This window comes from Lactococcus sp., assembly GCF_036648155.1.
In the GTDB taxonomy this organism is placed as follows: domain Bacteria; phylum Bacillota; class Bacilli; order Lactobacillales; family Streptococcaceae; genus Lactococcus; species Lactococcus cremoris.
Genome location: NZ_JAVXIY010000009.1, coordinates 1 through 57,671 on the forward strand (window position 1 = coordinate 1; position 57,671 = coordinate 57,671).

General features: G+C 36.1%; 49 protein-coding genes (1 of these 49 running past the window's edge). 7 read left to right on the forward strand and 42 right to left on the reverse strand.

Translation table 11 applies throughout. The features are described 5' to 3' along the window. The 20 genes from RSC39_RS09655 to RSC39_RS09750 form a co-directional block, all read right to left on the reverse strand. On the reverse strand, positions 1-3,107 hold a 3,107-nt coding region (locus RSC39_RS09655; RefSeq protein WP_332536814.1), incomplete at its 3' end, for a bacterial Ig-like domain-containing protein. Between the two features lie 627 nt (positions 3,108-3,734). Then, positions 3,735-5,171, reverse strand: coding sequence for a glycoside hydrolase family 1 protein (locus tag RSC39_RS09660; RefSeq protein WP_332536816.1), 1,437 nt, complete (start codon positions 5,169-5,171; stop codon positions 3,735-3,737). A 47-nt stretch (positions 5,172-5,218) separates the two neighbouring features. Next, entirely contained in the window at positions 5,219-7,129 is a 1,911-nt protein-coding gene (locus RSC39_RS09665) for a beta-glucoside-specific PTS transporter subunit IIABC (protein ID WP_332536818.1), read from the reverse strand. 100 nt (positions 7,130-7,229) lie between these two features. Then, positions 7,230-8,072, reverse strand: a complete 843-nt coding sequence (locus RSC39_RS09670; protein WP_063282200.1) for a PRD domain-containing protein — start codon at positions 8,070-8,072, stop codon at positions 7,230-7,232. Positions 8,073-8,247: 175 nt separating this feature from the next. Further along, positions 8,248-9,009 carry a tryptophan synthase subunit alpha gene (trpA, locus tag RSC39_RS09675; RefSeq protein ID WP_332536821.1) on the reverse strand — a complete coding sequence of 254 codons (762 nt, stop codon included), beginning with the start codon at positions 9,007-9,009 and terminating at the stop codon, positions 8,248-8,250. Beyond that, positions 9,009-10,214 (reverse strand): tryptophan synthase subunit beta, encoded by a 1,206-nt coding sequence (trpB, locus tag RSC39_RS09680; protein ID WP_332536822.1) that lies wholly within the window; start codon positions 10,212-10,214, stop codon positions 9,009-9,011. The genes trpA and trpB overlap by 1 nt, the downstream gene beginning before the upstream one ends. 44 nt (positions 10,215-10,258) lie before the next feature. Continuing rightward, positions 10,259-10,831: a GNAT family protein gene (locus RSC39_RS09685; protein ID WP_332536824.1), complete on the reverse strand. Its 573-nt coding sequence runs from the start codon at positions 10,829-10,831 to the stop codon at positions 10,259-10,261. After that, on the reverse strand, positions 10,821-11,879 hold the full coding sequence (locus tag RSC39_RS09690) for a phosphoribosylanthranilate isomerase (RefSeq protein WP_332536826.1): 1,059 nt from the start codon (positions 11,877-11,879) through the stop codon (positions 10,821-10,823). Before RSC39_RS09690 ends, RSC39_RS09685 begins: the two co-directional genes overlap by 11 nt. Then, positions 11,869-12,663, reverse strand: coding sequence for an indole-3-glycerol phosphate synthase TrpC (gene trpC / locus RSC39_RS09695; RefSeq protein ID WP_332536828.1), 795 nt, complete (start codon positions 12,661-12,663; stop codon positions 11,869-11,871). The genes RSC39_RS09690 and trpC overlap by 11 nt, the downstream gene beginning before the upstream one ends. Positions 12,664-12,669: 6 nt before the next feature. Beyond that, the gene (locus RSC39_RS09700) at positions 12,670-13,038 is read right to left on the reverse strand and encodes a VOC family protein (RefSeq protein WP_332536830.1); all 369 of its coding nucleotides are present in this window, start codon (positions 13,036-13,038) and stop codon (positions 12,670-12,672) included. Then, positions 13,031-13,351, reverse strand: coding sequence for a DUF3977 family protein (locus tag RSC39_RS09705; RefSeq protein ID WP_332536832.1), 321 nt, complete (start codon positions 13,349-13,351; stop codon positions 13,031-13,033). Before RSC39_RS09705 ends, RSC39_RS09700 begins: the two co-directional genes overlap by 8 nt. Continuing rightward, positions 13,323-14,330: an anthranilate phosphoribosyltransferase gene (gene trpD / locus RSC39_RS09710; RefSeq protein ID WP_332536834.1), complete on the reverse strand. Its 1,008-nt coding sequence runs from the start codon at positions 14,328-14,330 to the stop codon at positions 13,323-13,325. Before trpD ends, RSC39_RS09705 begins: the two co-directional genes overlap by 29 nt. Positions 14,331-14,334: 4 nt before the next feature. After that, complete coding sequence (locus RSC39_RS09715) at positions 14,335-14,916, reverse strand: aminodeoxychorismate/anthranilate synthase component II (protein WP_332536836.1); 582 nt, start codon at positions 14,914-14,916, stop codon at positions 14,335-14,337. Positions 14,917-15,048: 132 nt separating this feature from the next. Continuing rightward, entirely contained in the window at positions 15,049-16,419 is a 1,371-nt protein-coding gene (trpE, locus tag RSC39_RS09720; protein WP_332536838.1) for an anthranilate synthase component I, read from the reverse strand. 453 nt (positions 16,420-16,872) lie between these two features. Beyond that, positions 16,873-17,232, reverse strand: coding sequence for a DUF1304 domain-containing protein (locus RSC39_RS09725; RefSeq protein WP_332536840.1), 360 nt, complete (start codon positions 17,230-17,232; stop codon positions 16,873-16,875). A gap of 14 nt (positions 17,233-17,246) precedes the next feature. Next, positions 17,247-17,885, reverse strand: coding sequence for a nitroreductase family protein (locus RSC39_RS09730; RefSeq protein WP_011834956.1), 639 nt, complete (start codon positions 17,883-17,885; stop codon positions 17,247-17,249). 11 nt (positions 17,886-17,896) lie between these two features. Beyond that, positions 17,897-18,316, reverse strand: a complete 420-nt coding sequence (locus RSC39_RS09735; RefSeq protein WP_011834955.1) for a MarR family transcriptional regulator — start codon at positions 18,314-18,316, stop codon at positions 17,897-17,899. Positions 18,317-18,425: 109 nt separating this feature from the next. Next, positions 18,426-19,169, reverse strand: coding sequence for a methyltransferase domain-containing protein (locus RSC39_RS09740; protein WP_332536843.1), 744 nt, complete (start codon positions 19,167-19,169; stop codon positions 18,426-18,428). A gap of 74 nt (positions 19,170-19,243) precedes the next feature. After that, on the reverse strand, positions 19,244-19,924 hold the full coding sequence (locus tag RSC39_RS09745) for a VIT family protein (RefSeq protein WP_021037447.1): 681 nt from the start codon (positions 19,922-19,924) through the stop codon (positions 19,244-19,246). Then, entirely contained in the window at positions 19,924-20,613 is a 690-nt protein-coding gene (locus tag RSC39_RS09750) for a VIT family protein (protein WP_332536845.1), read from the reverse strand. The genes RSC39_RS09745 and RSC39_RS09750 overlap by 1 nt, the downstream gene beginning before the upstream one ends. A 131-nt stretch (positions 20,614-20,744) precedes the next feature. Here RSC39_RS09750 and RSC39_RS09755 point away from each other — a divergent pair, with 131 nt between their 5' ends. Beyond that, positions 20,745-21,131 (forward strand): Fur family transcriptional regulator, encoded by a 387-nt coding sequence (locus RSC39_RS09755; RefSeq protein ID WP_014572452.1) that lies wholly within the window; start codon positions 20,745-20,747, stop codon positions 21,129-21,131. A 171-nt stretch (positions 21,132-21,302) separates the two neighbouring features. Continuing rightward, on the forward strand, positions 21,303-22,190 hold the full coding sequence (locus tag RSC39_RS09760; RefSeq protein ID WP_043735118.1) for an EamA family transporter: 888 nt from the start codon (positions 21,303-21,305) through the stop codon (positions 22,188-22,190). Between the two features lie 42 nt (positions 22,191-22,232). Here the strand turns inward: RSC39_RS09760 and RSC39_RS09765 are convergent, their stop codons facing one another. Next, positions 22,233-22,667: a MerR family transcriptional regulator gene (locus tag RSC39_RS09765; protein WP_332536848.1), complete on the reverse strand. Its 435-nt coding sequence runs from the start codon at positions 22,665-22,667 to the stop codon at positions 22,233-22,235. A 76-nt stretch (positions 22,668-22,743) separates the two neighbouring features. On the opposite strand from RSC39_RS09765, the gene RSC39_RS09770 reads away from it, so the two are divergent. Further along, positions 22,744-23,475 carry an SDR family oxidoreductase gene (locus RSC39_RS09770; protein ID WP_332536850.1) on the forward strand — a complete coding sequence of 244 codons (732 nt, stop codon included), beginning with the start codon at positions 22,744-22,746 and terminating at the stop codon, positions 23,473-23,475. Positions 23,476-23,534: 59 nt separating this feature from the next. Here RSC39_RS09770 and RSC39_RS09775 read toward each other — a convergent pair whose 3' ends face one another. Further along, entirely contained in the window at positions 23,535-23,954 is a 420-nt protein-coding gene (locus RSC39_RS09775; protein ID WP_063282214.1) for a MarR family transcriptional regulator, read from the reverse strand. Between the two features lie 176 nt (positions 23,955-24,130). Here RSC39_RS09775 and RSC39_RS09780 point away from each other — a divergent pair, with 176 nt between their 5' ends. Beyond that, positions 24,131-25,036: a magnesium transporter CorA family protein gene (locus RSC39_RS09780; protein ID WP_332536853.1), complete on the forward strand. Its 906-nt coding sequence runs from the start codon at positions 24,131-24,133 to the stop codon at positions 25,034-25,036. Between the two features lie 98 nt (positions 25,037-25,134). Continuing rightward, entirely contained in the window at positions 25,135-26,514 is a 1,380-nt protein-coding gene (locus RSC39_RS09785) for an MATE family efflux transporter (RefSeq protein ID WP_332536855.1), read from the forward strand. A 43-nt stretch (positions 26,515-26,557) separates the two neighbouring features. Here RSC39_RS09785 and RSC39_RS09790 read toward each other — a convergent pair whose 3' ends face one another. The 19 genes from RSC39_RS09790 to RSC39_RS09880 form a co-directional block, all read right to left on the reverse strand. Continuing rightward, positions 26,558-28,972, reverse strand: a complete 2,415-nt coding sequence (locus RSC39_RS09790; protein WP_332536857.1) for a glycosyl hydrolase 115 family protein — start codon at positions 28,970-28,972, stop codon at positions 26,558-26,560. Positions 28,973-28,994: 22 nt separating this feature from the next. Next, entirely contained in the window at positions 28,995-29,693 is a 699-nt protein-coding gene (locus RSC39_RS09795) for a DUF624 domain-containing protein (RefSeq protein WP_332536859.1), read from the reverse strand. Between the two features lie 119 nt (positions 29,694-29,812). Beyond that, positions 29,813-31,447 carry an extracellular solute-binding protein gene (locus RSC39_RS09800; RefSeq protein ID WP_332536861.1) on the reverse strand — a complete coding sequence of 545 codons (1,635 nt, stop codon included), beginning with the start codon at positions 31,445-31,447 and terminating at the stop codon, positions 29,813-29,815. A 77-nt stretch (positions 31,448-31,524) separates the two neighbouring features. Continuing rightward, positions 31,525-32,388, reverse strand: a complete 864-nt coding sequence (locus RSC39_RS09805; protein WP_011834941.1) for a carbohydrate ABC transporter permease — start codon at positions 32,386-32,388, stop codon at positions 31,525-31,527. Between the two features lie 10 nt (positions 32,389-32,398). Next, complete coding sequence (locus RSC39_RS09810) at positions 32,399-33,289, reverse strand: ABC transporter permease subunit (protein WP_011834940.1); 891 nt, start codon at positions 33,287-33,289, stop codon at positions 32,399-32,401. A 326-nt stretch (positions 33,290-33,615) separates the two neighbouring features. Next, complete coding sequence (gene guaA, locus RSC39_RS09815; protein ID WP_011834939.1) at positions 33,616-35,157, reverse strand: glutamine-hydrolyzing GMP synthase; 1,542 nt, start codon at positions 35,155-35,157, stop codon at positions 33,616-33,618. A gap of 209 nt (positions 35,158-35,366) precedes the next feature. Then, positions 35,367-36,242 (reverse strand): fructokinase ScrK, encoded by an 876-nt coding sequence (gene scrK, locus RSC39_RS09820; protein WP_332536864.1) that lies wholly within the window; start codon positions 36,240-36,242, stop codon positions 35,367-35,369. A 73-nt stretch (positions 36,243-36,315) separates the two neighbouring features. Then, positions 36,316-37,185, reverse strand: coding sequence for an ROK family protein (locus tag RSC39_RS09825; RefSeq protein WP_011676447.1), 870 nt, complete (start codon positions 37,183-37,185; stop codon positions 36,316-36,318). 42 nt (positions 37,186-37,227) lie between these two features. Then, complete coding sequence (locus tag RSC39_RS09830; protein WP_332536867.1) at positions 37,228-38,667, reverse strand: glycoside hydrolase family 1 protein; 1,440 nt, start codon at positions 38,665-38,667, stop codon at positions 37,228-37,230. Positions 38,668-38,700: 33 nt separating this feature from the next. Next, positions 38,701-39,309, reverse strand: a complete 609-nt coding sequence (locus tag RSC39_RS09835) for a DUF624 domain-containing protein (protein ID WP_043735138.1) — start codon at positions 39,307-39,309, stop codon at positions 38,701-38,703. Between the two features lie 102 nt (positions 39,310-39,411). After that, a complete protein-coding gene (locus tag RSC39_RS09840) occupies positions 39,412-42,177 on the reverse strand; it encodes a discoidin domain-containing protein (RefSeq protein ID WP_332536869.1) in 2,766 nt (921 codons plus the stop codon). 27 nt (positions 42,178-42,204) lie between these two features. Beyond that, positions 42,205-43,797, reverse strand: a complete 1,593-nt coding sequence (locus tag RSC39_RS09845) for an alpha-glucosidase (protein WP_332536981.1) — start codon at positions 43,795-43,797, stop codon at positions 42,205-42,207. Beyond that, complete coding sequence (locus RSC39_RS09850; protein WP_332536983.1) at positions 43,794-44,369, reverse strand: family 20 glycosylhydrolase; 576 nt, start codon at positions 44,367-44,369, stop codon at positions 43,794-43,796. Before RSC39_RS09850 ends, RSC39_RS09845 begins: the two co-directional genes overlap by 4 nt. Continuing rightward, positions 44,261-44,764, reverse strand: a complete 504-nt coding sequence (locus RSC39_RS09855) for a family 20 glycosylhydrolase (RefSeq protein ID WP_332536871.1) — start codon at positions 44,762-44,764, stop codon at positions 44,261-44,263. The genes RSC39_RS09850 and RSC39_RS09855 overlap by 109 nt, the downstream gene beginning before the upstream one ends. A 78-nt stretch (positions 44,765-44,842) precedes the next feature. Continuing rightward, on the reverse strand, positions 44,843-46,294 hold the full coding sequence (locus RSC39_RS09860) for an ABC transporter substrate-binding protein (protein WP_332536873.1): 1,452 nt from the start codon (positions 46,292-46,294) through the stop codon (positions 44,843-44,845). Between the two features lie 103 nt (positions 46,295-46,397). Then, the gene (locus tag RSC39_RS09865; protein ID WP_021037468.1) at positions 46,398-47,318 is read right to left on the reverse strand and encodes a carbohydrate ABC transporter permease; all 921 of its coding nucleotides are present in this window, start codon (positions 47,316-47,318) and stop codon (positions 46,398-46,400) included. Positions 47,319-47,372: 54 nt separating this feature from the next. Next, positions 47,373-48,305, reverse strand: a complete 933-nt coding sequence (locus RSC39_RS09870) for a sugar ABC transporter permease (protein ID WP_043735144.1) — start codon at positions 48,303-48,305, stop codon at positions 47,373-47,375. Next, entirely contained in the window at positions 48,302-50,980 is a 2,679-nt protein-coding gene (locus RSC39_RS09875) for an alpha-mannosidase (RefSeq protein WP_332536877.1), read from the reverse strand. Before RSC39_RS09875 ends, RSC39_RS09870 begins: the two co-directional genes overlap by 4 nt. A 34-nt stretch (positions 50,981-51,014) precedes the next feature. Continuing rightward, positions 51,015-52,331 carry a glycoside hydrolase family 125 protein gene (locus RSC39_RS09880; RefSeq protein ID WP_332536879.1) on the reverse strand — a complete coding sequence of 439 codons (1,317 nt, stop codon included), beginning with the start codon at positions 52,329-52,331 and terminating at the stop codon, positions 51,015-51,017. Between the two features lie 216 nt (positions 52,332-52,547). Here RSC39_RS09880 and RSC39_RS09885 point away from each other — a divergent pair, with 216 nt between their 5' ends. Continuing rightward, positions 52,548-53,585, forward strand: a complete 1,038-nt coding sequence (locus RSC39_RS09885) for a LacI family DNA-binding transcriptional regulator (RefSeq protein WP_332536881.1) — start codon at positions 52,548-52,550, stop codon at positions 53,583-53,585. Next, positions 53,582-55,735 carry a GH92 family glycosyl hydrolase gene (locus tag RSC39_RS09890; protein ID WP_332536883.1) on the forward strand — a complete coding sequence of 718 codons (2,154 nt, stop codon included), beginning with the start codon at positions 53,582-53,584 and terminating at the stop codon, positions 55,733-55,735. Before RSC39_RS09885 ends, RSC39_RS09890 begins: the two co-directional genes overlap by 4 nt. 88 nt (positions 55,736-55,823) lie before the next feature. On the opposite strand, the gene RSC39_RS09895 is transcribed toward RSC39_RS09890, so the two are convergent. Continuing rightward, positions 55,824-57,671 carry the 3' portion of a phosphoketolase family protein gene (locus tag RSC39_RS09895; protein ID WP_332536885.1) on the reverse strand. 621 nt of this gene lie beyond the right edge of the window, so only the last 1,848 of its 2,469 coding nucleotides appear in the window; its start codon lies off the right edge, out of view; its stop codon occupies positions 55,824-55,826.

Genomic DNA, 57,671 nt, shown 5'->3' on the forward strand with positions numbered 1-57,671 from the left:
GAATTTGTTGGGTTACTTGATGAATTCGTTGGGTTGCTTGACGAATTTGTTGGGTTACTTGATGAATTCGTTGGGTTGCTTGACGAATTTGTTGGGTTACTTGATGAATTCGTTGGGTTACTTGACGAATTTGTTGGGTTACTTGATGAATTTGTTGGGTTACTTGATGAACCTGTTGGGCTTGATTCCTTAACAGTAATCTTAGCTACACTTGAAACACTCAAGCCAGTTGTTGGGTCTGTATAAGCGTATGTTACGCTATAAACACCTGGTGTTGAAGTATCAACAGTACCACTAACAGTAACATCTTTGATTGTCAATGCTGTTCCAGTAGAACTTGTCCCACCTGTGAAGTTATCTGCTGGAGTCCATGTTGAACCTTTTTCAATCGTCGAATCTTTTGTTGTCAATGTTGGTTTAACAGCATCATAAATAAAGTTAATCACGCCATCTGCATTGGCAACTGTTACGGGTTTGTTAGAAGCATCATTAAGCGTATATCCAGGAATAACTGGAGCGTTAACTGTTTCATCACTGTATTTTTCGTAAGCAATTGCTTTTACATTAGGAATGGCTTTTCCTGTTGAATCAACTGGAACAATCGTTCCTTTGACTGTATTTGTATTGTATTGATAAACAACTGAAGTATAGTCTGTTGTTGTATTTGTTTGACCTGCAAGCGCAGTTGGTGTTACTGTGAATGTTTCAGGGACAAAGACATTATCAAATTGACGTTGCGTTGTTGCGGCAGCTTGTCCTTGATAATAATGGTTAGCTGTTGCAAGATTTGTTGCGATTTGTGAAGATGGGTCTGCTGCTGTGAAGCCAACAGTAACTGTTGCAACCCCAGTTGCAGAAGCATTTGCAACGTCATTCACCAGTTGTCCAACAACATTAGATACTGCTTGAGTTACCCAAGTACTTGTATTGTTGACAATATCAGAAGCACCAGCTGTCACTGAGTTTAAGCCTTGCATTGCGTTAGCCGCAAAACTTCCGACGCCATTGACTACACCATTGACTACACCATTGAAAATTCCGTCAAAGAATGAACCAGTGTCAAGACCTAAATTGTAGTTTGACAGAGCCGCAATCGCATCAATCAATGATTGAGGGATAGTCACGATGGTTTTTAATCCTGCTGAAACGGCTTGAATGTAACCATTGACAACAAGAGCTACTTTATTGGTCAGAGCAGTTAAAGGAGAGTGAGATCCACTATCTGAAACCGTGAAAGTACCATCTGCATTTTGAGTTACATTCGCAAGGAATGCTTCACTGAAAGTACCATCTGAATTAATCAGTTCTGGTGCTTCTTTAGCAAGGGCGGTCATTTGGTCTTGTGAAGCTTGAACATTTGCTGCATATCCATTAAGGGCAGTAGAGAGTGTGTTTATTAGAGCAGAATGTCCCATACCAGATTGAAGGCCTTGTGTAATCCCTCCAACATCAATCCCTAAGATTTGACCAACTGACTGACCAATAATAGGAATCTTACCACCCAAAACTGAATTCAAAGCATCTGTAATTACAGAAGTTCCCCCAGTTAACAAACCATTTAATGAGATATTTGTATCACCAAAGGCTGAGTTTACAGTATTAGTTATCCAGTTTTGTAGGACATCTGTAGGAATCAGTCCATCTGTCGCAGCAGTTATCGTTTGAAGGATACCATTTGAAATAGATGTAACTAGCGTTGATACAATGTTTCCATTCAAAGCTGATCCAAGATTACTTGCAATTCCTTCAATGACATTAGAAATTCCTTGAGCTATACCTGGAATAGGACCTGCAACTGTCACTCCCCATGCTGCAGTGAAGGCTGAATTAAGTGTATCAGTAACGCTAGAATCAACCGTATAGTTGATGTCGACCGTCGCTTGTGATGAAGCAGTAGAATGCAAGTATCCTGGTGTTGAACCAACATTTAAAGCAGAAATAGCATTGTTATTGCTAGCGATAGACGCTTGAATAGCGACCAAATCGTTAGCATAGGAAGCTGCTGTTCCATCATAACCATTAGCTGCATAATAAGATTGATAGAGTGATTGTGCATCGTCATATTGGCTAGACAAAGCGACATTGGCATCAGAATATGAAGCAGCTACTGAAGCTACTGAAGACATATATGATGCAGCTGAGCTCGTTGGTACAAACATAGATTCGGCATCAGAACCAGTAGGGTATCCAGGGACACTTTCAGTGCCAAGGACATAATCTCCACCGGCTGTTTGATAGTAAGCTTCGTTACCATTAACATTGAGTGCGCCATCACCTTTTGAAGCATCGTAGGTTACATTAACGTCTCCGACTTTAAGTCCTGCATTAGTTAAATCAGATGGTGCTTTAACTGTCCAAGTATATGAACCTGTATCAGGGTTTACTACATTCAATGCGCCAGGAACTTGTTGTGTATCTTTGACATCAAAAGAAACTGATGATGATGCATCAGAACCTGCTGTAATCGCTCCGTTTGAGTTCAAGTTAGTGTCTGATGTTTTTGCAACGGCTTCAGATGAACCAGGAACAGCTAAGCTTGCTTGAGCGTCAGAGCCTGTTGCAGTACCAGCAACACCTGCAGAGTTCAAATCTTGAACGGCATGAGAACCATTCGTATTTGTCGCTACTGAATTTTCGGCAACGCCACTATCTGTTTTGAGTTGAGTAGAATTAGAGTTTACTACTGAACCGTCAGTATATGAACTTGGATTTCCCGATAAAGGATTCGAGCTAGCAGAACTAGAAGTTGCTACTGAAGACTGAGCCGAAGATTGAGCTGAGCTAGAAGCTACTACTGAAGATTGGGCCGAAGATTGAGCTGAGCTATAATTCACGTTATTTGCTGAGTTAGCAAGACTTACATTGTTGCTTCCTGCACCAGAAGATCCTGCATCTGAGCCGAGGGAGCCTGTTGCAGTATTATCAGCCCCAACTTGTTGATTAGGTAATAACTGATCAGCTTTTACGCTTGGAGCTGCAAGTGCTCCTCCAGCTACGATTAAAGCTAAAAGTGACGAGGCATAAAGCCATTGTTTTCCTGATTTCCATGTCCGGAAATTTTCATGAACATGAACATCTTCAGGGATTTTCAAATTTCTTTTATTCATTTTTTGTTTGACTCCTATTATAATGAAATAATAATTTTTTATATAACATATTTTAATAATAAATCATTCACTTGTATCATTATCGAGTTCTTCGATAATACTATTTGTGGAATGTATTAGATAAGCTTTCAAACCTCTAGTGTTTGTATCGAGCTTCCTTCTTGTCTTTTTGGCTAAATCTCGGAAATCCTCTAATAGTAACACTTCTTAATTTCATCTTTATTCCTTCCTTCCTTTTAACTAAATCCAACAATTTGCTTCAATAACTTTGTCTTCATCTCTTTTGTGATTGGCAGACGAAACTGAAGGCCTTCTCAGGAATTCAAACAAATTCCTTAGCACGATTATACAACTTTCTTTCTTTTGTTTCAATATATTTCTTTCAGCTTTTTTAGTTTGCAAATAAATAACCGTAGTATTTCTTTGAATACATGATACCTTTAAGGCTTTCCCTACAAGAAGGCTTAGCACACAGTATTTTTTATACTTCGTCCATTTCGTTTTATTACTTTTTGGTTACAAAACGAGTTTTCTACTTAAAATAAAAATAAAAAAAGAACTATTTAATATAATTCTTTCTTTTTTAGAGCTAAAATAAAAAATCTCATCATTAAGATGAGATTTTTTTTATAAATTGGTACCGTTAGAATCAATTACTTGTTTATACCAATCGAACGATTTTTTCTTAAATCTTTTATTCGTTCCATTTCCGCTATCATCTAAGTCAACGTAGATAAAACCATAACGTTTACTCATCTCCCCTGTTGATGCAGAAACTAAGTCAATACAGCCCCAAGGTGTATAACCCATTAGTTCAACACCATCTTCAACTGCTTCACTCATTGATTGAATATGTTTTTTGAGATAGTCAATCCGATAATCATCTTGAATAGTTCCGTCTTCTTCAACTTTATCAATTGCCCCCAAACCATTTTCAACAATGAAGAGAGGAATTTGATAGCGTCCGTACAAATCATTGAGAGCATACCGAAGACCATCAGGATCAACTGCCCAACCCCATTCACTTTCTTTTAAGAAAGGATTTTTTACTCCGCCAAGAACCATATTCCCTGAAGCTTGGACGCCTTCTCCCGTTTTTGATTCAACCGTCGACATGTAATAACTAAACCCTATATAATCAACTGTTCCTTCTGCGATTATCTTAAGATCTTCTTCAGAAATTTCAAGGGCTTCTGAATTTACTCCATGTTTCCGATGAAGTCTATTTGTAAACGCAGGGTAGGCTCCGCGAACTTGGACATCATTACAAAAATAATTAAATTCTTGAATACTTTCTTGTGTCGCCAATTGATTGACTGGATTAGCATCAAAGGAATAAGTTGTTGAATAAATGCTCATGCAACCAATTTTCAAATTTTTATTCAAATCATGACCAAATTTAACTGCTTGAGCACTTGCAACGAATTGATTATGCCAAGCTTTAAATACATTAGTTTTATCATCTCCACCATTAGATGGAACAAGTCCTTGACTTAAGCCTGAAAAGAAAGTCGCCGAGTTAATTTCATTAAACGTCATCCAATATTTTACTTTGTCTTGATAGCGTTCTAAAAGGACTTTTGCAAACCGCACATAAAATTCGATAAGTTCACGATTTTTCCATCCTCCATATGATTTAGCCAAATTAAGTGGCATTTCATAGTGAGAAATTGTAATCACTGGTTCAATTCTATATTTCAAACACTCATCAATCAGTTGATCATAAAAAAGCAAACCTTTTTCATTGGGAGTTGTTTCATCTCCCTTTGGAAAAATTCTTGACCAAGCTACTGAAAAACGATACGCTTTAAAACCCATTTCCGCAAATAATGCAATGTCTTCTTTAAAATGATGATAATGATCAATTCCATCATGATTTGGATAAGTAAAATGTTCAGTATCAATCGTCCAATCAAATTCCGGACTTGCAAGAATTGCCAATCTTTCTTTACCTCCTGGCATTGCATCTGCTACTGAGAGCCCTTTACCATCTATATCATAAGCACCTTCTAATTGGTTTGCTGCCGTTGCTCCACCCCATAAAAAGTCTGTTTTAAATGTCATTTTATAATTTTCCTATCTAATTTTTAAAGTTTTTCATCAATGCTATTTTAAACTGGATTTGCCACTAATTCAGTTGTTTGTGCATTAACTGCAGTTAGTAACACTTCATTTTGATGAATCGTCGATTGATTTGTAACTAGAATATCCATATAATCCTGAGTATTTGTTACAATGATTGGAACTTGAGTACTGTATCCCGCATTTTGAATACGCTCAATATCAAACTTAAGGAGTAAGTCGCCTTTTTTTACACTTTGACCTTGTTTTACAAAGCTTTCAAAGTATTTCCCTTCAAGTTGTACGGTATCTATTCCAATATGAATGAGAAGCTCAGTACCTTCGCTTGAAATTAAACCTACTGCATGTTTAGTCGGGAACAAAATCATAATCATTCCATCAAATGGAGCATGAACTTCACCAAGCGTGGGTTCAATCGCTGCTCCTTTACCCATTACTCCTGCAGAAAAAGCTGCATCTTTAACTTGTGATAGCGGAATAACTTTTCCTTCAAGAGGACTTCCAATTGTTTCTTTATTCGTTTTTTGTTTGTTAAATTTTTTGTCAGGACTTGGATTATCAATAACATCATCTTCAAATCCCACAAGATAGGTCACTACAAAGCCAGCTATAACTGCAACAGCTGATACAATCATCATTTTAATCGCACCTGAAACTTCACCTGTAAGGGTAATATTAGATGTAAAACTGAAGATTCCTAAAGCTCCCATTGTATAGGCTTTAATTCCTAAAGCCATGGCAACAGCTGATAAAATTCCACTTACGATACATGAAATCCAGAATGGACGTTTCTTAGGGAGCGTAATTCCGTAAATTGCTGGTTCTGTTACACCAAACCAACCAGAAATAAAGGCTGGTATTGCTAATTCACGAAGTCGTTTATCTTTTGTTTTCAACATCACTGCTCCAACAGCTCCAGTTTGCGCAAACGATGCAACACTTGCAGCAATTAAAAGCGCAGTTGGTTCTCCTTTTGCTAATGCAATAATTGCAAATGGAACAATTGCCCAATGTAGTCCAAACATGACTAAGACTTGCCAAGCAAACCCTAGCACTAAACCAAAGATAATCGGATTAAATCCTTGTAATGCTAATAAACCTTTACCTAACGCATCTGAAGCAAGGTTCATTACTGGTCCAATAACTAGGAAGCCCAGAGGAATTGAGATAATCGCCGTAAAGAATGGTGTCAAGAAAAGTTTGACTACATCAGGAATAATTTTCTTTAACTGGTGTTCTAAAAAGGCTGCAAATGCTGTAATGGCAATAATTGGCATTACAGATGAACCATAACCAGCTGTTGGTACTGAGAACGGTATCCCAAAGAGGCTTAGCCCACCACTTTCTGCAAATATTTTTGCGACAGTTCCATCTACGAAACCTGGATAAACAAGTGCTGCGGCAATCATCATTCCAACAAACGGTGAACCATTAAATTTTTTCATTGAAGTATAACCAATGAAAATTGGAAGAAATAAGAATAACCCATCACCCATCGCATTAAAAACAGCGTAAGTTGCTGACGATTGAAAACTTTGTCCCAAGGCAAAGGATAAAATTGCATTAACCCCTTTAATCATACCCGCTGCTGCTAAGGGAGCTAAAATTGGTTGGAAAATTCCCGAGATCAATTCTACAAATTGATCAAAAAGATTTCCTTTTTGTGCAGAATCTGCTGGTGAGGTATCAAGTACTCCAAGAACAGCATCAACGTCTGCACGTACTTCTGGTACATGATTCCCAATAACGACTTGGTATTGGCCGCCAGATTGCATTACTGTAACTACACCATCCATCTTTTTCAGGACATCGGTATTTGCTTTTTTCTCATCTCTGAGTTTAAAACGTAACCGTGTAATACAGTTAATCACTGAGATGACATTTTCTTTGCCACCTACATTTGCTACAATGTCTTTTGCAAGAGCTTCATATTTGCCCATTACAAACCTCCAAAATAATATATTTTTTAGAGGTTTCGCCAACTTAATGTCACGATCCAATTGTTACCATAGTTGATGATGACTAAAGTCATCTTAAAAATTAATCTTGTATTTTTTCTAAAATACGTGCGAGATGAACGGTCATATATATTTGTTCATTTTGAGAAACTTCGTATGACCTTGTTTGTTTAAGAAACTCACTGACTTTCTTTGTTCCTATATATGCTCTTGGATATTTTCCCGTTATTAGAAGGAATAAATCTTCATCGGTGCTTTCATCACTTTTTGTATTAGAAAGTATTCTTTCGGTGAAAAATTTAAGGTGAGTAATGAACCTTTGAAAATAAATATCTTGCTCATTAAAGTTTACTTGTAAAGTATACTTTAGAGTTGTTAATATTTCTTCCATTAATTTTGTTAATTCCGTTGCATATTCATGACCACTTCCCAGGGTTCCATTAACAATATGCATAGCTAGAAAACCTGCTTCATCTTCTGGAAGGGAGATGTTAAGCTTTTCTTTGACTTTTTGTAAAGTTTCAAGACAAAGTGCAAATTCTTCTGGAAAAAATCTCTTAATATCCCACAAAAGAAAATTTTTTATCGTTATATTGTCTTTTTCACGAATAATTGCTGCATTCAAATGGTCAGCAAAGGCAACCAAAACGGTATCGGAAATTGTTTTATCGAATTTTGTTTTTGCTTTTGCTAAGGTTAATATCGAAAGTTCTACGATTCCACTTGGAATTTCCGACAATAATTCTGAAAAATTTTGTTGCTCTGAAGTTACCTTCAATGCGAAAATCTTTTCAATTTTTTTATCTTCAACAACTTCACCTGCTTTTTTACCATATCCTAGTCCTAATCCCATAAGAATAGTCTCTTCATCATTAGTATTTTGAGCAATGACAACATTGTTGTTTAAAACTTTTTTGATTTTCACATTTTTCTCCATTTCACAAAAATAGACCTTATCTCCCTATAACTATAGGTCTGATAAGGTCTAGCTTAACTTAATAATCACTATCCAATTTTTGTAACCGTTTTATTTAATAAAAGTATACCATTTGTAAAGTGGACTGTCAAGGATATCTGATTTTATTAATTTTTCAATTCTTTTAAAAATTGATTGCGTTTTCAATAAATTTAATAACATCACTTTCTTTGTTTTCGTGTAAATCCCTAACTATTTTTGAACCAACGATTACTCCTGCTGATACCTTATTAAAACGTTCAACATCTGTTAAAGTTGAAATCCCAAATCCTGTCAAAACAGGAATATCAGTTAATTTAGACAATGTTTCTAAATGATGGTCAAGTTGATTACTATAAGCATTTTCTTTTCCGGTTACTCCATTGATCGCAACGGCATAAATGAATCCTTCGGCATCTACTACAAGTTCTTTCTGACGAGAAATTGGTGTGGTTAATGAAACCAGAGGGACTAAGCAAATATCCTTATCAGTAATAAAAGGTTTAATGTAAGCTTCATGTTCTTTAGGTAAATCAGGAATAATTAGACCTTTTACTGGTGTATTCTTAAGCGCTGCAACAAAATTTTCAATTCCAAACTGATAGATAGGATTAAAATAAGTCATAATGACAAGAGGGACTTCTGTTTCAATTGATTTTAAGCTGTCAAGAATCTTTGATAGTGAAACATTTTTGGCTAAGGCTCGTAAGCCAGCTTGTTCAATGACTGGTCCGTCAGCAACGGGGTCTGAGAAGGGTACACCAATTTCAATGGCAGAACTCCCGGCTTGTTCAAGAAGTTGAATGGTTTCATTGAGCCCTTCTAATCCTCTTTCATGGTCACCTGCCATAATATATGGAACAAAATTATTTTTTTTATTGCTCAATTTTGCTTGTAAAGTTTTCATTATTTCACCTCTTTTTCTGCTTCAAGACGTTCTTTAACTTGAACAACATCTTTATCGCCGCGACCTGATAAGCAAACAATCATTGTTTTTTCTGAACCTAGTTCTTTAGCTAATTTGACCGCATAGGCAATCGCGTGAGAGCTTTCAAGAGCCGGTATGATTCCTTCTGTACGAGATAAGATTTTGAAACCTTCAAGGGCTTCTTCATCAGTAATATCAACATACTTTGCGCGGCCGACCGCATTGAAATAAGAATGTTCAGGTCCAATTCCTGGATAGTCTAAACCAGCAGAAATACTGAAAGCTTCTAGTATTTGTCCATTTTCATCTTGAAGAACATCCATAAGCGTGCCGTGTAGAACTCCTGGACGCCCTTTAGTAATTGTTGCTGCATGGTGTGGAGTATCTATACCATGCCCAGCTGCTTCAACACCATACATCTCTACTGATTCGTCATTAACGAAGGGGTAGAAAAGTCCCATCGAGTTTGAACCGCCCCCAACACAAGCCACTAAAGCATCTGGTAGTTTATTTTCTTTTTCTAAGAATTGGGCACGCGCTTCTTGACCAATGACGGCTTGATAATCACGCACAATTTGTGGGAATGGGTGAGGTCCGAGAACTGAACCCATCACATAATGTGTGTCCTCAACTTGAGCAACCCATGCTCTAAGCGCTGCATTTACCGCATCTTTAAGTACGCGCGAACCATCAGTAACTGAATGGACTTTTGCACCGAGCAATTCCATCCGAAAAACATTAAGTGATTGTCTTTTGACATCTTCTTCACCCATATATATGGTACATTCCATGCCAAAGAGGGCAGCCGCTGTTGCCGTTGCGACTCCATGTTGGCCCGCTCCTGTCTCAGCAATGACTTTGTTTTTTCCCATTTTTTTGGCAAGGAGGACTTGGCCAAGGGCGTTATTTATTTTGTGAGCTCCGGTGTGATTAAGGTCTTCGCGTTTGAGATAGATTTTTGCACCACCAGCATATTCGGTCAAGCGTTTAGCAAAATAAAGTGGGTTTTCTCGTCCAACGTAATCTTTAAGCAATTCTTTTAGTTCAGCTTGAAAGACTGGATCTTTTTTACTGTCTTCATAAGCCACTTCTAATTCTTTTACGGCTGTCATTAAAGTTTCAGGGACAAATTGTCCACCAAATTGTCCATAAAATCCTTGGTTATTGGGTTGATTGTAGGTCATGTATTTCTCCTTTTTGGAAATGTTATTTTTTAGTTGTTTTATTTTTACTGTTCTTCTCGTAAAATTCCATATTTTAATGAATCATGCCATTCTTCTTGCCAAAAGCGGACTTTTCTGATTCGTCCTTCAAGTTGTAAACCACATTTTTCTCCTAATTTCATCATGCCTTGATTTCCTGACCAAGTGGTAAAGCCAAGATGTTGAATTTCTGGATAGTTTTTAAAAAGTTCTTCCATCCATAAAGGGATAACTTTCTGACCAATTCCTTGTCCCCACATTTTGGAGTCATAAATTACAATGCCAAACTCAAGCCATTTTTGTAATTTTCCATCTACCCAGGAGCTAGACAGGCTTCCAATGATTCGATTTTTGAAACTGATAAGTGCAAAATTGGTTTGATTAATCTTTGAAGTCGTCTTTTCTGAAAATTCCTCCCAGCTTAAAACTGAATCTTGAAAATAGGGTCCATTGAAGGCCATCCACTCTAAATCAGCTTGAGGTCCATAGCTGACTTCCCAAAGTTCTAATAAATCTTCTTTTTGAATGGTCCTCAGAATCAAATCTGTTCCAGCTTTTCGGTAGTATTCAAAAGAATTCTTTTGTCCGTCATCTTTCATTATTGTTCCTTTTTTGATAATCAATCAGTTTGTTTAGGATAACTTGGTCTTTGGGTTTTCCGGCTCGCCATGAATCTTTTATTGCTGTTTGATAGATTTTAATTGATTGTTCAAGATTTGGAAACCAGTATCTTTCCTTAGTTACTTGCTTATTTTGTTGAAGTTCATGATAATCAATATCCGCATAACTATCGATTGTTTCAACATTTGCAAAGCCAACATGAAATCTTCCTTTTTCAAATTTATGTTCGTGTAGATCAATGAGTTGATAGCCTAAGTCTTCCATTATCTCGGTTAATTTAGAAAAATTTTCAAAGTCATCTTTCTCTAGCTGAATATCGATATCGTCTGGATTTGTAAAAAAATTTCCAAGTTGGTCAATTGCTAAGCTCCCCATTAAATAAGGACTAATCTGAAACTTATTTAATTTTCGAGTGATTCGTAAAAAATCCGCAAATAATTGTTGTGATGAAGCAAGACTCGCCTTTTGAATAAAACTTTTTATTTTAACTACATCTTTTTTCCCAGCAGTCTCCACTCCTGAGGATACGTCTACCCCAAAAGCATTAGGAAAGTGTTGAATCGCTTCTGCTACATTTTCTGGTGTCAGTCCTCCAGCGATGAAAAATTTGCTGACGGTTTTGTCAGGACTTATGGAATCCCAATCAAAAGTCTGACCACTTCCTCCTTGTGGGCTATCAAATAATAATATGACCTCTTTGTAGAGCCGAAAATCTTGGTCAGGACGCACAGCTTTAATGACAGGAAATGACAGCTGATTGATGTAATTCATATCCTCGTCGCCGTGAAGTTGGACAATGTCCAACTGGGCAATCTGTATGGCTTTTTTGACAAAATCAAGGGATTCATTGACAAAGACTCCTACTTTTTTGACCGTTTTGGGGATGTCCTTTGTCAGCTCTGCTACTTTTTCTGGAGAAACTTGACGCCTTGAGGGACTAAGAATAAAACCAAGATGTGTTGCGCCAGATGCTACTGCCGTATTGACAGCCTCTTTTGTTGATAAGCCACAAATTTTAATGTTCATCATTTTTCCTTTTGATTTTTAAATCTGTCAGTGATTTTGTGAGATTATTTGCTTGCATCAGTGCTGTTCCAACCAAAATTCCATTGAAATTTTCAGCAACTTTTTGTGCCTCTTTTTTACCGAAAATACCTGATTCAGAAATATAAACATTCTCTTCTTTAAAATAAGGAACCAAATCTATTGAGTTTTGTAAATTCACTTCGAAGGTCTTTAGATTACGATTATTGACCCCAATAATTTTAGCAGCAAGTTGATGGGCAATGTCGAGTTCGGCCTTATTATGCGTTTCGACTAGAACTTCAAGTCCTAGTGAAATTGCATAATTGTAGAGTTCCTCTAATTTGTCAAAGTCATTTTCAAAACAAGCGACAATCAATAAAATAACAGTTGCACCAGCATTGACTGCTCGATTAATTTGTTTTTTATCAATGATAAAATCTTTGTTAAGTGTTGGAATTTGAACATTTTTAGATATTTCACGGAGGTATTCAATGTTTCCTTTAAAGAATACAGGGTCAGTTAGAACGGAAATCATGGCGGCCCCAGCTTGTTCATAATTTTGAGCTTGGGCGATAATGTCTACTTCGAGATTGATATCTCCAAGACTTGGCGAAGCTTTTTTTACTTCGGCAATGACTTGAAGTTGGTCAGAATGGTTTTTTAGGTAATCATATATTCTGTAAGTTTGACGAATTGGTTTGGGATTTTCGTCAGGCATTTGAGCTATCTCTTGTTTTTTTTCTGCTAAGATTGTTTCTAAGAATTTTCCTTCTTTTATGTTCATATTTTCTCACTCTTTTCCAGTGTGGCAGACTGCTTCAATGCGATAACCGTCTGGGTCAATGATGAATGCCGCGTAGTAATATTTTTGATTAGAGGGACGATTGCCCGGTCTTCCATTATCTTTCCCACCATTTTCTAAGGCGATTTTGTAAAACTGGTCAACTTCGGCTTTGGTCCTGGCTTGGAAAGCAAAATGAAAAGGGTAAGACTCGCCTTGTTCAAACCAGATATAGCCGTCAGTAGTTTCTCCTGTTTGATAAGTCAGACCCGTTTTACTTTCGTCAATTAAAGAACCGCCAAGCGTTGCTAAAACTGCTGTATAATAAATTTTTGTTCGTGATAAATATTGGACATGAATATCTAAATGGTCAATCATTTTTTTCTCCATATTTGCCAATGACAAACTTGAAATTATTTCGATTTTTCTTTTTAAATGCGAAGTGTGGATTTGCGCTGTCTATGACCAAAACCTTTTTACCTAGCCAAATTCGTAAATAATGAGATTTTACTTTGAGAGATTTACTGACAGAACGGTCAGCAAATTTGAAACGTTCTTCAGTTCCGTCAGTAAATTCAATTTCGATGCTTCTGCCAAAACCAAATTGGTTATTGTCTAAATCAAAACCAATTTCAATGAATATTTTTTCCATCAGTAAATTTTCAGCCAATCTGTTCTGCTTGTAATTCATGCAATTTTTCAAGTGCTGCACCTGAGCTAATAACTTTTCTTGCGAGTTCAATGCCTGATTTGATGGAATCAACTTTGCCATTAGCATAGAATCCCAATCCTGCATTTAAAACAGTTGTTTCTAAAAATGCTGACGGACAATTTTCCAGAACATTTTTCAAAATCTCGGCATTTTCTGGGGCTTCGCCACCGCGAATATCATTGAGCGCGACTTCTGACATGCCAACATCGGCAGCTCTAAACTTGTGCAAAGTCACTTCGCCATTTTCCAAAAGGGCATAATGATTGAGACCAAATGGTGTGGCCTCATCCATCCCTCCTTCGCCTGTAATAACCAATGCTCGCTTACGTCCCAAGCCTTTGAGGACATTTGCAGTCAGCTCGAGCAGGTCAGGACGTGACGTTCCAAGGAGTTGCGTATCAAGTGGAATAGGATTAATCAAAGGGCCTGTCAGGTTCATGATGGTTGGAATTTCAAGCTGTCTGCGCACTGGTGTGAAGTATTTCATGGCTGGATGCAAATTTTGAGCAAAAAGGAAAACTAGACCAACTTTATCAAACACTTGAGCCAATTTTTCTGCGGGGAGATATAGGTTGATTCCCAAAGCTTCAAGAACATCAGCCGAGCCAGATTTACTGGTAATCGAACGGTTGCCGTGTTTTGCCATATTGACACCTCCGGCTGCTAAAACAAAGGCCGCAGTGGTTGAAATATTGAAGCTGAATGAACGGTCGCCGCCTGTTCCGCAATTGTCCATGGCATTGATTAAGTTTGTCGGAATACTGATGGCTGCTTTTTGTAAAGCCCATGCAAGTCCTGTTAATTCGCTGGCGGATTCGCCTTTCATTTTGAGAGCTACTAGAAAACTAGCAATTTGAACGTCGCTCAATTCGCCTTGAATAATTGAATTGGCTAGCATATTCATTTCATTTTCAGTCATATCACGACCTGCCATGACTTTTTCAAGTTCATTTTTCATTTGATTACTCCTTATTCGCTTTTACTTGATTGACAAAATTTTCAATCATGATCATGCCATCCATCGTCCCAATTGATTCGGGATGAAATTGTAAGCCGTAAATCTGTTCTTTTTCATTTTCAACGGCCATAATCTCGCCATCATCCATCGCAAGCGCTGTAATTGCAAAATCTGGTAAGGCAATGGATTCGTCCATGACAATCGAATGATAACGCATGACTAGAAATTTTGAAGCAAGTTTATTAAATAATAAATTTCCTGATGTTTGACGAACTTGCGAATTTTTTCCATGCATAACCTGATGTGCCAAGCGGAGTTTGCCACCAAAAACCTCAACAATAGCTTGAAATCCCAAACAAATACCTAAAATTGGTTTTTTTCCCGCGAATTCTTGTATCATGGCTTCCATTTTGCCCGCGTCTGCTGGCCAACCAGGACCTGGAGAGAAGATTAATGCGTCAGCGACTTGCGCTATTTTCTCTAAATTTTTATCATCATTTCTTACAACGGCTACATCAGTCAAAGCCCCAACATACTGCACCAAGTTGTAAGTAAAACTATCGTAATTATCAATTATTAAAATCATTTTTTCTCCTGTTAGTTGAGTTCAGTGTGCTAGAAAGCTAGGAAATTAGATGAAACGGCATCTGCAATACCTTGCAGAAACGCATTTTCCTTAATTTATAGCTTTCTTTGCGCGCATACTTCACCTCCTTTTTTACTGACCAACTTTTAGCAGTCCTTGTGCTTTGTTCAATGTTTCTTGATATTCATGCTCAGGGACCGAATCATAAACAATTCCTGCGCCTGCTTGGACGTGCGCCTTCTGGTCTTTTAAGACCATGGTTCGTATAGCAATAGCAAAATCACAATTGCCATTTTTGGTCAGATAACCAATGGCTCCACCATAAATCCCTCGCTTTTGATTTTCAAATTCATAAATGCGTTGATAAGCGCGGTGTTTCGGCGCTCCTGATAAAGTCCCTGCTGGCAAAGTTGCTGACAAGGCGTCCATGGCCGTGAATTCAGAACGAAGCTTGCCTGTGACTTCACTTGTAATGTGCATGACGTAGCGATATTTTTCAACTTTCATGAAAACAGGGACTTCAATTGAGCCATATTCGGAAATTTTTCCAATGTCATTTCGTCCCAAATCAACCAACATTTTGTGCTCAGCAAGTTCTTTTTGATCATTTTCCAGCTCTTCAATCAGAGCTTGGTCTTCAAATTCATTGTCGCCACGTTTTCTTGTTCCAGCAATTGGATTAGTCGAAACTTGATTGCCACGAACCGCAACCAAACGTTCTGGCGAGCTGCCAATGACATGAAAATTGTCGAATTCCATAAAGTACATATATGATGAAGGATTTTCAACACGAAGTTTTCGATAATAATCAAAGGGCTTGTCAGTAAAATCGGCTGTCAACCGTTGTGATAAAACGATTTGAAACATATCACCATTTCTAATCAATTCCTTTGCGGCTGTTACTTTTTCCTCAAAAGTTGCTTGAGTCATATTGCTGACAAAATTCATTTTATTTATTTCTGTCAACTCATTTTCTGCTTCTGTCAGTACCGATAAAGCTTCAATATTTGCTGACAGAGCAGTTACTAACTCTTTTTCTGAACGCTGACTATAAACATTATCCTCAATAAATATCAATTTTTCTTGTTTATGGTCAAAAATCACGGTTGATTCGTATAACATAAAATACATATCTGGGGTCCCAATTGTATCTGTCAGTTCAGGCTGAATCCCTTCAAAAATTCCATAAGTATCAAATCCAGCATAACCAATTGCACCACTCGTAAAGGGCAAATCTAAATTTTCGTCAGTAACTTCTGACTGACAGACCAATTTTTCTAGAAATTCCATTGGATGGTCGTTGCTAATGATTTCGTCATTAATGGTTAAATTTCCATCAGTAAATTTAATATGTTTTACTGGATTTAAGGCAATAATTGAAAAACGTGATTGGTCATTTTCTCTAGGAATGGATTCTAAAATTACTTTATTTTTACCTTTCAGGCGAAGATACACCGAAATTGGCGTCAAAGTATCTGCTGAAATTTCTTTAATTTTTCTCATGTTCTCTCTCTATCTTTTGCTTTGCGGAATTAACTTCCATTGATTATGAAATAAAATTTAAGCTTCGCCATCGTTGATTCATTTTAGAAATCCTTTCAAAAAAATACAAAAAAGCCCGTAGAGTATCAAATACTCTACGGGCGTATTCCACGCGGTGCCACCGTAATTTAAGAGTCCTTAAAAGTATTACAAAAATACTAGAAAATTCTCTTCTTTTCCTCGTCTAACAACAAGTCGCTTGGTATCGGGAGCATCCGTGATTTTTATTGTTTCAAATCAAATTGCGAAAAATAAGACTTTTCGACTTTAAATCAGCCCATTCGCTCTGATGAATTTATCTGCTCGCACAACCGCAGACTTCCTGAAAAAATTCTATGATAGAGTTACTCTTCTGATATTGAAAATAATTGTAAAACTTTTTATGACACTTGTCAAGCCTTTTGAAATTTTTTTTTAGAAAAAAGAAGAAATTAGTGCAAGAATCGCTAAGCCACCTTGCGTAAGAATAATCTTTTTATTACTTGTCAAAGAACCATAGATGACCACTAAAATAATATAAATAAGCAGTAATCTGACAATTTCGAGTGAAGCTGAGGCAAAAAACAAACCATAAAATAGTCCGATAGCAATCAACCCATTGTATACTCCTTGGTTTTTAAAGAGCGTTTGAACAGATTTTCTTTCTAATTCTTTCTTCTCCATCTTAAAAACTCGCCCTGTAGTCTTTGAGCTTGTGGCCACGGTCTCTAAATACATAATATAAAGAAATTCTAAGGCAACTAAAAGTGTCAAAATCATTGTCAAAATTGTCAAATTTTTTCTCCTTATTATTTAAAAGTCGTAATTTTATCAGCGCTCATCCGAACAGATTCATAGCCTTCTTCCACCGCTTTACCAATTGATAAAATCATCACTGGAACATAACGCTCTTTATCCAAATCGAATGCTTCAGCCAATTGATCTTTCTCAAAACCACCAATTGGGTTTGTTTCATAGCCATGTGCTCTAGCAACTAACATCAATTGCATGGCTGCCAAACTAGCATCAATTTTAACGACATCATTCATTTCTTGTTTAGAAAAGCTCTTGTAATAAGGAATAATTGCTCCAATTTGTTGATCTCTTACTTCTTGTGGCATTTTCCCTTCAGCAACAGCTTGGTCATAAATTTCTTCACCTAATTCATAATTGAGCATATCACCAAAAATCAAAATCATCGCTGACGAACTTTCATTTTGACGTGTGTTAAAACGAATCAAAGGTTTCAATTTTGCTTTTGATTCTTCAGTTTCAGCAACGATAAAACGCCAAGGTTGCATATTTACTGACGAAGGGGCCGCAGTTGCTTCTTGAATCATTTCTAACATTTCTTCATGAGAAATCTTATAATTTTCATCATAAAGTCTAACTGATTTTCGACCAAAGGTAATTTCTGTGAAATCATTATTTTTAAAGTTTTTATTCATTTTTTCCTCTTTCATTTTACTAATTTTGTTAATAGTTCTAAAAGTTCTTCTTCTTCAGAATCACTTAATCCAATATTTAAAGTTTGTTCACTTTCATGAACAGAATTATCATGTTCTCTAGCACAACGCTCCAAATCAGCCTTGGCCTCGTCAGTAATTTCAACAAACACTTCACGATTATTGTCTTTATTTCGCTGACGTTTAACAAGATTTTTTTCTTCAAGCAGTTTCAAATGTCTTGTAACCGCAGCACTATCAATCTTCAATTCATTTTGCAGTTGGGTCTGTGAACATCTCCCTTTGCATTTTAAAATCATCATCAGTTGATATCGTGTAATACTAAAACCAGTTGATTTTTCAAATTTTGCTGTCATTTCTTGATTTACAATTTTGAGTTGGTAAAGTAACTGGCTGACTTTTTCAAGATTCATTCTTTCTCCTTTCATTGTTGATTAGTCAATCATTGATTAGTCAATTATAATACTAAAATAATTAAATTACAAATAAAAGAATTCGACAACAAAAAAACTAGGTTTTAACCTAGCATTTTTCCCAGTAAAGCAACTCAAATATAACTAATCTTTCCATATCACGACTCGCATTTTCTTTAAAAAATAATTGCTTTAATGCCTCTAATTCATCATTTGAAATTTCATCTGAGAAATAATCAGAAAAAAATTGTGAACTAATACTTTCTGATAAAAAGAATCGAAATGTTTTACTTTTATATTCCCAATTTAATTCTTCCAACCAGGCTTTATAGAGCAACATTTGAGCTTCTTTATGTTGTTCTTGAGCTGGAAAATATAATTGTTCAACCTGACTGAAAAGATTATCCTCGTCAAAGATTAGACGTAGAATGCCTACATTTCTCTGACTAATCCGATTTAATTCAATCAATGCTTCTTTCGAGTCTAAAGCTGGATTCATGGCAGTAAATACAAAGTCATAAGCATCTTTCTCACTTTGCTCTAAAAATTCAGCCTGCTCTTGATGAATAAAAGCAATTTTACTTGCATCGGCTTTTTTATTTTGAGCAAAATCTAACATTTTAGCTGATAGATCAACGATATTGTACTTGTCAGTAAAATCGGAAAAATGTGGAATATATTTCCCTGTCCCTCCTGCCAAATCTAAAAAATCTCGCGCAGGTAGTAGTTTTTCAGCCAATAGAAATTCACGCAATTCTTGACCAATATTGACTAGACTTTCATTTTGTATTTCTTCGTATTCTTGCGAAAACTCATCCCAATACTTTTCTAATTCCTTAGTACTTTCATCCATATTTCAGCCTCTTTTTCAATAATTATAAGTCCTATCTATAATTATAACAGATGCTTTAGTTAAGCCTAGAACCTTTAACCCAAAATACGACCAATAAAATAATGAATAAAAATTGTCATCAACCCAATAATAATATTTCTGACAATCGCTTTAATCACCAAGCCATCAGAAAGTTTAGCACTAATCATGCCAGTTAAAGCCATCGCAACCATTGTTGCTAAGATCGTCGCTGGAAATTGCCAAACTCCTTTCACTAAAATCATTGTCAGTAAAGGAAAAAGTCCCCCAATGGTGAACGAAATTAATGATGACCAAGCCGCTTGCCAAGGGTTCATATAATGTCCCAAAGTAATATCATATTTTACTGACAGAACGGTTTCTAATGGTTTTAGAGCAAGCAATTCATCAGCAATCTTCATTGAAGTTTCAGAACTAATTCCCTTTTCAATATAAAAATCTTTAACCGCTTCTTTTTGATTTTTAAAATCTTTATTTAGTAATATCTTTTCTTGTTGGACAACTACTTTCTCACTATCAGACTGTGAACTGACACTAGCGTATTCCCCAGATGCCATTGAAAAAGCACCAGAAATTAGATTAGCTAAACTTGCAATCAGTAATGCAAAACTACTCCCTGACGCTGCAGATACGGAAAAAAGTACACCAACCACCGTTAAGATTCCATCATTAGACCCTAAAACTCCCGCACGAACACTATTTAATTTTTCATCTATTGTCATCGTTTGTTTTTTCATCACAATCCTCCTTGTTTAAAAATCAAACCAACCAAATATGTAACTACCATTGTCAAAATTCCGGCTACGATATTTCTAAAAGTTGCATGTTTTTTATCGGCTCCGTTCAAATAAGCTGCAGCATAACCAGTAAAGCCTAAAGCAATTAATACGGCAAAAAAAGTCACCATGCCACTCCAACTTTTAGGTATCAGAGAAATTGCAAGCATGGGCAAAAGTGCCCCCGTCGGAAATGAAACCATTGACGCAATCGCTGCAGCTTTGGCACTTAATTCTTGCCCAATTGTAAATCCATGACGTTCTCTGACCGTTGTTGCTAGTGCATCTTTTTTCATCATTTCATCCGTTGCCGTATGCGCAAGTTCTTTTGAAATTCCGACTGAAGAATATTTCTCATAAACAAAATCAAATTCCTTTTGATAATCATTAGCAAGTGCTATTTTTTGTTCCTGAACAATTTTTTCTTGAGCATCCCTTTGCGAACTGACAGACACATATTCACCCATTGCCATACTTACCGTACCGGCTAAAGTTCCAGCAAAACCTGCCAGTAAGATTGTGCCAATATGTGGAGTTGCTCCGGACACACCAATTACAATGCCAGCAATGGAGATAATACCATCGTTTGCCCCCATAATACTAGCCCTAACAATATTATTTCTTTGAATTAAGTTATTTTTTTCTTTCATTATCTCACCCTTTTAGAATCATTCTAAACTATATTTTAGAATGATTCTAAACAAATGTCAAGTCATTGAAATGATTTTCTGTTGATGATATAATAAAATAAAATAAAATAATAAAGATAGGAGTGCTGATTTTGGAACAAGACTTAAAAGAACTATTACAATCTCATGGTTTAAAAGCTACACCACAGCGTCTCATTGTCTTAGAATACCTGATAAAACATCAAACCCATCCAACGGCTGAGCAGATTCACGAAGACTTAGAAAACATTAGCTTGGCCACGGTTTATAATACACTTGATAAATTAGTCGATAGTGAACTTGTTATTGCTATCAATGATGGAAGTAAGAGGAGGTATGATTATTACGGTGAACCTCATTATCACGTTGTCAATAAAACCACTGGTGAGATAATGAATGTTGATAATTTTGATTTTCGACCTCTCATCGAAGCGGCAAGAAAAGCAAGTGGTCTCAATATTACTGGCTACAAAGTAGAAATTTATGGTGTTGAAGATTAATAAAAAAAATACTGATCAAGATGATTAGTATTTTTTTTATTCTTTTATACCATTTCCAGTGAATATTTTACTCTCGCATGTAATTTATATATAATAAATATAAGGACTATAAAATACTGAAATGTGAGGTTAAAATGACAAATAAAAAGAAAACCAATAATTGGTACATTTATGACTAAATATAAAGGAATAATTTACGCTTCTTTGGGTGCCTCTTTTTTTGGTATTAGTAGTATTATTGCCGGAATTTTATTTAATCGTTGCTCCATAGAACCAGGTTGGTTAGTAACCACACGTATGCTTTTTTCTGGCTTATTATTATTAGCTTGGTTGGCTTTAAGAAAAAATAATATTTTTAGCGTCTGGACTTCTCTTAAATCAAGTCTAAGGATTATTGCTTTTGGAATTTTTGGTGTACTGTTTGCTCAAACTTCCTTCTTATTATCTGTTTTTTATGGAAATGCAGCCATCGCCACCATTTTACAATCTTTGGGACCCTCAATAATCATTATTATTTTGGCCATCAAAAGTAAAGCTATTCCACGAGGACTAGATATTATCGCCATTTTCCTTTCTTTAATTGGCGTTTTCCTCTTAGTCACTAACGGCAATCTAGGAGAGCTCAGTTTTTCTGCTTCTGCTCTTGTTTGGGGCCTCTTATCAGCGCTCGGCGTTTGTGCTTACACACTCATTCCTTGCCCACTCATTAAAGAACATTCTCCACTAAATGTCGTCGCTTGGGCTTTATTAATTGGTGGCCTTATTTCCAATTTCCTTCACCCCGTAACAAATTTACCTGCAAACTTTGACCAAGTTGATTTACTTCTTGTCAGTCTAATTGTTATTGTTGGAACACTCTTAGCCTATTCTCTCTATATCAACAGTCTCAAATACATAGAGCCACATATCGTTGGGATGTTGGGAATGCTTGAACCGGTGACAGCGATACTCATCTCTACTTTATTTCTTGGTATTTCTTTTTTAAGTTTCCAAAAAATTGGAATTGTTGTCGTCTTTTTATCCTTATTCCTTATTAATTTTCCAACGAAGAAAAAATAAAAGGCAAAGAGTCTATTAATTACTCTTTGTCTTTTATTTATCTTATTTGAAAATGTCTCTTATTTCTGGTTTAACTTGTGTTGTTCCTGAAATAAAGTGGATACTTTCAGTTCCTGCTTCTGCTGCCGTTTGATAATACCAGATTTTCCATCTTAAAAAGGCCAAATTCATTTCTAAAACTTTTATTTTTTCTTCAAGTTGCTCTTCATGGGTTTCCATAAAGTCTAAACGTTCATCAAGTGTGGAGTCCCCCTCCATACACCAATCAATAAATTGGGCGATATCCTTAATCGGAATTCCTGATTTTTTTAGACAATCAATCACTTCAATAAAACCAAGGTCATCGTCGGTGAATTCCCTTCGTCCAGATTTATTTCGCTTGGCAAATGGTAGCAAACCTTCTTTTTCATAATAACGTACAGCATCATTAGAAACATTCAATTTACGTGAAATATCACCAATTGTATATTTTGTCATTCTTTCTCCTTGACATGGAGTTAACTCCATGTTGTATAATCAGTATATCAAAAAAATACTCTTAAGGAGAAATAAAATGTCTAAACCACTTATTGTTATAACAGGAGCAAGTTCAGGCTTCGGTGCCGAAATCGCAAAACTCTTTAATGCTGACGGATTCCCAATGTTGCTTTTAGGGCGTCGCACTGATAAAATTAAAGCTTTGCCTCTTGATTTTACAAATGTTCTTGTGGAATCTGTAGATGTCACAGATAAAAAATCTTTTGAAATTGCTATTTCTAAAGCTGAGGAAAAATATGGCAAAACTGACCTTTTGGTCAACAATGCAGGTGTCATGTTGCTAGGAAACGTCCTAAATCAAGATCCAGCAGAGTGGAAACAAATGATGGATACTAATGTTTTAGGTGTTCTCAATGGAATGCAAATTGTTCTTCCACAAATGGTTGAACGTCAAGGAGGAACAGTGATTAATATGTCCTCACTTGCTGGTAAAAAAACTTTTACTAATCACGCCGCTTATGTCGCTTCAAAATTTGGTGTCCATGGTTTAAGTGAAACTGTCAGAGAAGAAGTTTCTGCTAAAAATGTTCGAATTTCACTTGTTGCACCTGGTGCTGCCGAAACAGAATTATTGACACATGTTACTGACGAAAGTGCCCTAAATGATTATAATCTTTGGAAAGAATCAATGGGTGGTACAACACTTGCTCCTGAAAGAGTTGCACAAACCGTGAAATTCATTTATGATATGCCTCAAACGGTTAACATCAGAGAAATTGATATTGCGGCAACCAATCAAAATGCTTAAGTTATAAAATTTATTGAAATAAAAAAAGGCTAATCATTAAGTTAGTCTTTTTTTATTTCTTATAAGTTATTATCTATTTTTTCTAAAAGCCTTAAGAATTCAGCTTGTTCTTTTTCAGTCAAAGTACCAATCAATTTACTTTCAGAGGCTTCAAATATTTGATTAATTTGATTAATAATTTTAAGTCCTTTGGGTAAAATATAGATATTTTTTTGACGTTCATTATCTTTAGGAATTCGTCGTTCGATATATCCTTTTTTTTCCAAGCCTTGGAGCATACTTGTAATACTTGCTCCTCGTCTATTGAATACCTCTGCTAAATCTTTTTGAATTAAGCCCTTATCTTGGTTCTCTGCAATATAAGCGATGACCCTAGCTTGTTGATGATTAACTTCTAAATCTTTCATCATTTGACTAGAAGCCATCATTGATTTTTGTGAGATAGAACGAATTAAATTGGAATAAATTGTATTGGCCATTCTGGTCTCCTTTTTTATTTACTAGTTCTTAACTCTTAGTATAATGGTCTTTTATCTAATTGTCAATTCAAAACAATTAGAATTCTAATAGTTAGTTCTTGACTTTTTCCTTTTTTTACTTTATGATGAACACTGTTAGTTAGAGTTCTAACTATTAATTTTAAAAGGAGAATCAGATGTCTGAAAATTTAACAAGAGAATGGATTAATTTCTCAGACCAAATGCCTTTTGATAAAAATTATCTATCAAAAAGTTTTAATATCCCTGAAGAATTTTTATCCTATGCAACAGATAAAGATGAAAGTGCTCGAATCGAAATGGATGATGAAACTAAGAGTTTGCTCATCATTTTTGATATTCCTTTTGAGGACCAAACGGACGTTGCCTACTACTCTTCTGGTCCCATGAGTTTTATCGTAACCAAAGAGGTGATTATCACAAATGTAGCAGACAAAAAGATGGCAACTATTCTAAAGAATTCAAAACTGGTGAATCATTTAAATCCAAAATATAAAACTTCTTTTGTCCTTCATTTCATGTTAGCCATTGCCAAGCTTTATGTCGATAGAATTAGAATCCTTAATCGTAAACGAATACTGATTGAACAAGCACTTGGTAAGACACCCAAAAATGAAGACCTGATTAATTTAATGAAAACTGAACGAAGTCTTATTTATTTCATTATGTCCTTAAAATCAAACTCATTGGTTATAAATAAAATTAAAAGTGGTAAATATTTAAAACTTTATGATGAAGAAAAGGAACTTCTTGATGATTTAATGATTGAAGTTGACCAAGCTTTTGACATGTCTAACATTTCAAATAAGATATTGAATGAGATGACCGATTCTTATGACTCTATCATCAATAATAACACGAATAGCGTCATGAAGTTTTTGACATCCTATTCTACTATTTTAACCATCCCTACCATCATTTTTAGTTTTTATGGCATGAATGTTCCTCTACCATTAACAAATTTATCAAAAGTCTCTTGGGAAATCATTTGTTTGCTAGCCCTTCTCTTATCAGTCTTACTGACCCTCTTTTTTGTTAAAAAAGATTATTTCTCTAAAAGATAGTTTTATGTTGACAAAATAAAAAATAAGTATTAATATATACAAACAGTTAGATATCTAACTTTTAGTTGTCTATCATTTATTTCAGAAAGAAGAAAAAAATGAGTAAAAAATCCAACTCTTATTATCTCAAGGAAGCTCCCATCAGAAAAGCAATTGCTCACTTATCAATTCCCATGATGATTGGAATTTCCGCAACTACAATCTATAACTTAATCAATGCCTACTTTATCGGCCTTGTCCATGACACCAATATGATGTCAACAATTACTCTAGGTTTAACAATAACCATTGTTTTTATGGCCATCGGAAACCTTTTTGGCGTCGGTGGTGGAACCTTCATTACTCGCTTGCTAGGTTCTGGCGATAAAGAAAAAGGAAAGAAAATCGCTGGTTACTCATTTTATATGAGTCTAATCATCGGTTTGCTTATTGGTCTTGTTTCACTTTTCTTGTTAAGTCCAATCGCTCATATTTTAGGAGCAGACGCCGCAACTCTTACTTATACTAAAGAATATGCTGCAGTTTTATTAGGTGGTGGTTTTAGTATGATTTTAAACTATGGATTGGAACAATTAGTTCGGGCGGAAGGTGCCTCAAAAGAATCAATGTACGGTATGTTCGTTGGAGTAGCGACTAGTATTGTCTTAGATGCACTCTTTATCTTAGTTTTAAATCTTCATGTCATTGGTGCCGGACTTTCAATGGTAATCGCAAATCTAGCCTCTACTGCTTATTATGTCTGGTTTTTAGAAAATAAAAGTGAATCTCTCAAAGGATTTTTGAAACATTTTAAAATCAGCTTAAAAGACCAATTTGAAATCTATAAAATTGGGATTGCGGAAGTTTTTAAATCAGCCTTTATGATTGTCACAACCCTCCTATTAAACCACTTCTCCGTTGAATATGGAGACAATGTTCTTGCTAGTTTTGGTATCGCCCTTAGAATTACTCAACTACCTGAATTTTTGACCATGGGTCTCTTTTTAGGAGCTATTCCACTTTTTGCCTATAGTTTTGCTTCTAAAAACACCCAACGCTTAAAAGAAGCTCTCAAAGAATTATCTATTTGGATTGGTGGAATATCTATCCTCTTTGCTCTCATTGTCTATCTATTTAGAGTTCCGGTCATGCAACTCTTTACCGATGATAGTGCGGTAATAAAAGTTGGATTAATCGTGCTCGCCGCACAACTTGTATCGTCCGTCTTTAATGGTTTCTCTGGTTTATTTACTGGTATTTTTGAAGCCTCTGGTCTAGGTGCCCAAACCGGCATAATGGCTACTATCCAAGGAATTCTTTATATTCCAATCGTCATTATCCTACATCAGTTCTATGGTTTAACTGGACTGATTTGGTCAATGACCCTAACAGAAGGAATTGCCTTTGTAGCTGGTCTCATCATGCTTATTCCTTATCTATTAAAATTAAACAATGGTAAACTAATGGAGAATCAACCTGAATTAGCCGTTGCTGAATAAGATATAAAAAACGAGGAACTTTGTAGAACCTCGTTTTTTTATCTTAAATCATCCCACTATTAATTAAATCAGAATGATTTCTTCCCAAATAAGTTTCTTTTATTTCTCCAAAATGAAGCACGATTTTCTGCAAAACCACATCTGGACTTTTAGCATAAAATAGCAGACGATGTTTACCTTGCTCCAACTTGGCAACAGATAAACTCCTGATGATTCGTTCAGCTTGCCAATTTCCCAATTCTCCCTTATAATTTCCATTAAAATTGATTTCTACTTCTGTCCCATCATCAATTTGATAACCATAAATTAGCCCACTATTATTCCAATTTAAACTTGGCGAGAGAAAAACTTCAACTTGAAATTCTCCCGAAGATGATGCCTCAAAATCATAGCAAACAAAATTTTGTTTACTTGGAATAATATTATTCGGAAGAGGGGTAATTGCTGAGAAAGTTTTTCCCATATCAGCTATCTCTGTCCAAACAACTTCTCCTTGAGATTTTTCATTAAAATCAGCTGATTCAATAACTATTGAGTGGGCTACTTCTTTAGAGATATTTATTTCTAATTTAAGACGATGAATCTCTGGCATGATTTGGTACTCTGGTTCTTGCCAGTCATGGTAACCAATATGAGTTTGACTCATCATATGTTCCCATTTCCCATTATTTAAAGAATGATAGTGTGAAGTTAATTCAGCATCACGTTTAAAACACCACTCCACTTTATCTGCTGCTTGATTCACTATTTTGGTATCGTTAGACTTCCAGTTTATGGCTTGAGCATAATACATTTCATAAAGATTGACAGTTGCAACAAGTGGAAAATAGATTAATTGTTCATAGACTTGCCGATATTCCTCTGGCATCAATACATAAAGCTGACCAGCTTGATTTGATAAATCCCGATAGTTTGCAAGAACTCGCTCAAACTCATAGTCAATTTCTAAACTAAATGTATCTTTATCGAGTAATTCAGGGCTTATTGTCATATTTAATTTACTATAAGCGGCAAGAAGTTTACTTGCATCATTGATATAATTTCCTCCAAGTTGTTTTTCTACCCAGTTTTTAGTGTAGCCTTCCATTTCCTCAAGTGATTGCTCAGGATTCCACGCCAAGTCCATAAAATAAGAAAGAGGATATTCTTGACCTTTCAAATCTCCAACATTCACTACCCAAAGTTTTCTAACTCCATAGTTATAAGCTAAAGTCATTTGTTCCCATGTTCTTTGAATTTGAGAAACATTAATCCATTTACTATTTCGTGGTCCACCAACATAATCATAATGATAGTAAATTCCAAAGCCACCTTTTCTATCTCGATTTTCTAAACTTGGAAGTTTACGAAGATTACCCCAATTATCATCACATAAAAGTAAGATGACATCATCTGGCACGCGCATTCCTTTATCATAATAATCTTGAACTTCCTTATAAAGCGCCCAAATCTGTGGTGTCTCTTTAGCAGAACGCCCTGTCACTTCGGAAATAATTTTCCTTTGCTTATTGATAATTTGCTCTAAAAGAGCAATATTTTCTCCCTCTCCCATTGCTTCATCTCCATTACCACGCATTCCAAGGGTAAAAATATCTTCAGTCTGATAAGAACGCTCAATTCCTTGTCGAAAATATTTATCTAATCCCTCCTGATTACTTTCGTAATCCCATTCTCCATTACCATATTGTTCATGATTACGAATCCATTCTTGGTGATTACGGCCCATTAGTTCATGGTGTGAGGTTCCAATAATGACTCCCATCTTTTGGGCTAATTTAGAATTCTCTGGGTCATCAGCATAAAAGGCTGAACCCCACATGGCAGGCCAAATGAAATTTCCTTTTAAACGAAGTAGCAAATCAAATAATTTTTCATAATAAAGGTGATTAAAAGGATTCATTTTTTCGCCTTTTTCATTCATTAAATGTCCAAAATGCTTAGTCGCCCAATTTCCTGCAGCTGGCCACTCATCATTGATAAAAAAACCACGCATTTCTACTTTTGGGGCATCAATCAAAAAGAAAGGCTCATTTAGGTAAAGCTCCGCTTGCTTTTTAATTGGCACATCCATCCAGTAATGCCACGGTGAAACACCAATCTGACTTAAAAATTCATAAATCGCATAAATCGTTCCTCTTCTATCATTACCAATCAATTGAAGTTTCCCTTCATAAATGGTGATAATATATTGCTCTTTTTTATTTAGTGTCTCTCTTAAGAGCTCATAATTTTTTTGCGATTTTGCTAATGAAGTATCAATTGTTGCAACAATAATCTTAGAATTTTGGCTCTCAGTTGCAAGAATTGCTTCTTCGCCTAAAACATTCGTTAAATCATTTTTTAGATTTATTAAAGCATACTTAGTTATTGCATCATCATCTTTTTTATCATAAGTAATCTTTACAACTCCGCTAATAAGCATTGAAGTTTTTGTTTGACTAACAATTTGGCTTTTCATAGATAATAATTTCTCCTATTTTTTAGACTTCTGTACTACTTTTACCTTCCTGCGTATAATTTTTCCAGACCCAATCTAGCATTTTAGTTGATTCGTAGCAGATAAGATAAAGATAAGTGCTGCTTAAAACGAAAATCAAAAAACCACTCACAAAAAACATGATTCCTAATAATCCTAGGCTTAATATAATAACTTTAATGATCGAACTTGGAAAAGCCATTGTCCAAACCAGACTGATTTTAAACATATCTCGTATTCTAAATCTGAACTTAATATTAATCAATCCAACAAAAACTGTGAAGACTAATAAAACAAGGAGTAATAAGATAAAGAACCACGAAAATATCGGAGTCGAAGATTTTTGCATTGAGGCAATATCAATCAGAATGATTGAAGCAGCTAGAATCACTGGAATTCCAATTTTTAGAGCATCTAAAAATAATTTTCTATATTGCTTCCAAAAATATATCCCTAAATGTTTTACATCTTGACTTTCTAAAATATAAAGAGTTGCTGAGCTTAAAGCCGCTAATGCTGGGGCCACTAGAAAAAATAAAGGGGTCATGAAAATAAAATTTCCAATCTCATATTTAACAAACAAAAATGAGAGAGGGATTGGAAAAATAGAAATTACAAACATTAATTGTAAAAATACGATATGCCCAATTTGTCCAGCTAGTTTATAATAAACCGATTCGGTAACATCTTTTTTAGGATTCATCTTGCTTTCCTTTACATCCAGAATATTTTTTAAGAAAGTCTTTAATCAAAAATGATTAAAGACTGTCCTAAAAAATTAAGCCATTGAAGTTTCCTTCTGGCTTAATTGTCTAATGATACTTATTTTGCCGCCTTATAGGCTTTATTAACCATATCAATAAGTTTTGCCGAATTCTTAGCTTGCACATCTTTCACATAAGAACTCCATTGAGACATTGGACGTTGCCCACTCACAAAAGCTTGTGTTTGAGCGGTAACGAAGTCTTTCAAAGGCGTATCAAGTAAAGAAAATTGTTCAAGGTCTGTTGAACTCATTGGATAAACAGGTGCAGTTGCAACAATTTTTGCATTCTTATCCATTGCTTGTGAAAATTCTTTAGTTACATCATTATATTGAGAGTAAATCAAAGCTTTTGAACCAGAGCCAACAGCATAGAAGACACCATTACGGAAACCAAAATCTTTTTGCAGGTCTTTTGTACCACTTGGGTTCAAGCCTAAGGTATTAACATCTTTTGCCAAAGTGTAAGTGTCTCCAGATTTAGTATAAGTTGTACCTTCAACTCCCCAGCGCGCAAAGGTTTGTCCAGAGTCTGAATAAAGTAACCAGTCAATAAATTGGAGGGTGGCAAGGAAGTGGTCGCTATCTTTCAATTTAGAAGATAACATCATGCCAGCAACGGCTGCAATCCGGTTATCTTGAACCATCAAACCATTTTGTCCAGCAGGAACTGTCATCATTGCTACTTTTTCATCTGGGTGTTTTGCTTGTAAGTTCTTTTGTAAAGTTGTAAATTCAGAACCATTTGTACCAATGACGAAGGATTGTCCATTGATGAATTTTGCTGTTGCCGTATCATCTGTTTGTGTTAATGATTCTTTATCCATCAATCCCTTTTGGACTAAATTACTATAGTAACTTACAAATTTTTTATAATCTGGTGTAGTACCAGTAAAGACAAATTTGTTATCGCCTTTGTCATAAGTTGCATTTGAATAACCCCAACCAGCACTAGTATTAAACTGCGGTGCAACAATATTTGGAATGGCATTGAACTGCCAACGGTCTGAATATGGTGTTACACTTGGATATTTTTCTTTGAGTGTTGCAAGTGCCTTTGTAAATTCATCCAAAGTTGTTGGGGCTTTGATACCAGCTTTTTCAAAAATGTCTGAACGATAGGCAAAAGTATAATCGTAAGTTGGAACTTCACCAATTTGAGGTAAGATATAAACTTTGCCATCTTTTTGCTTATGAGAATTAAATAAGTCAGTTAATTTCCATTCTTTTAAGCGTGCAGAAAGATTGGGCATATATTTTAGATAATCTGATACAGGGAGGATTTGTCCTCCTGCGACAAATTGTGTTTCTTCGCCAGGGGCTACTGCTGTTACGATGTCTGGCGTTTGACCAGCCGCAATCAAAGTTGAGCGTTTTTGTTGATAATCAGATAAAGGAATGTCTGTTCTTTTAAAAGTAACGTTCTGATTTTTCTCTAGTTCAGTCCACAACATCCAACTGTTTTTAACTGGATAATTAGGGGAATCACGATACATCATTGAAAGATTTAATGCCGAAGTTGCTTTAAAAGTTTCATCAGCTTTGAAATTTTTCATATAGCCTTTTTGGCTTGACATATTAATCGCACCAGCTTTTGCATTTGATGTTGATTTACTGTTCGATGAACAAGCGACCAACATCACTGAAGCGCCAATCACTGCCGCTCCAACCAATAAATTTTTCCAAGATTTCATTCTTGTGCTCCTCGTATAATATAATTTATATAATTTGAACTAAAACTTCTCAGTTTTAATTCAAGAAACTAACTCACTTAACCTTTAACAGAACCAATCATGATTCCATTAACAAAATATTTTTGACAAAATGGATAAACGATTAGTACAGGTAATACTGTTAAGACCATGGTTACTGCCTTAATGTTTGAACTTACCTGACTCTGTTCATCGGCACTTTGCGCCTCGGCACCCGTTGCTCCTTTGACTAGATTTCGTAGATATACTGAAACCGGAAAGAGATTCTTGTTATCCATGTAGAGGAAAGCTCCAAACCAAGCATTCCATGCTCCAACCGCATAGAATAAGACCATTGTTGCCAATATTGGTTTAGATAATGGCAAGATGATTCGCATCAAAATTTGAAATGGAGTTGCTCCATCAATAATCGCTGCTTCTTCTAATGCATCTGGCATTGATTCAAAGAAAGACTTCATAATCAACATATTGAAAATAGAAAGTGCTCCTGGTACTGTGACTGCCCACATCGTATTCATCCAACCTAATGATTTAATCAATAAGTAGTTTGGAATCAATCCTCCAGCAAAGAACATAGTGAAAACAGAAAGTCCAATGAAAAATTTACGCCCTGGAAGATATTTTTTTGAGGTGACATAAGCAAGTGTCGTTGTCAAAAATAAAGAAATTGCTGTTCCAACAACTGTATAAATAATGGTGTTTTTATAATTAATCCAGAAAATAGGGTCGCTCATAACGTATTTATAGGTTTCTAAATTAAAACCAACGGGTGTTAGAACAACATTTCCTGCTGTGATTGCATTTTCACTTGAAAATGACTGAACGACAACATTCCAAAAGGGATAGACTGTTGCAATGACAATCAAAATCAAAATAATTGCATTGATCACTTTGAAAATTTTATAACCGATACTATCTTTCATTTTATCCTCCTTACCATAATGAAGTCTTGGTAATCTTCGCAGAAATTCTGTTAGAACCCAGTACTAGAACTAAACCAATAATCGCTTCAAAAATACCAATCGCTGTCGCATAAGAAAAGTTTGACGAAAGTATCCCTACTCGATAGAGGTAAGTTGAAACAACATCTCCTGTTGAGTAAACCAACGGATTTTGAAGGAGGAGAACTTTTTCAAAACCAACTCCTAAAACAGAACCAACATTTAGAACGAGCATCGTGATAATTGTGGGTAAAATTCCGGGCAAGGTGACATGGAGCATTTGTTGCCAACGATTGGCTCCATCCATCTTAGCAGCTTCATAAAGCGTATCATCAATATTTGTCAATGCTGCCAAATACAGAATTGAACCCCAACCTAAGGTTTGCCATACTTGCGAAATGACATAAATCGGTTGGAACCATTTCGGGTCTTGCATAAAAAGAATACGAGTTCCACCAAAGAAATGAATGGCGTTATTAATAAAACCATTGCTTGAGGTAAAATCTAAAATCATTCCCGCAATAATGACAATTGATAAAAAATAGGGAAGATAAGAGGCTGTTTGAATGAACTTTTTAAAGATTCTGTTTTTAACTTCATTCAGTAAAAGAGCGAAGATAATAGGTAAGGGGAAGGTAAAAATCAATGTCCAAATCCCAATAGAAAGTGTGTTAAGAAAAACTTGCCAAAAGGTTGCATCTCCAATAAACATCTGGAAATACCGAAGTCCAACCCAATCCTGTCCAAAGACAGAACCTCCCGGTAAATAAGTTCTAAAAGCAATCACATTCCCAAGCATCGGAATATAGCGAAAAACTAAAAGATAGACTGTTGGGATAGCCACAATTAAATATAGCTGCCAATATTTTTTAATAGATTTCATATTAAAAATTTTCCTTCTAAGGAGATGAAGCATCTCTAGGTTAGTTCAAAACTTTCATTTTCTAAAGATAAATTATTTTTTCATCCCTGTATTTATTACAAAACTAATATATAAGTTTTTGCGTTAACAGAATTATAGCGCTTCCATTTTTGTTTTTTTACCTAATATTACGATACCCTTTAGGAAATGTTGTCTATGTTACCTCTAATGTACTTACCTAACTATCTTGCATGTTCTTGATAGCAAAAAGCGCCAGTTTAAACTAACGCTTCTTGTTTTTAATAACAAAAAAACTGATAACAGTCAGTTGCTATCAGTTTTTTATTCTATTGCCACTCAACAGTTGCTGGTGGTTTGCTCGTAATATCGTAGACGATGCGATTGACGTGGTCAACCTCATTGACGATACGTTTTGAGATTTTTTGGAGAAGATCCCAAGGAAGTTGGGCAAAGTCTGCTGTCATTCCATCAATTGAAGTGATGGCACGGATGGCTAATGTATAGTCATATGTCCGTTGGTCTCCCATGACACCGACTGATTTCACGTCTGTATTTACTGTGAAATATTGCCAAACATCACGTTCAAGTCCTGAAGCAGCAATTTCTTCGCGAAGAATTGCATCTGATTCGCGAACAGTTTCTAATTTTTCTTCTGTTAAATCACCAAGGACACGAATGGCAAGTCCTGGACCTGGGAAAGGTTGACGCCAAACGATTTCATCAGGCATTCCAAGTTGTGTTCCAAGCGCACGAACTTCATCTTTGAAAAGTGTGTTCAATGGTTCAATCAATTGGAATTGCATGTCTTCTGGAAGTCCACCAACATTATGGTGTGACTTAATTGTTTGAGCTGTATCTGTTCCTGATTCAATGACATCGGTGTAAAGTGTTCCTTGAGCAAGGAAGTCCACACCTTCTAATTTGTTTGCTTCATCATCAAAAACATAAACAAATTCGTTACCGATAATTTTACGTTTTGTTTCTGGGTCTGAAAGGCCAACAAGTTTGTCCATGAAACGTTTTTGAGCATCTACTTTGATGATATTAAGACCAAATTTTCCGCCCAATGTTTCCATGACTTGGTCAGCTTCGCCTTTACGAAGGAAACCGTGGTCAACAAAGATTGATGTCAATTGGTCACCAATGGCACGTTGTAAAAGAACACCCACAACTGATGAATCTACACCGCCTGAAAGTCCAAGGAGTACTTTTTTGTCGCCAACTTTTTCACGAATATCTTTGATTTGCATATCAATGAAGTTTTCCATTGACCAGTTCCCTTTGGCTCCACAGATGTTAAGCGCAAAGTTTCTGAGCATTTCTGTTCCGTGAACTGAATGACGAACTTCTGGGTGAAATTGGATGCCGTACAAATTGCGTTCTGTATTTTCAACGGCAGCAAATGGACTGTTTGGTGAAGTTCCGACAACGTGGAAACCTTCAGGAATAGCTGTTACACGGTCACCATGGCTCATCAAAACATCTTGAACTTCTGGAGTTCCTGCAAACAATGCTGATTTTTCAGTGAGTTGAAGTGGTGCAACGCCGTATTCGCGTTCGCCTGCTGCTTCTACCATACCGCCAAGTTTGTAGCTCATCAATTGCATGCCGTAGCAAATACCAAGAACTGGCAAACCAAGTTCGAAGATTTCAGGGTCAATATCGAATGAACCTTCATCATAAACTGAATTTGGACCGCCTGAAAGAATAATACCGATTGGATTAATCTCACGAATTTCTTTGGCTGTGACTTTGTGACTCATGAGTTCTGAGAAAACACCGATTTCTCGGATACGACGCGCAATAAGTTGATTGTATTGTGAACCATAGTCGAGTACAATGATTTTTTCAAGTGTAGTGTCGGACAAGGGACCCTCCTCTTATAAGGTGCAAAAGTCCGAATTCCTATTGGAAAGTTCGAACTTTTGTTCAAATATTTTATTAGACTTATTCTAACATATTTTCTTCTATTTTGCAGAGATATTTATGAATAAATAAAATAAATTATAGAAAAATCGTATGATAGTGATTACATTTGTTTTTTACTGACAAAAATGAAAAACTACTGACAGACTTGTCAGTAGTTTTTTTCATCTAATTCTTTTGCCAAAGCAAAATTTCCAATCGTTGCCGAACCATTATTAGCAACTGACGGAGTCATAATATAATCTGTCAGTAAATAGGGAACATGGACGTAACCGGCCATTAGTTTTGTGAATTCTTTGCGCACCCGCTCAATCATGTGCGTTTGAGTCATGACACCACCCCCAAAAACAATTTTCTCAGGTGCAAGTGCTAAGGTTGTATTAACGGCGATTTGGGCAATGTAGAAAGCTTGAATCTCCCAAACTTTGCTGTCAGTTGGAATATCTTCTCCACGAATGCCTAAACGGGCTTCAAGTGATGGGCCAGCTGCCACTCCTTCTAGACAATCGCCGTGAAATGGACAAACTCCTGCAAAATCGAGGTCATCTGGATGACGTTTCACATACTGATGACCCATTTCTGCATGAGAAAATCCACCAATAAATTTCCCATCTTGCACAGCTCCTCCGCCAATTCCTGTTCCGATTGTGAAATATACTAATGATTTTCCACCAGTCACAATCATTTCACCATAAGCTGAACTATTAACGTCAGTAGTGAAAACCATGGGAATATCAAGTTCGTCCTTAAGTTTTCCTAAGAGGTCAACATTGGCCCAACCAGCTTTTGGCGTGGTTGTTATATAGCCATAGGTCGGGCTTTCGGGTTTGATATCAATCGGTCCGAAAGAACCAACTGACAAAGAACTGACAGGATTTTCTTTGAAAAATTCAATTGTTTTAGAAATTGTTTCTTCAGGTGTCGTTGTTGGAATTTGGTTTGTTTTTAAAATGTTAAAATGCTCATCGCCAATCGCAAGAACAAATTTTGTTCCGCCTGCTTCAATTGAGCCATAATGTTTTGTCATAATATTTTCCTATATTTTGGTTACTTTTTAGCTTTTATTTCCTATATTTTAGTGAAAGACTTTCTGTCAGTTATTATTTATTATAAGTTTGTGAAAAATCTACTGCTGCACCAATTAAATTGGCAGAGTTTCTAAATTCACAGGTTACAATTTCTGGCATAAAAGTGGCGACTTCAATAATTTCCATAATTTTTTTCAATTGTTTTTGAAGTTCTGGAATTAGCCATTCTGCTTGGGATACCCCTCCCCCGATAATAACTCGTTCAGGGTCAAAAGAATAGGTCAGGTTGAAGATTCCTTTGGCGACATTGTAGAGAAAAATATCTTTTTCTTCATTCGCAATTTTATCGCCATTAAAGGCTTTTTCAAAGATTTCAATAGCATCAAGCTCTTCTCCTGTGCGTTTATTATAGCGCTCAGCCATCCGTATGGTTGTTCCTAAATCTGAAAACGAATGTTCATCATCCATGAGCATAAAGCCAAATTCACCACCAAAGAGATGTTTCCCATGATGAACCTTCCCGTTCATTACAACAGATCCTCCAACGCCCGTACCAAGAACAAGTAAAAGGACATCTGAAAGACCTTTTGCCGCGCCAAATTTCACCTCAGCGAGGGCCGCGCAATTGGCATCATTTTCAATCGATACGGGTAGACCAAAGCGTTTTTCAAGTTCAGCATGAATTTCAAAATCATGAATATAAGGTAGAGCACTTGCTCCTTCAATGACGCCAGAAGCCTTGTTAACTGCTCCAGGAGAGCTAATTGCTACTCCACAAACATCAGAATTTTCTTTAAATTGCTCAACTACTGCCGTTAGAGACTGATAAAACTGTTCTAAATTATCAGGAGTACCAAAAGCACCTTCTTCTCCTAATTTTCCATCAGCAAATCTTGCATATTTAATGCTGGTTCCACCAATATCGATTGTTAATAATGACATTTCTTTTCCTCCTAAAGTTCTTCTATGAATTTTTGCCTCTACTTAATTTTTTAAAACTTCATCATACTTTTCTAAAATCGAATTGGGAACTTGTAAAAGTGATGAATCAGTTAAATTTTTATACCAATAAGCAGATTTTTTTAAAGTTTTGACTTGAGTATGAACATTTAAGCTAATCAAGCCATAGCGGTTCTTATAAGAATTTCGCCAACTCCAACAGTCAATTGGTGTCCAAACATGATATCCAAAACAATTTGAACCTTCTTGAATTGCCTTATGTAGCCAATAAAGATGTTCTGTCGTAAAAGTAATTCGATAATCATCTTGAATTTGACCCTCTTCATTTTTAAAACGTTCTTCATTTTCCACGCCCATCCCATTTTCAGAAATAAACCAAGGAATATTTCCATAATCTTCTTGGATTCGCTTGGCAATTTCATAAATGGTTTGAGGATGAATTTCCCATCCCCTGTCAGCATTCATTCGGACCCCTCGCTTATTATATGGGGCATAATATTTATCCGGATGCCAATCTTGTGCCAGACTATCACTGGAATATTCAGGTTCTTGCAGACGACTTGGATGATAATAATTGACTCCTAATAGGTCAATTTTATTTTCTTTTATGCATTTTATATCTGCTGATTCTGCTGACCATAAAACATTTTCTTCTGACAGAATTTTGACTAATTCCTCAGGAAATTCTCCTGTTACTGACGCATCTAAAAAGAGTCGATTCTGCCAGAGGTCCGCCATTTCTGCTGCTTTTAAATCTTCTATTTTTTCAGTGGCTGGATAAGCAGGAGTTAGATTTAAAATAATCCCAATTCGTCCTTCAGGATTTTGATTGATTTTTCGGTATTGCTCTATTGCAAGAGCTGAAGCCAGTTGCAAATGATAAGCTACCTGAACAGCTTTTTTTCCATCCACAATATCAGGATAATGAAAACCTAAGAGATAACCACATTCAACGACGACCATTGGCTCATTAAAAGTAAACCAATCAATCACTCGATCACTAAATTCCGCAAAGCATTTTGCAGCAAAACCAGCATATAAATCAACGACATGACGACTTTCCCAACCTCCATAACGCTGTAATAATTCGACAGGTAAGTCAAAATGATTCAAATTTATCATCGGACGAATGCCTTGAGCTATAAATTCATTGATCACAGCATTGTAAAAATCGACTGCTTTCTCATTTAAGGTATTTTTTTCTAAGTCATCAATCAAGCGAGACCACTGGATACTTGTTCTTATAGACTTTAGACCAGCAGCTTTCATTAATTTTATATCTTCACGAAAGTCATTAAAAAAATTACTGGCAGTGTCTGGACCTATTGCTCCCCAGAAGCGCTCTTGATAATGATCAAAATCATAATCAAAAACATTGTCGTGCTGTTTTTTAAATCGTCCCTCAGTTTGAGGCCCACTTGTCGCAGCTCCCCAAAGGAAATTTTCTTGGAATTTCAATTCCATTGTTAATCGTCCTCTCAAATATTTCTTAATTTTTTATTCTGCTAATTGTTCTTCTATTTTCAAGCGCCAATCTTTTGTGACACTTAAAGAATAAACTTGTAGTAGGCCGATTAATCCAAATAAAATTAAGCCTTTAAAACGCCAAGTTAAAACACAAATTACTACTATTCCAAATAAGAGTTTTAGGTAGGTTTTAAAACTAATAAAATTAGAAATAAAACTCATTTTTAATAAATTGCCAAAACTGATATCAAACTGACTATCAAAAATCATTGAATATTCAAAAGCTGTCATCAGATAAGTTATGCCAAAAAATAATATAAAGTCAATCACTATAAACATCAATCCTTGAATTTGAACGGAAAGATAAAGATTATAGGCTAATAGCAAACTCAATGCTGTATAAAACCAGAAGATTAAATTTGCCCGTAAAAAATCTCGTTTAAAGACCTGATAAGCCTGTTTAACTGAGATTGACTTATATTCAAAGCCATGCTCTAAATAGAGCTCTGTTACTACTTTAAAGGCTGGACCAATCCCTAGGACAAGGAGTCCTGAAAGAGCTAAGAGCCAAAATATCAAGGTCAATTTGACAACGACCCAAATTCGAATGAAGAATTCTTCTAGTGCTTTTCCAATCATTTTTCTATAACTTTCTAACTTTTATTACTTCATTATAACACTTTTCCAATGAAATGTTAGGGTTTTCATGATAGCCTTTTCATTATTTATCTAATTGCATTTTTAGCTATTTTTTAATCCTAAAACTTGTATTTCATAAAGACGAACAGCGCTATCTGCTCCTTGTGTTGGTTTAATGGCTGTGATTCTAACATATCGGGCTTCTGTTTGTTTGAAAGAATCTTTTGTTTCGCCAAGTTTATTTTTCTTCACATTGACTACTTCTGTCCAATTCTGATTATCATTTGAAAGCTCAATGGTGTAATCAGAAGTATTCATATCTGGCGATTCTCCCCCTTTTTGGGCATGGTCAATCAGGACTTGATTGATTTTTTCAGATTTTCCAAGATCAATCGTAATATTATGTTTACTTGGACCGACGGCACACCACTTGGTATCTAATTTTCCATCTACCGCCTTTGGACCTGATTCAGATTCATTCGTATAGCTGTCTACTTTTACCGATTGATTCAAAGCAAAATTAGTCAATTCTACTGGCTGATCGAGTACGGTAATTAGGGCGGTTTGGCTTATTGTATTTTCTTGTCCTTTTTCATTAATCGCGGTCAATTTGACTGAGTAAGTTCCTGCTTTAGCAAAACTTACTTGAGGATTCTTTTCAGTTGATGTAGCTGGACTTGCCCCTTCAATTTCCCATTTGTACTTAGTCGTAGCCAGATTAGACTGATTAATCAATGTCACTTGTTCACCGACTTTTACAACTGTTTTATCTGCCACAAAAGCTGCTTTTGGTAGTGAATTGTCTGGCCACTTAATAGAAGTAGTTACTGAATGACCAGCCTCTCCAGATTTGTTAATTGGGACAATTTCAAATTTTGTCGAATTGATGTTTTTCCCCCGTTTTAAAGCATTCACAAAGAAAGCATTAATATTACTTGCTCCTAAAAATTCCTTACTTCCATCATCATTTAATTGATAAATCTCATATCCATAAAGATTATTTTTATTTGCATCTGATTGCCAAGAAAGTCTAAAACCACCTACAGTTCCTTCTTCTTCAAAAGCTTCATCGGTTACTTTCGCATCAGAGAGCGAAATTTGTTTCGCTTTTTGACCATTAGTTAAGGTCATTTCGCCCAAATTAATGGCCTTGAAATCCATTGATTTATCAGCGGTCAGTTTTAAAGCAATTTTCTCAATCTTTTGGTCTTCATATTTTTTAATATCAAAATTCACTTCTGACCATTTATCAGTCAGCTCCTTATCACCTGCAATGCTCACTTTTTTCCCATTTGCTAGTTCTAAGATTGTCGATACTTTTACAGCTTGGTCTGAACGCATATTGACGGAAAATTTTGCTCCTTTAGCGATATGTAAATCGCTAGCAAACAGGGTCACTGTTGAAGCTTTACCAGCAGCTAAGTGTTCAGCCATAAATTTGAGTGAGTTGCCCCCATTATAAGCATTTGCAAAATCAAAGCTTGGAGTGATTTTATTATCTCCCTCATTATCAATCATCCAACGATAAGAAGGTAAAATTCCTGCTAAGCTTCGGTCGTTCCAGTCCAGTTCGGAAATTTTTTGACCATCTTTAAAATAGTTATAACCATTTCCGAGGTTAAAATTCGTTTTGAATTCATCACCGTTTATTGCTGATTTTTCCAGTACATATTTGGAAAGCCCTGTCCACGATTCGTTGACGGAGGTATCAACTTGACGAGGGTCTGCTTTTTGATTCACCCAGAAGGCTGACTCTCGATTTTGAAAATCATCCCAACTGCTTGCGTTAGTATAGGTCGCACTCGCTGCATATAGACCAATTGACGTTTGGGTTCCCTGACTTCCTTTTTCTAAAAGGTTCCATTTAACTGGCGTTTGAACATCTTTTGCTTGCACATCTATTCCGGCATAAATATTATATGGGTCAATATTGTGACTTTTAGCATAGAGATTTGATTTTTCAAGTAGCTTTTGGTCAGCCAAATTATTTTCAGTCCACCAGAAATTTAAAAACATTGCATCTGCTGCTTTATCCTGAACAAAAGTTGCATTTTGGTCATTCAATTGATTTTGCCAATCCACTTTTCCATCTTTAGTCATGGCATCATACCACATAATTTGCAGGTTTGGGTCTACTTTTTTAACTTGTTGAATCAAGGCTTTCATATTAGCCGCATCTTCAGCATTTAATCCTTGAGTCTCTTCATTGATAAACCAACCTTCAAAACCATAAGTTTTCGCAATGTTTACCATCTGCTTGGCAAATGGATATTGACCATTTGCATCTTTTTTGAGCATTGTTTTGACCCAATCCACTTTCCCACCGTATTCTTTAGGTGGCAGGAAAATTGTTCCAAGAACTGGGACACCATTTCTATGTGCTTCGTCAATAACATCCGCTGATGGTGTCACAATAATACCTTCCCCAGCAGAACCGCCCCAGTAGACCAAGGTATCAATATATTGCCAATAATCAAATGTATAAGAATCAAATTTGGTTGAGCCACGCGAAGGATTTCCTGAAGTTTGCGAGTTCATCATTGACAAGGCGACGATTTTTGTTTTCTTATTCTGATTTTGATTAGAGGGACTTAATTTTTTAGAGGAAATTCGCTTAGCTAGTGGAACATTGGATTTATTGTAAAGCAAATCTTTATCATTTTCTGCTGACCATGCTAAAAATTTATCCGGCATCCAATAAGAAGAAATTGGGGCATTTTTACTCTGGAAATCGGGTATAGCCTCGGCCGTGACTTTATAATTTGCTTTGACATGAGTTGCTGAACCACCGCTACAAGCTGATAGAAGGGTGATAGAAGCTAGAAGCCCTGTGGAAAGGCACAATTTAATAAAAGTTTTTCTCGACATTTTCATGGAATCCTCCAATAAAATTTATTAATCAACATTTTCAATTTCCAGAGCAAAAGCTTGCCAAGGTTTAATTTCTAAGTCTGTCAGTAAATTTGGAAATTTGTCATTACTGATAATCTCATTTTTTTTGACATAAGAACTTTGAAAATGCTGTGGTGATTTTGATAAATTTGCCAGAACAAGAAAACTTCTTGTCCCTGTTTTTCTTAAGTAAGCAAAGATTCTGTCAGTAGTTTCGATTAATTCAAAGTCTGCTTCTACTAACCAATCTTCTTTGTGACGAAGTTCAATTAACTTTTGATAAGTGTAAAAAATAGAGTCAGAATCACTTAAAGCTTGGTTTGCATTGATTTCTGTGGTATTAGGATTAACAGTCAGCCAAGGTTTACCATTTGTAAAACCAGCCTTTTGCTCACTTGTCCATTGCATGGGCGTCCTCGCATTGTCCCGACTCATTTCTCGTAAAATTTTTATGATTTCTGCTTCCGTTTTTCCTTCATTTTTCTTGTCAGTAAAATATTCATGGGATTCAAGGTCGTTAATTTCTGACAGGTTTTCAAATGGAAAATTGGTCATGCCTAACTCTTCTCCTTGATAAATAAATGGTGTCCCACGCATCAAATGAAAGAGAATTGCAAAGGCTTTGGCTGATTTTTCTCTATTTTCTCCTTCATCTCCCCAAAATGATACAATTCGTGGTAAATCATGATTTCCTAAAAAGAGAGAGTTCCAAGCCTCATTCGGATTCAGTTTTTGCCAAGCCGCCATCGCTTCTTTTAATTTTGAAACGTTTAAAGGTAATTTTTCCCACTTATTGCCATTTCCTGCCGAAGTCAATAAATGCCAAAATCCAAATACCATTGAAAGTTCCTGACGATTAGGACTACTGTATAATTTTGCTAATTCTGGTGAACTTGACCAAGCTTCGCCAACGGTCAAACAATCTTTATCTCCAAAAGTTGCTAAATTCATCTCTTTTAAATACTCATGAAGTTTGGGACCATTAACCGTAATTCCCTGATCTGGTTGTTTCCCAATCAGGTCAATCACATCTAATCTAAAACCGCTTATTCCCTTATCCAACCAAAAATTCATCATCTTATAAATTTCTTTGCGAAGTTCCTCATTTTCCCAATTTAAATCTGGTTGTTGAGGGCTAAAAAGATGAAAATAATATTGCTGAGTGCTTGAATCATAGGTCCAATTTCTGCGCTCACCCACAGGCTGATCACGCCATATATAATAATCTCTTTTGGAATTATCTTTAGATTTTCTGGCTTCTTTAAACCACAAATGCTGGTTAGAAGTATGATTCACCACTAAATCCATGATAAGTCGAATCCCAATATTTTTAGCTTTTTCTAAAAGTTCATCAAAATCACTCATTTTTCCAAATAATGGGTCTATTTTATAGTAATCACTGATATCATAGCCATTATCGACCATAGGAGATTGATAGAGCGGCGAAAGCCAAATGGCATCTATTCCTAGCTTTTTAAGATAATCTAGTTGCTCAGTAATTCCATTGATATCGCCCACTCCATCATCATTTGAATCTTTGAAAGAGCGAGGGTAAACTTGATAAATGACAGCCTTTTTCCACCAATTTTTCATTATTTTTCTCCATAAGTTTTCGTAAAGATTGGAAGTATTTTTGTGAGTTCATCTAATATTTCACTGACAGACTTGGCATTAGGCTCATCTGCCCAAATTGAAAAGTAAGTTCCTCTGACAGACTTCATTTCGTTTTTATTTAACCATTGCTGACCAGAAAATTTTTGAATATTTCCCTCATTTTCTAGTTTTTTTGCAGTTGGATAGGAATATCCTGCTTGTTCTCCCAAAACGTAATAAAGGTCATTGTCACAAAAATTAATCAGGGAGTATCCCGCAGATAGCCATTCTTTGACATCAGCCATTCCCTTTTCCCAGTTTGTCCAATAGCAAACTTCAACTTCTTTGGTCAATGGAATTAAACTTTGCTTATCTTTTCGCAAAAAACCATCATTCCAAATACGGACTCGTTTTCCTTTTTGACTTAAATGTCTTGCCAACTGGTTAATGTATTCATAATAATACTCTAAACCTCTTGCCTCAGAACCATATTTTTGACGTGCTTTTTCAAGCAAATAAGGATAGTTTTCAATCTGACGGAAATCAATAAATTCATCGCCACCAATATGAAAAATCTTTGAATCTGGAAAAAATCAATTATCTCATCAATAATTTTCAAAAGCCAATCAATAGCTGCTTGATTAGTGACATCAACGGCTTGTTGATTAGTGTCAGGTAAAGCAAATTCCGGTTTTGATTTTAGTAAATGGCTCATGTGACCTGGGCTATCAAAATCAGGAATTAGTGTAATTTCATGCTGCTTTGCAAAAGCTCTAAGCTCCTTTATTTCACTGTATGAATAGCTTTTACTGACCAAACTGTCAGTAAAATTTAAAGCAAAACCTTCATTTTCATTCAGATGAAGTTGTAAGTGAGTCAATTTGTGTTCTTGGAGTAAAAGTATTAAGTTTTTTAATTCTTTTAATGACCAATACTTCCGTCCAAGATCTACTAATAGTCCTTTTTCCATAATAATTTCAAATAAAATAAGACCTCCAAACTAGTTTCAAAATGAATTTAGAAAGGAGATCTTGGATTAGTTTACCTCTTATTTATTCTTAAGATAAGTATCATATTGACTTTGCATTTCTTTTTGAACTTTGTCATAACCTGCTTTTTTCAACTCAGCTTTGAGTTTAGGTAAAGTTTGAACAGGGGCAACAGAACCTGTATTCAATTGGTCTAAATATTGGCTCATCACATTTGACAAGTTAGAAATTTCAGATTTCACTTTTGATTGGTCAAAAGTAAAGCCGAGCAATGGTGAAACTTTAGCATCTTTAATTGATTGGTCACGTTTCGTAATCATATCATTTGTCACTGCATCTGTAGTGTAAAGAATAGCATTGTTTCCTGTATTCCAAGCCGCCATGTGTTTTACTCCTTCACTGTATGAAGGGAGTAATTTAATTTTCTTATCGCCTGTTTTTTCCCATTGTTGTCCTTCAACACCATAAACTAAGCCATTTAAAAGTTCAGCATCACTATTGATTAGACCCAATACTTTAACGGCATCTTCTTTATGTTTAGAGGTATTAGAAACAACGAAGTTAGCTACACGCGCTTGGTCAGTTGTAATCAAAGGTTCAGTAACTGCTTTAGAAACAAGCGTTTGTCCAGCTGCTTGCGTTAAAATAGTATCGCCATAATCGTATGGACCTTGTGTTTCAACACGAGCGAACCAGTTATTTGAGTTCAAGTCAAAAGCAGTATTTGAAGTTGCGGCATCGGCTGGAATCAGACCTTTAGTATAGTAATCATGCATTTTCTTCAAATTGTCAATGTATGATGGGATATCATAAACATTTTGGATTTTTTTACCATCTCCTGTTGTATCTACAGCAAATGGCAATCCATTTCCAAGAACATAGTCAACATTACCTGGTGTTTTGAATCCTTGACCAATAGCAAAGGCTGCAACATTAGGTTCTTTTTTATGGAATTCTTCAATTACTTTTTCGGCTGAAGCAAATGAGTTAACTCCGTCAATAGAGAGGTTATATTTATCCAAATATTGCTTATTAAATGTAATGACTTGTTGAGCATAAATATTACCATTTACAGGGTAACCATAGAGCTTACCATTAATTTTATTTCCTTTAATATAAGCTGGATTTAACTCATTATAAGCCGTTTTAGCATATTTAGGAGCCAAATCAGTCAAATCAGCAAATGCTCCCTTAGCTGCATTCGTAGCGTAATCTTGAGCAAAGGCAATATCATAAGCTTCACCAGAGGAAACGATAACGTTCATTTTTTGCGCGTAATCCCCCCATCCAATATAGCTAATGTCCAATTTTACTCCAGCTTTTTTCTCGAGAATTTTGTTAGCGTTAGCCATTAATTCCGTGTAATTGTCTGGTTTATCACCAATTTGGTACATATGCAAAGTGGTGTTACCAGAACCGCTTTTTGACTTTGCAGATGAACCACAAGCCACAAGTGTAAAGGCTGCAAGCACTGATACGGTACCAAGTGCAACTTTTTGATAATTTTTCATTAGATTATGCTCCTTTAGGGTTTCCCCAATTTTTTTAACTTTATTAATGTTTGCGCTTTCTTTAAGCGTCTAAATTTACTCTGCTAACTAAGCAGAGCTTTAATTATTCCTTAACACCACCAATGGTCAAACCTTTGACGAAATAACGTTGGAAGAATGGATAACTAATTGCAATTGGTAAAGTTGAAATAATAACAATTGCCATACGGGCTGATTCTCCAGGAAGAGCCGCTAATCCTCCGGCTATCTGTGAACCTGCTCCTGCATTTTGCGTTAAAAATTGTAGATTGTTTTGAACTTTCATCAATAGATATTGCAATGGAATTAATTTATCATTTGAAATATAAAGTAAAGCATTAAACCAGTCATTCCAGTAGCCTAAGGCTGCGAAAAGCGAAATAGTCGCAATTCCAGGTACTGCTAAAGGAAGAACAATTTGCATGAAAATTCTAAGTTCACTTGCTCCGTCAATTCGCGCGGATTCAATGATTGAATCTGGAACCGAACGTTTGAAGAAAGTCCGCATAACGATGATGTTAAATGGCGAAACGGCCATTGGTAAAATTAATGCCCAAATTGTATCTTTTAATTGTAAAAGGTTAGTCATTACCAAATAGTTAGCAATCATCCCTGGAGAAAATAACATGGTGATCAAACAAAAGATGGTAAAGAAACGACGGTAAGGAAAGTTGTTTCTGGAAATTGCATAAGCATAAAGTGAAGTTGCTGTTGAGTTTATCGCAGTTCCTAAAACTGTTACAAGTACCGTTACAAAGAGTGATTGCAACATCTTGTCTTTCATTTGGTCAAATAAGAACCGATAAGCATAAAAGCTCCATTCTCTTGGCCAAAAACTATAACCAAATTGTTGTAGTGAAGATTCTTTTGTCAGAGAAATCGCTAAGACAAAGAGGAAAGGCAAGACACATGAGATGGCAAAGATTGCAATCACAATATTGAAGATAAAGTTCACCGGACGATTAAATCCCCGAACAGATAATGAGGCTATTTTTTTCTTTTTCATATTTATTAGCTTTCAAGTTTAGTAAAAGGCTCGACCTATTAGCTTCCCCCTTTCTTAGAATAAGGCTGAATCATTATCAAGTCTGCGAGCAAAGAAGTTTGTAATCATTAAGAGAATAAATCCTACAACAGATTGATAAAGGGCCGCCGCCGTTGCCATTCCTAAGTCACCAGTATTCGCTAATCCATTATAGATATAGGTATCAAGAACTTGTGTGACTGGTGTTAAAGCACCGGATTGACGCGGAACATTATAGAAAAGACCGAAGTCGGCACGGAAGATATTTCCGACCGCCAAGATTGTCAAAATTGTCATAAGTGGAACAACTTGGGGAATAGTAATATTCTTGATTTGTTGCCACTTAGTGGCCCCATCAACCATCGCTGCTTCATAATATGTTGGATTGATTCCCATTACTGTTGCAAAGTAGATAATTGAGTTATAGCCAATTCCTTTCCAAACACCAATGAAGAGGATAATGAAGACCCAGTATTTTGGTTCTTGATACCAATTGACTGGCATCCCTCCATTATGCATAATCATTTGGTTGAAAATCCCTTTATTTCCTGGTGCCAAGAAGGCATAAACAAAGTAGGAAATAACAACCCATGAAAGGAAGTAAGGAAGAAGTGACATGGTTTGGTAAATTTTTACTAATTTCTTGTTTCTTAACTCACTCATGATAACGGCAAAAGCAATGGAGATAATCAGGTTAAGACTGATGAAGCCAACATTGTAAAGCACCGTATTTCTTGTGATATCAAAAGCTGCACCGGAAGAAAAGAGGAATTCAAAGTTTTTAAATCCGACCCAAGGACTATTGGTTAAACTGGCCAAAAATCCATCTGGGTCAATGTGAAAATCTTTGAAGGCCACAATATTTGCAAAAACTGGAATGTAGAAAAAGAATATCATCCAAATTGCACCTGGAATAGCCATGAGTATCAGCGCTTTATAGCGCCAAATATTCCGAAAAAATTTATTCATTGATTTTTCTCCTTAATCAATAAAGTCCGAATTTCGTGAGCTGCAATTTCTTTTTGCATGTCTGCTTCTTTCATTTCATCTTCAAGCAGATTTAGGATTCTTGTTTCTTCTTCAAGATGTAAATTTAATGGTTGACCAGACATATTGTAGCCTCGTAAAACTAGACCATTATCTGATTCGCGACGTTTCAATGCCGTGATAGCAAATTTATCATTATCAATTTCTAATATTTTACCTGCTGACGGCAATTTTTTTACTGACGAGTCTGTCAACTCCACGGTTGAAAATGGAACCTGAGCAACATAAGCATGTTGGTAAGTTTCATAACGTTCGCAAGGCTGACCGTGAAATTCTAAACTGTAGTTAAAAGTATGTTGTCCCAAAGTTTGAGCTTCTGGTGTTGGGAAGTAACCCCAATCACCAAGTTCTCCAACTCCTCTAAGTAAAGTTAGGGCAATATTTGCGCTGTCAGTAACTTCATATTCATTTAAACCAAAATTACCAATTGTCAGCCCGTATTCTTCATTATGAAGATTAACAAAGGCTTGCTGATGTTGAGGATTGGTTGGATTTTCCCACGTTTCAGGCATTTGGTTTGGTCGTGTGACTACTTCATAAATACTGTCAGCCTCATGAGTCTCAGCCGTCAATCCTGCTGGGAATAAGACCCGAAGACGATGGTCTTTCATTTGATTATCAATGCTTGTTTCAAAATCAACTTTTTTAGAATCTTTGCGGACTGTAATTTTTGTGTTTACTTCTAAAGGCAAAAGTTTATCAGAACGTCCAGCATTTCGATAACGGAATTCCAAGACCTTTTTTTGTTCCTCATCAAGCAAATCGTCAGCAGATTCAGGAATCATCAGTATTTGTTTAATCTGAACTTCGGCAATTTCTGCTCTGTCAGTAACAATTGAGAATTCAGCTTGGCTGTCAGTAGAAAGAATGGCTTGTGTATTTTTAGGTTGGAAATAAATATACTCATTTCCGATATCACCCGTATCCTCAAAAACTAATAAATCTTTAAAGACTTTATTAAGTGACTTATCAAAAATACTCAAGCTTCCATTATGATTAACTGTCAATTTCAAACGATCATTTTCAATGGTTTGACCTAAAATCATGCTCTCATGATTACTGACAGAACTGTCAGTAAGTACTAAATCATAGGTTTCCCAAGATAAAGGACTCATTTCATGTAAGAATAATTTCACCTTAACAAATCGTTTCATATAGGGAACGCGGAAACGGTCTTTGGGTAAATCATAATCAAATAACACTTCTTCTTCACTGATTTCAGCCGGAATTTCTTGACCTTCACGATTAATTACTTTATAGGTTGCTTTTTGTTTGCCCTTTAGTTCATCGTAAAGTTTCTCAGGAATTCCATCTTTAAAGAATTTACGCTCTAAGACCACTTCAATTTCGGCCTCGCCTGTTTTAGAATAACCTGCTGTATTAAAGACGACAAAAGGATGTTCCCCTTCAAAATCAATCACTTTAGCCAGTTCAAACAAAGCATCATTGGCAAGGTATTTACCCACTTCATTTGCTTTTTCAAAACGTGTCATCATCTCACGATGCACTTCATCAACAGAGCAGCCACAGATACTGTCATGTGGATGATTTTGCATCAAAGTTTTCCACGCATAAGTCAATTTATCATGCGGATAATCACCAGTTACTCGATAAGCTAAGCTTGCAAGAGGTTCTGTGATGTTTTCTAGTTGACGCTCAACCTTTGTATTCCATTGTTTGAGATATACTCGACTTGAAGCTGTATTTGCTAAAGTATACCAACCATCCGTTTCTTGCGAAGTCAACTCACCAGTTACTGTCGATAAGTTTTCAGGCAAATCTGACCTTACAGCTTCCAGATAATTTGGCCAATTAGAATGAACAAACTCATAATCTGGGAAAAGTTCATTTGCTAAGCGAATGGCTTGACTCAAATCTTTTTGAACTGGCTGATGGTCTACACCATTCATCATTAAAAGGTGTGAGGTTGACGCAAATTTTTCAACATCTGCTAGTTTTTGATTCCAAAAGTCAAGAGCTGCTGCTTTTTCAGCAGGGATTTCATTCCCATTTGAGTACCAATTGGCAAACAAAATTCCAAGAATTCTTGTCCCGTCAGGGCCTTCCCACCACATTTCTGAAAATTGTGAACTATAAGCTTCTTCTGATTGTTCCAAAACTTGGTTATCAAAACCAATTGGTTTCACCCCGCGGCCAAAGGCTGCAGCATTAAGGCCTGCTCCTTTCATCATCTGAGGCGTTTGACCCATATTTCCAAAAGTATCAGGGAAATAACCTAGTTCAACGGGAGCCCCCCAGCGCTCAGATTCTTTACGTCCAACAAGCATATTACGGACATTTGATTCAGAGCTAATCAGGAAGTCATCTTGCAAAATGTAAAATGGCCCAATTCTCAATTTTCCTTCTGAAATAGCAGCTTCTACTTCTTCACGACGTTCGGGACGGACTTGCAAATAGTCATCTAAAATAATCGTTTGACCATCCAAGTGAAAACTGTCAAAATCAGGGTCTTTTTCAAACAAGTCAAGCAAATCATCTACCAAGTTAACCAAACGCATATGATGTTCTTCATAAGCCATATACCATTCTCGGTCCCAGTGGCTATGGGAGATGATATGTACTGTTTTCTTTTTCATAAAGTTCTATCTTTCCAAGTTCTATCTTACTAACTTATTTTGTAATTCGGATATCGAAATAATCCATCACTAATTCGCAAAACATCATATTTGCCCAGCTAAACCATTCTCTCGTGTAGTTTTTGGGATTATTTACATCAAAACCTTCATGCATCAAATGTGTTCCAGCGTCTGTTTCAACCAAATGGTTTAAGATTCTTTCTTTTTCTGCCTTATCATTTGTGGTCATCCCTTCCATTGCTAAGGCAATTGGCCAAACGTAATTTTCTGGAGTATGACTAGAGCCGATTCCTCTAGCATATTTTCCTTCATAGTAATAAGGATTTTCTTTGCTCAATAAAGTTTGTCTTGTTTTCAGGTAAGCTTCATCTTCAACGTCGCAAAATCCTAAATAAGGAGCTGCAATCAAATTAGGAACATTACTATCATCCATTAAGGTCGAATTTCCTAAACCATCAACATCATAAGCCCAAATTTCTTCGCCTTCTTTATTTTTAACTTTAGCAAATTTTTCCAATCCCTCTTGAATTTCATTTCTAAGAGTTTCTGCTTCTTTTGCAATTTCTTCATTAGAAAGAAGATCAGTAAATATTTCTTTGATATAATCCAAAACAACGACTGCAAACATATTTGATGGAACCAAATAACCATACTCACAAGCATCATCACTCGGTCTAAAACCAGACCAAATCATCCCAGTATAAGCCGTCTTAGCTCCTCGTCCATTTCTTATCAAGGTGTCTTCCTTGCGGTCGGTATCTCGAACGAAATTATAGGGAGAAGATTCATGATTTTGTTCCGTTTTAAAAACAGACAATGTATTTTCGACTGCTTTGATAAATGCTTTATCAAAATGAGCCGTGTAACCTGTGTTTTTATAAAGTAAGTAAGCCAGTTGAATAGGGTAACAAAGGGAATCAATCTCATATTTTCTTTCCCAAATCCAACCTTTATGTTCATTAAAGTTGGTATGATCTCCTTGATGTCCTGCAAAATTTTCACTTTCATTAAAAGCATTAGCATAAGGATCCAAATTAATATATATCATTTGTTTTTTTATTAAACCAACAATCAAATCTCGAATTTCTTCATCTTCACGCGCAAGAACCAAATAAGGTCGCATTTGAGCCGTTGAATCACGTAACCACATTGCTGGAATATCACCCGTTAAAAGAAAGGTTGTCCCGTCATCATGCACTCTCAAAGTAGTTTCGAGTGTATTTGAGAAAGAATGATTAAAGTTTAGAGCCCACTCTTTATGTTCTTCTCCACAAAGCTCTCTTATCTCATCCATAAACTTTTCAACGGATTTTGGAATATTTGCTTTCACTGCATCTCCTTTTAAATTCATTTGATATATCATTTAAGGTTATTTTAATATATTTTTTTCTATTTTGCAAGCGCTTTTTTATTAAAATAAGGTTAATTATGTTATTTATTTTTATTTTTTCTGAATATTACTCGCCAACTTCTTGTTTTTTTATTGATTTTCATAGTAAAAGACTTGTTTTTTCCGTAAAAAAGAGTAAAATATGGTATATCAAATAAAATACAAAGGGATATTTCTATGAGCTTACCACTCTATCAGCAGATTTCCGATGATTTGAAGCAAAAGATTATCACAAAAACATTCAAATCTGGAGACCAGCTCCCCACTGAAAAAGAACTCTCAGAGACTTATTCAGTCAGTCGCATTACTGCTAAAAGAGCTTTGACTGATTTAGAACAATTAGGACTTGTCAGTAGAACCCGAGGAAAGGGAACTTTTGTTCAAGAGCTTAACAAAAATCACACAAAACTCCTTAAACGTGTCCTCTTTATCATTCCTTTTGAAGGAATGTCATTTGGAGATTTCACACATGGTTTAGTTCCTGCTTTAAAAGTTGAAGATACAACCGTTTTTATTACTTATGCTAGCTACCTCAAGGAAAATACCGCAGATGATATTAAAGAAAACTTTGATGGTTTGATTTATTATCCAATGTATACAGAAGATTATTTAGATATCTTATTAGAACTTTCCTTGCAAAATTTTCCTGTCGTTCTATTGGATAAACAAATCTATGACCTCGGTTTTCCATGTGTTTCCTCAGATAACTTCAATGGAGGTGAACAAGCGGCTCAAGCCCTGTTAGAACTTGGTCATAAGCGAATCGCTTTTGTAGCCAGCAATGATAGCCACCACCCGCAAACAACAAGAAATCGTTATTTAGGATATGTCAAAGTCCTTAAAGAACAGGGAATTAGATTTCACACAACTCTTGATGATTCTCTTTATACCGAAAGCTCTGTCTTAGAACTTATTCAAAATGAAGAGGTTACTGGACTTATTTGTGAAAATGATTTAGTTGCCCTTCAAACAATGAAGACTTTACAAAATAATCATTTTGATATTCCAAATGATATATCAATTATTGGCTTCGATGATATTCAAGCAGCAAGTCTCTCAAATCCACCTTTAACAACCATTGCCCAAGATTTCATTGGCATGGGAAGAATCGCTGGCGAATTACTTTTAGACTGGATTAAAAATGGAGAGACACCTAAAGATGTTAAAGTTTCGATCAATTTAATTAAAAGAAATACAACTGAGGAGTTGAAATGAAAATAAACAAAATTGATACCCGTCACGGCACTGCCAACCAATCCACTTTTTCACACGGAAATTGTCTTCCTTATACTGGATTTCCTTGGGGAATGAATTATTTTGCCCCTTCAACTGGTGCCGCACGTGGTGCTTGGTGGTTCCACCCAGAAGACAGAACATTTGAAGGCTACCGGATTACTCACCAACCTAGTCCTTGGATGGGGGATTTCTCCCATCTCACAATGACCCCTGTGGCCGGACCTTTACCTGAAACCTCACTTTGGCATACGGTAAGTTCCTATCGCCCTGAAGAAGCAACTTTTAATCCAACTCAACTTAAAGTTACTCAATTACGTTATCAAATCACTTCTGAATTGCTTCCTTCAATGTATGGTGGTCTCTTATCAATCAATTACCAAAATTTAAGAGTAAAAGATAATGGGTTGATGCTTCATTTACCAGGGTCCTATGAGCTTCAACAGCTTGATGATTATAGCCTAGCGCTTTCTGTCATTAATTTTGCTGGCTGCGAGGATGAAAATTTCACTTTTTATCTCAAATTTACTGCTGACCAAGCCTTTGTTTTGAATGGTGATTTGTCTGGTAAAGACGGGGAAGTTCGCCTAGATTTTAAAGGAGCTGACCAAGTTAAATTACACTTTGCTACTTCTTTTATTTCTAAGGAACAAGCAGCTCTCAATCTCAAACGTGAGCAAAATAATTCAGCAGAAATTTATTTAGAAAATGCTGAATCTGCTTGGAATGAACTTTTTTCACGTATTGAAATCGAACATGGCAACAAACAAGAAGTTTCTACTTTCTATCACAACCTTTATCGAACTTTTCTTTTCCCACAAACTTTTTATGAATTTGATTTAGATCATCAAAAAATTCATTATGATACAACTTCAAAAACTGTTAAATCGGGCCCGCTCTATACAAATAATGGTTTCTGGGATACTTTCCGAACCGTTTATCCTTTGTATAGTCTAATTGCGGTTGACCATTATGGCGACATGCTTGAAGGTTTTCTAAACTCTTATCGTGAAACTGGCTTCCTTCCAAAATGGCTTTCTCCTGATGAACGTGGTCTCATGCCCGGTACCTTGATTGATGCCGTTATTGCTGATGCGGCAAGCAAAAATATCCGTCCTGACTTGATGCCTGAATTTCTGGAAGCAATGAAAAAAGGGGCAACCTCTCAATCTGAAAACTCTAATTACGGTCGCCGTGGCACCAAAGACTATCTTAAACTTGGTTATGTTCCACTGACTCATCATGAATCCGTCAACCATACTTTAGATTACGCTTTTTCTGATTATTGTATTTCCCAAGTCGCTAATGTTACTGGTGACAAAGAAACTTCGGATTTTTATGCTCAACAAGCTAAGAATTATCAAAATATTTTTGACCCTGAAACAGGCTTTATGCGTGCAAAAGATGCTGACGGAAATTTCAGACCTGACTTTTTAGATATTCGTTGGGGCCGTGATTATGCAGAGGGTTCTGCTTGGCAAACTTCTTGGTCAGTTCTTCATGATTTTGCTGGATTGATTAAATTACACGGTTCAGCCGAAAAATTTGAAGAAAAACTAATTGAACTTTGTAATCAACGTCCAAATTTTAATGTTGAAGGATATGGTTTTGAAATTCACGAAATGAGTGAGATGGCTGCCATCGAATTTGGTCAAGTCGCTATCTCAAATCAACCAAGTTTCCATTACCCTTATCTCTTTAGTTACATTGGAAAACCTTGGATGGCTACTCCTTTAATCAAAAATTTACTGACAGAAACTTTTAACGACAGCCCTAAAGGTTATCCTGGAGATGAAGACAATGGCACAATGGCTGCTTGGTATGTCTTTTCAAGTCTAGGATTCTATCCTGTCACTGCTGGTTCTGGACAGTATGTGCTTGGAATGCCACTCTGGGACAAGGCCACACTTAATCTTTCATCTGGTCAGCAACTTAGTATTCTTGCAGGACCTAATGCTCCCCAACAACTTTTCGTCAACAAACTTACTTTTAATGACAATAAAGTCAAGGATACTTTTATCAAGCATGAAACACTGATGAAAGGTGGAAATCTTAAATTTGATTTAGGAATTGTACCAAATCCACAAAATTATACAAATGAACAATTGCCCTATTCACTGACAGAAAATTAATGACTGACAAGTCTGAAATAATCATTCTGTCAGTAAAAAAAAACAGACTGATTAATTAAAATCAGTCTGTTTTTATTTTATATCATTCTTATTTTTTCAAGTCGGACCAAACCCACTCCGTAAATTCGGGAATGTCAACTCCTTCATTTCTTGTCACTTCAAAATGTTTAACCAATGTCCGCTCCATTCGGTCAATGAAAGCTTTCGCTAACCCTTGGTTAACTTTACGATTGACATAAAGCACTTGCATGGCATCAATCGCTTGGTGGAAACGGTCAAGTTCAGAATAGACCCGCATATCATAAGTAGTTGTAATGTCGCCATCTTCACGATAGCCATGAACAATCAAACCTTCATGACCTCTTTGATAGAAAATGGATTCGATTAAATCTTCATAGCCGTGGAATCCAAAAATTACCGGAGTCCCTGCAGGACCAAAATATTTTTCAAATTCTTCATCTGAGAGTTCTCGTTCTTGATTGAGTGCTCCTTTTTTCTTTTGCAACCGACCTAATTCAACCACATTCACATAACGGAATTTTGCTTGTGGGAAGACTTCATTGACAAGATGTAAAGCCGCCAGTGTTTCAATAGTTGGCTCAGCTCCTGCAGAAGCAAAGACTAAATCAACCGCTTCTCCTTCTTTTACAGTTGAAGCCCAGTCAATGGTTGCAATTCCGTCAGTGGCCAATTTTTCAGCTTCTTCTTTAGTAAACCATTGTTGGCGAGGTTGCTTAGAGGCGACAATATGATTAATTTTACTTCTATCTTGAAAGGCACGATTGAATACAGCCAGCAAAGTATTTCCATCAGCTGGCAAATACTGTCTGATGAAATCAGATTTCTTTTCAGCCAAATGGGTCAACATTCCTGGGTCTTGGTGAGTATAACCGTTATGGTCTTGTTGGAAAACAGTCGAAGTTGAAATAACATTAAGTGATGGATAATCATGACGCCATTTTTGGTCTGACGCTTGACGAATCCATTTGAAATGTTGAGTTAACATTGAATCTACGACGCGCAAGAATGATTCATAACTTGCAAACACACCTGTTCGTCCAGTCAAAGTATAGCCTTCGAGCCAACCTTCTGCTTGGTGTTCTGAGAGTTGAGAATCGATAATTCGACCTTCTGGCGAGATAAATTCGTCATTTGGATTTTTAATGACTTGCATCCATTGACGATTTGTCACTTTAAACATTTCCCAGAAACGGTTGGACATGGTTTCGTCAGGACCAAACAAACGGAAACGTGTCGGATTAAGTTTGACGATTTCGGCAAAATATTTTGACAAAATATTCATATCCATATTGTCATTGGTTTCAGGGAGTAATTTTCCACGATTATTTTTGGAAATTGGATTTGCAAACTCTTGCCAATCGGGTAAGACCAAGTTTGAACCATCTACACCACCATTAGTTACAGGGTTTGCAGCCATGCGCATGTCACCTTTTGGTGCAAAATCGCGCAATTCTTCTTTCAAACTTCCATCAGTATTAAATAAGGTTTCTGGTTGATAAGAAGTCATCCATTCTTCAAACTCGGGCAATGTTTCCATATTTTTTGATGACAATGGCAGCGGCACTTGGTGGGCACGGAAACTATGCTCAATTGGCATTCCTTTACCGTCAAATTTTGGTCCTGACCAGTCATTATAACGTGGACCACCCCAACCTTTGGGTAAACGAGCAATAATAATGGGCCAAGCTGGGATTTCGCCATTTTGATAACGATTATCTTCACGCGCCTCTTTCTGAATTTGATGAATGTCTTCAATGGCTTTATCAAAAACTTCGGCTGCTAACTTATGATAAGCCATGTAATCATGAATATCATCATTTTCAATATAACGAGGAGAGTAACCAAGTCCTTCAAAGAATTTGCGAATATCCACATCTGAAGTTCGAGCAAACAAAGTAGGATTTGAAATTTTAAA

Excerpts from the sequence above, each read along its gene's own strand:
- RSC39_RS09885 (WP_332536881.1), top strand. The coding sequence starts at position 52,548 with ATGAGCTTACCACTCTATCAGCAGATTTCCGATGATTTGAAGCAAAAG.
- RSC39_RS09780 (WP_332536853.1), top strand. The coding sequence starts at position 24,131 with ATGTCTGAAAATTTAACAAGAGAATGGATTAATTTCTCAGACCAAATG.
- RSC39_RS09715 (WP_332536836.1), bottom strand. The coding sequence starts at position 14,916 with ATGATTTTAATAATTGATAATTACGATAGTTTTACTTACAACTTGGTG.
- trpC (WP_332536828.1), bottom strand. The coding sequence starts at position 12,663 with ATGAACATAAAAGAAGGAAAATTCTTAGAAACAATCTTAGCAGAAAAA.
- RSC39_RS09805 (WP_011834941.1), bottom strand. The coding sequence starts at position 32,388 with ATGAAAGATAGTATCGGTTATAAAATTTTCAAAGTGATCAATGCAATT.
- RSC39_RS09705 (WP_332536832.1), bottom strand. The coding sequence starts at position 13,351 with ATGAATTACAAGCAGAACAGATTGGCTGAAAATTTACTGATGGAAAAA.
- RSC39_RS09840 (WP_332536869.1), bottom strand. The coding sequence starts at position 42,177 with ATGTCGAGAAAAACTTTTATTAAATTGTGCCTTTCCACAGGGCTTCTA.
- RSC39_RS09835 (WP_043735138.1), bottom strand. The coding sequence starts at position 39,309 with ATGATTGGAAAAGCACTAGAAGAATTCTTCATTCGAATTTGGGTCGTT.
- RSC39_RS09860 (WP_332536873.1), bottom strand. The coding sequence starts at position 46,294 with ATGAAAAATTATCAAAAAGTTGCACTTGGTACCGTATCAGTGCTTGCA.
- scrK (WP_332536864.1), bottom strand. The coding sequence starts at position 36,242 with ATGACAAAACATTATGGCTCAATTGAAGCAGGCGGAACAAAATTTGTT.
- trpD (WP_332536834.1), bottom strand. The coding sequence starts at position 14,330 with ATGAAAAATGAACTTGAAAAAGTCATGGCAGGTCGTGATATGACTGAA.
- trpE (WP_332536838.1), bottom strand. The coding sequence starts at position 16,419 with ATGAGAAAAATTAAAGAAATTTCAGCAGATACTTTGACGCCAATTTCG.
- trpB (WP_332536822.1), bottom strand. The coding sequence starts at position 10,214 with ATGACCTACAATCAACCCAATAACCAAGGATTTTATGGACAATTTGGT.
- RSC39_RS09830 (WP_332536867.1), bottom strand. The coding sequence starts at position 38,667 with ATGGAATTGAAATTCCAAGAAAATTTCCTTTGGGGAGCTGCGACAAGT.
- RSC39_RS09745 (WP_021037447.1), bottom strand. The coding sequence starts at position 19,924 with ATGAAAAAACAAACGATGACAATAGATGAAAAATTAAATAGTGTTCGT.
- RSC39_RS09795 (WP_332536859.1), bottom strand. The coding sequence starts at position 29,693 with ATGAATCCTAAAAAAGATGTTACCGAATCGGTTTATTATAAACTAGCT.
- RSC39_RS09660 (WP_332536816.1), bottom strand. The coding sequence starts at position 5,171 with ATGACATTTAAAACAGACTTTTTATGGGGTGGAGCAACGGCAGCAAAC.
- RSC39_RS09740 (WP_332536843.1), bottom strand. The coding sequence starts at position 19,169 with ATGGATGAAAGTACTAAGGAATTAGAAAAGTATTGGGATGAGTTTTCG.
- RSC39_RS09890 (WP_332536883.1), top strand. The coding sequence starts at position 53,582 with ATGAAAATAAACAAAATTGATACCCGTCACGGCACTGCCAACCAATCC.
- RSC39_RS09690 (WP_332536826.1), bottom strand. The coding sequence starts at position 11,879 with ATGAACATTAAAATTTGTGGCTTATCAACAAAAGAGGCTGTCAATACG.
- RSC39_RS09665 (WP_332536818.1), bottom strand. The coding sequence starts at position 7,129 with ATGGGCAAATATGAAGCTCTTGCAAAAGACATTGTAGCAAATGTAGGT.
- RSC39_RS09685 (WP_332536824.1), bottom strand. The coding sequence starts at position 10,831 with ATGAAAGATGACGGACAAAAGAATTCTTTTGAATACTACCGAAAAGCT.
- RSC39_RS09810 (WP_011834940.1), bottom strand. The coding sequence starts at position 33,289 with ATGAAATCTATTAAAAAATATTGGCAGCTATATTTAATTGTGGCTATC.
- RSC39_RS09775 (WP_063282214.1), bottom strand. The coding sequence starts at position 23,954 with ATGGCCAATACAATTTATTCCAATTTAATTCGTTCTATCTCACAAAAA.
- RSC39_RS09825 (WP_011676447.1), bottom strand. The coding sequence starts at position 37,185 with ATGTCATTATTAACAATCGATATTGGTGGAACCAGCATTAAATATGCA.
- RSC39_RS09790 (WP_332536857.1), bottom strand. The coding sequence starts at position 28,972 with ATGAAAAGCCAAATTGTTAGTCAAACAAAAACTTCAATGCTTATTAGC.
- RSC39_RS09735 (WP_011834955.1), bottom strand. The coding sequence starts at position 18,316 with ATGAATCTTGAAAAAGTCAGCCAGTTACTTTACCAACTCAAAATTGTA.
- RSC39_RS09700 (WP_332536830.1), bottom strand. The coding sequence starts at position 13,038 with ATGATTGACCATTTAGATATTCATGTCCAATATTTATCACGAACAAAA.
- RSC39_RS09875 (WP_332536877.1), bottom strand. The coding sequence starts at position 50,980 with ATGAAAAAGAAAACAGTACATATCATCTCCCATAGCCACTGGGACCGA.
- RSC39_RS09870 (WP_043735144.1), bottom strand. The coding sequence starts at position 48,305 with ATGAATAAATTTTTTCGGAATATTTGGCGCTATAAAGCGCTGATACTC.
- RSC39_RS09865 (WP_021037468.1), bottom strand. The coding sequence starts at position 47,318 with ATGAAAAAGAAAAAAATAGCCTCATTATCTGTTCGGGGATTTAATCGT.
- RSC39_RS09770 (WP_332536850.1), top strand. The coding sequence starts at position 22,744 with ATGTCTAAACCACTTATTGTTATAACAGGAGCAAGTTCAGGCTTCGGT.
- RSC39_RS09765 (WP_332536848.1), bottom strand. The coding sequence starts at position 22,667 with ATGACAAAATATACAATTGGTGATATTTCACGTAAATTGAATGTTTCT.
- trpA (WP_332536821.1), bottom strand. The coding sequence starts at position 9,009 with ATGAAAACTTTACAAGCAAAATTGAGCAATAAAAAAAATAATTTTGTT.
- RSC39_RS09750 (WP_332536845.1), bottom strand. The coding sequence starts at position 20,613 with ATGAAAGAAAAAAATAACTTAATTCAAAGAAATAATATTGTTAGGGCT.
- RSC39_RS09800 (WP_332536861.1), bottom strand. The coding sequence starts at position 31,447 with ATGAAATCTTGGAAAAATTTATTGGTTGGAGCGGCAGTGATTGGCGCT.
- RSC39_RS09760 (WP_043735118.1), top strand. The coding sequence starts at position 21,303 with ATGACTAAATATAAAGGAATAATTTACGCTTCTTTGGGTGCCTCTTTT.
- RSC39_RS09785 (WP_332536855.1), top strand. The coding sequence starts at position 25,135 with ATGAGTAAAAAATCCAACTCTTATTATCTCAAGGAAGCTCCCATCAGA.
- RSC39_RS09880 (WP_332536879.1), bottom strand. The coding sequence starts at position 52,331 with ATGAATTTAAAAGGAGATGCAGTGAAAGCAAATATTCCAAAATCCGTT.
- RSC39_RS09730 (WP_011834956.1), bottom strand. The coding sequence starts at position 17,885 with ATGAATAAAAACTTTAAAAATAATGATTTCACAGAAATTACCTTTGGT.
- RSC39_RS09855 (WP_332536871.1), bottom strand. The coding sequence starts at position 44,764 with ATGGAAAAAGGACTATTAGTAGATCTTGGACGGAAGTATTGGTCATTA.